52 protein-coding genes and 1 tRNA gene (1 of these 53 running past the window's edge) are annotated in these 57,671 nt (G+C 29.1%); 22 read left to right on the top strand and 31 right to left on the bottom strand.

Annotated elements, in window-relative coordinates:
- On the bottom strand, positions 1 to 377 hold the beginning of the coding sequence (modA, locus tag R3342_RS12595; protein ID WP_318940713.1) for a molybdate ABC transporter substrate-binding protein. The gene continues 403 nt to the left of window position 1, outside the view; only the first 377 of its 780 coding nucleotides appear in the window; it begins with the start codon at positions 375 to 377; the stop codon falls past the left edge of the window.
- Between the two features lie 122 nt (positions 378 to 499).
- Between modA and R3342_RS12590 the strand changes: the two genes are divergently transcribed.
- Positions 500 to 946 carry an HPP family protein gene (locus tag R3342_RS12590; protein WP_318940712.1) on the top strand — a complete coding sequence of 149 codons (447 nt, stop codon included), beginning with the start codon at positions 500 to 502 and terminating at the stop codon, positions 944 to 946.
- Here the strand turns inward: R3342_RS12590 and rpe are convergent.
- The 4 genes from rpe to rpsO all read right to left on the bottom strand — a co-directional run bounded on the left by rpe (position 943) and on the right by rpsO (position 5,391).
- Positions 943 to 1,599 carry a ribulose-phosphate 3-epimerase gene (rpe, locus tag R3342_RS12585; protein WP_318940711.1) on the bottom strand — a complete coding sequence of 219 codons (657 nt, stop codon included), beginning with the start codon at positions 1,597 to 1,599 and terminating at the stop codon, positions 943 to 945. The two genes, R3342_RS12590 and rpe, sit on opposite strands and share 4 nt — an antisense overlap.
- 104 nt (positions 1,600 to 1,703) lie before the next feature.
- Positions 1,704 to 2,567, bottom strand: coding sequence for an RNA polymerase sigma factor RpoD/SigA (locus R3342_RS12580; RefSeq protein WP_318940710.1), 864 nt, complete (start codon positions 2,565 to 2,567; stop codon positions 1,704 to 1,706).
- A 193-nt stretch (positions 2,568 to 2,760) separates the two neighbouring features.
- Entirely contained in the window at positions 2,761 to 4,983 is a 2,223-nt protein-coding gene (locus R3342_RS12575; RefSeq protein WP_318940709.1) for a polyribonucleotide nucleotidyltransferase, read from the bottom strand.
- Between the two features lie 138 nt (positions 4,984 to 5,121).
- On the bottom strand, positions 5,122 to 5,391 hold the full coding sequence (rpsO, locus tag R3342_RS12570; RefSeq protein WP_318940708.1) for a 30S ribosomal protein S15: 270 nt from the start codon (positions 5,389 to 5,391) through the stop codon (positions 5,122 to 5,124).
- A gap of 202 nt (positions 5,392 to 5,593) precedes the next feature.
- Here rpsO and R3342_RS12565 point away from each other — a divergent pair, with 202 nt between their 5' ends.
- Positions 5,594 to 6,445, top strand: coding sequence for a hypothetical protein (locus R3342_RS12565; RefSeq protein ID WP_318940707.1), 852 nt, complete (start codon positions 5,594 to 5,596; stop codon positions 6,443 to 6,445).
- A 49-nt stretch (positions 6,446 to 6,494) separates the two neighbouring features.
- Here the strand turns inward: R3342_RS12565 and accD are convergent, their stop codons facing one another.
- The 3 genes from accD to R3342_RS12550 form a co-directional block, all read right to left on the bottom strand.
- Positions 6,495 to 7,355, bottom strand: coding sequence for an acetyl-CoA carboxylase, carboxyltransferase subunit beta (gene accD / locus R3342_RS12560; RefSeq protein WP_318940706.1), 861 nt, complete (start codon positions 7,353 to 7,355; stop codon positions 6,495 to 6,497).
- Positions 7,356 to 7,459: 104 nt separating this feature from the next.
- A complete protein-coding gene (gene fbaA / locus R3342_RS12555; protein WP_318940705.1) occupies positions 7,460 to 8,527 on the bottom strand; it encodes a class II fructose-bisphosphate aldolase in 1,068 nt (355 codons plus the stop codon).
- Positions 8,528 to 8,646: 119 nt separating this feature from the next.
- Entirely contained in the window at positions 8,647 to 11,118 is a 2,472-nt protein-coding gene (locus R3342_RS12550) for a BamA/TamA family outer membrane protein (protein WP_318940704.1), read from the bottom strand.
- Positions 11,119 to 11,196: 78 nt separating this feature from the next.
- Between R3342_RS12550 and R3342_RS12545 the strand changes: the two genes are divergently transcribed.
- Positions 11,197 to 11,925 (top strand): RNA methyltransferase, encoded by a 729-nt coding sequence (locus R3342_RS12545; RefSeq protein ID WP_318940703.1) that lies wholly within the window; start codon positions 11,197 to 11,199, stop codon positions 11,923 to 11,925.
- On the opposite strand, the gene R3342_RS12540 is transcribed toward R3342_RS12545, so the two are convergent.
- From R3342_RS12540 to R3342_RS12520, 5 genes are all read right to left on the bottom strand, one after another.
- Positions 11,922 to 12,617: a porin family protein gene (locus R3342_RS12540; RefSeq protein ID WP_318940702.1), complete on the bottom strand. Its 696-nt coding sequence runs from the start codon at positions 12,615 to 12,617 to the stop codon at positions 11,922 to 11,924. The two genes, R3342_RS12545 and R3342_RS12540, sit on opposite strands and share 4 nt — an antisense overlap.
- A gap of 3 nt (positions 12,618 to 12,620) precedes the next feature.
- Positions 12,621 to 13,349 (bottom strand): bifunctional demethylmenaquinone methyltransferase/2-methoxy-6-polyprenyl-1,4-benzoquinol methylase UbiE, encoded by a 729-nt coding sequence (gene ubiE / locus R3342_RS12535; RefSeq protein ID WP_318940701.1) that lies wholly within the window; start codon positions 13,347 to 13,349, stop codon positions 12,621 to 12,623.
- A gap of 6 nt (positions 13,350 to 13,355) precedes the next feature.
- The gene (locus tag R3342_RS12530; RefSeq protein WP_318940700.1) at positions 13,356 to 14,249 is read right to left on the bottom strand and encodes a NifU family protein; all 894 of its coding nucleotides are present in this window, start codon (positions 14,247 to 14,249) and stop codon (positions 13,356 to 13,358) included.
- Positions 14,250 to 14,362: 113 nt separating this feature from the next.
- On the bottom strand, positions 14,363 to 15,700 hold the full coding sequence (locus tag R3342_RS12525; RefSeq protein ID WP_318940699.1) for an OmpP1/FadL family transporter: 1,338 nt from the start codon (positions 15,698 to 15,700) through the stop codon (positions 14,363 to 14,365).
- A 12-nt stretch (positions 15,701 to 15,712) separates the two neighbouring features.
- Positions 15,713 to 16,918, bottom strand: coding sequence for a hypothetical protein (locus R3342_RS12520; RefSeq protein WP_318940698.1), 1,206 nt, complete (start codon positions 16,916 to 16,918; stop codon positions 15,713 to 15,715).
- 104 nt (positions 16,919 to 17,022) lie between these two features.
- Between R3342_RS12520 and proS the strand changes: the two genes are divergently transcribed.
- From proS to rpsT, 3 genes are all read left to right on the top strand, one after another.
- Positions 17,023 to 18,498: a proline--tRNA ligase gene (gene proS / locus R3342_RS12515; RefSeq protein WP_318940697.1), complete on the top strand. Its 1,476-nt coding sequence runs from the start codon at positions 17,023 to 17,025 to the stop codon at positions 18,496 to 18,498.
- A gap of 85 nt (positions 18,499 to 18,583) precedes the next feature.
- Positions 18,584 to 18,655: transfer RNA gene (locus R3342_RS12510), tRNA-Glu, on the top strand.
- Positions 18,656 to 18,677: 22 nt separating this feature from the next.
- Positions 18,678 to 18,929, top strand: a complete 252-nt coding sequence (gene rpsT, locus R3342_RS12505) for a 30S ribosomal protein S20 (RefSeq protein ID WP_318940696.1) — start codon at positions 18,678 to 18,680, stop codon at positions 18,927 to 18,929.
- Positions 18,930 to 18,993: 64 nt separating this feature from the next.
- On the opposite strand, the gene rodA is transcribed toward rpsT, so the two are convergent.
- The 7 genes from rodA to R3342_RS12470 form a co-directional block, all read right to left on the bottom strand.
- Complete coding sequence (rodA, locus tag R3342_RS12500) at positions 18,994 to 20,271, bottom strand: rod shape-determining protein RodA (protein WP_318940695.1); 1,278 nt, start codon at positions 20,269 to 20,271, stop codon at positions 18,994 to 18,996.
- Positions 20,261 to 22,114, bottom strand: a complete 1,854-nt coding sequence (gene mrdA, locus R3342_RS12495) for a penicillin-binding protein 2 (protein ID WP_318940694.1) — start codon at positions 22,112 to 22,114, stop codon at positions 20,261 to 20,263. Before mrdA ends, rodA begins: the two co-directional genes overlap by 11 nt.
- Complete coding sequence (gene mreD / locus R3342_RS12490) at positions 22,111 to 22,620, bottom strand: rod shape-determining protein MreD (protein ID WP_318940693.1); 510 nt, start codon at positions 22,618 to 22,620, stop codon at positions 22,111 to 22,113. The genes mrdA and mreD overlap by 4 nt, the downstream gene beginning before the upstream one ends.
- The gene (mreC, locus tag R3342_RS12485) at positions 22,613 to 23,443 is read right to left on the bottom strand and encodes a rod shape-determining protein MreC (protein WP_318940692.1); all 831 of its coding nucleotides are present in this window, start codon (positions 23,441 to 23,443) and stop codon (positions 22,613 to 22,615) included. The genes mreD and mreC overlap by 8 nt, the downstream gene beginning before the upstream one ends.
- A 21-nt stretch (positions 23,444 to 23,464) precedes the next feature.
- A complete protein-coding gene (locus R3342_RS12480; RefSeq protein WP_318940691.1) occupies positions 23,465 to 24,493 on the bottom strand; it encodes a rod shape-determining protein in 1,029 nt (342 codons plus the stop codon).
- 52 nt (positions 24,494 to 24,545) lie between these two features.
- A complete protein-coding gene (gene purH / locus R3342_RS12475) occupies positions 24,546 to 26,072 on the bottom strand; it encodes a bifunctional phosphoribosylaminoimidazolecarboxamide formyltransferase/IMP cyclohydrolase (protein ID WP_318940690.1) in 1,527 nt (508 codons plus the stop codon).
- A gap of 310 nt (positions 26,073 to 26,382) precedes the next feature.
- Entirely contained in the window at positions 26,383 to 26,841 is a 459-nt protein-coding gene (locus R3342_RS12470) for a GAF domain-containing protein (protein WP_318940689.1), read from the bottom strand.
- A 39-nt stretch (positions 26,842 to 26,880) separates the two neighbouring features.
- Between R3342_RS12470 and xrtF the strand changes: the two genes are divergently transcribed.
- The 3 genes from xrtF to R3342_RS12455 all read left to right on the top strand — a co-directional run bounded on the left by xrtF (position 26,881) and on the right by R3342_RS12455 (position 28,483).
- The gene (gene xrtF, locus R3342_RS12465; RefSeq protein WP_318940688.1) at positions 26,881 to 27,417 is read left to right on the top strand and encodes an exosortase family protein XrtF; all 537 of its coding nucleotides are present in this window, start codon (positions 26,881 to 26,883) and stop codon (positions 27,415 to 27,417) included.
- Positions 27,414 to 27,860, top strand: coding sequence for an exosortase F system-associated membrane protein (locus R3342_RS12460; protein ID WP_318940687.1), 447 nt, complete (start codon positions 27,414 to 27,416; stop codon positions 27,858 to 27,860). Before xrtF ends, R3342_RS12460 begins: the two co-directional genes overlap by 4 nt.
- A gap of 62 nt (positions 27,861 to 27,922) precedes the next feature.
- The gene (locus R3342_RS12455; protein WP_318940686.1) at positions 27,923 to 28,483 is read left to right on the top strand and encodes a heavy metal-binding domain-containing protein; all 561 of its coding nucleotides are present in this window, start codon (positions 27,923 to 27,925) and stop codon (positions 28,481 to 28,483) included.
- Between the two features lie 53 nt (positions 28,484 to 28,536).
- Here the strand turns inward: R3342_RS12455 and R3342_RS12450 are convergent, their stop codons facing one another.
- The 8 genes from R3342_RS12450 to miaB form a co-directional block, all read right to left on the bottom strand.
- Positions 28,537 to 30,657, bottom strand: a complete 2,121-nt coding sequence (locus R3342_RS12450) for a carboxypeptidase regulatory-like domain-containing protein (RefSeq protein WP_318940685.1) — start codon at positions 30,655 to 30,657, stop codon at positions 28,537 to 28,539.
- Positions 30,658 to 30,903: 246 nt separating this feature from the next.
- A complete protein-coding gene (groL, locus tag R3342_RS12445) occupies positions 30,904 to 32,541 on the bottom strand; it encodes a chaperonin GroEL (protein ID WP_318940684.1) in 1,638 nt (545 codons plus the stop codon).
- 21 nt (positions 32,542 to 32,562) lie between these two features.
- Complete coding sequence (groES, locus tag R3342_RS12440) at positions 32,563 to 32,841, bottom strand: co-chaperone GroES (RefSeq protein WP_318940683.1); 279 nt, start codon at positions 32,839 to 32,841, stop codon at positions 32,563 to 32,565.
- 160 nt (positions 32,842 to 33,001) lie between these two features.
- On the bottom strand, positions 33,002 to 33,346 hold the full coding sequence (secG, locus tag R3342_RS12435) for a preprotein translocase subunit SecG (protein ID WP_318940682.1): 345 nt from the start codon (positions 33,344 to 33,346) through the stop codon (positions 33,002 to 33,004).
- Positions 33,343 to 34,095 (bottom strand): hypothetical protein, encoded by a 753-nt coding sequence (locus R3342_RS12430; protein WP_318940681.1) that lies wholly within the window; start codon positions 34,093 to 34,095, stop codon positions 33,343 to 33,345. The genes secG and R3342_RS12430 overlap by 4 nt, the downstream gene beginning before the upstream one ends.
- 6 nt (positions 34,096 to 34,101) lie before the next feature.
- Positions 34,102 to 34,608 (bottom strand): LptE family protein, encoded by a 507-nt coding sequence (locus tag R3342_RS12425; RefSeq protein WP_318940680.1) that lies wholly within the window; start codon positions 34,606 to 34,608, stop codon positions 34,102 to 34,104.
- Between the two features lie 52 nt (positions 34,609 to 34,660).
- A complete protein-coding gene (locus R3342_RS12420; RefSeq protein WP_318940679.1) occupies positions 34,661 to 35,896 on the bottom strand; it encodes a sigma-54 dependent transcriptional regulator in 1,236 nt (411 codons plus the stop codon).
- A 3-nt stretch (positions 35,897 to 35,899) separates the two neighbouring features.
- A complete protein-coding gene (gene miaB, locus R3342_RS12415) occupies positions 35,900 to 37,333 on the bottom strand; it encodes a tRNA (N6-isopentenyl adenosine(37)-C2)-methylthiotransferase MiaB (RefSeq protein WP_318940677.1) in 1,434 nt (477 codons plus the stop codon).
- Positions 37,334 to 37,538: 205 nt separating this feature from the next.
- Between miaB and topA the strand changes: the two genes are divergently transcribed.
- The 7 genes from topA to R3342_RS12380 all read left to right on the top strand — a co-directional run bounded on the left by topA (position 37,539) and on the right by R3342_RS12380 (position 47,002).
- On the top strand, positions 37,539 to 40,022 hold the full coding sequence (gene topA, locus R3342_RS12410) for a type I DNA topoisomerase (protein WP_318940676.1): 2,484 nt from the start codon (positions 37,539 to 37,541) through the stop codon (positions 40,020 to 40,022).
- Positions 40,023 to 40,073: 51 nt separating this feature from the next.
- The gene (locus R3342_RS12405) at positions 40,074 to 41,234 is read left to right on the top strand and encodes a formimidoylglutamase (RefSeq protein ID WP_318940674.1); all 1,161 of its coding nucleotides are present in this window, start codon (positions 40,074 to 40,076) and stop codon (positions 41,232 to 41,234) included.
- A 113-nt stretch (positions 41,235 to 41,347) separates the two neighbouring features.
- Positions 41,348 to 42,706 (top strand): gliding motility lipoprotein GldK, encoded by a 1,359-nt coding sequence (gene gldK, locus R3342_RS12400; protein ID WP_318940673.1) that lies wholly within the window; start codon positions 41,348 to 41,350, stop codon positions 42,704 to 42,706.
- A gap of 40 nt (positions 42,707 to 42,746) precedes the next feature.
- Positions 42,747 to 43,382, top strand: coding sequence for a gliding motility protein GldL (gene gldL, locus R3342_RS12395; RefSeq protein ID WP_318940671.1), 636 nt, complete (start codon positions 42,747 to 42,749; stop codon positions 43,380 to 43,382).
- Positions 43,383 to 43,430: 48 nt separating this feature from the next.
- Positions 43,431 to 44,960 (top strand): gliding motility protein GldM, encoded by a 1,530-nt coding sequence (gldM, locus tag R3342_RS12390; protein WP_318940669.1) that lies wholly within the window; start codon positions 43,431 to 43,433, stop codon positions 44,958 to 44,960.
- A 15-nt stretch (positions 44,961 to 44,975) separates the two neighbouring features.
- Positions 44,976 to 45,875, top strand: a complete 900-nt coding sequence (gene gldN / locus R3342_RS12385) for a gliding motility protein GldN (RefSeq protein ID WP_318940666.1) — start codon at positions 44,976 to 44,978, stop codon at positions 45,873 to 45,875.
- 62 nt (positions 45,876 to 45,937) lie between these two features.
- Positions 45,938 to 47,002: an NAD(P)/FAD-dependent oxidoreductase gene (locus R3342_RS12380; RefSeq protein ID WP_318940665.1), complete on the top strand. Its 1,065-nt coding sequence runs from the start codon at positions 45,938 to 45,940 to the stop codon at positions 47,000 to 47,002.
- Here R3342_RS12380 and R3342_RS12375 read toward each other — a convergent pair.
- The gene (locus tag R3342_RS12375; RefSeq protein ID WP_318940664.1) at positions 46,965 to 47,366 is read right to left on the bottom strand and encodes a DUF983 domain-containing protein; all 402 of its coding nucleotides are present in this window, start codon (positions 47,364 to 47,366) and stop codon (positions 46,965 to 46,967) included. The genes R3342_RS12380 and R3342_RS12375 overlap by 38 nt on opposite strands.
- 114 nt (positions 47,367 to 47,480) lie before the next feature.
- Here R3342_RS12375 and R3342_RS12370 point away from each other — a divergent pair, with 114 nt between their 5' ends.
- The 3 genes from R3342_RS12370 to R3342_RS12360 are packed head-to-tail and all read left to right on the top strand — an operon-like array spanning position 47,481 to position 51,139.
- Positions 47,481 to 49,397, top strand: coding sequence for an ABC-F family ATP-binding cassette domain-containing protein (locus tag R3342_RS12370; protein ID WP_318940662.1), 1,917 nt, complete (start codon positions 47,481 to 47,483; stop codon positions 49,395 to 49,397).
- 13 nt (positions 49,398 to 49,410) lie between these two features.
- On the top strand, positions 49,411 to 50,346 hold the full coding sequence (locus tag R3342_RS12365; RefSeq protein ID WP_413468716.1) for a 1-aminocyclopropane-1-carboxylate deaminase/D-cysteine desulfhydrase: 936 nt from the start codon (positions 49,411 to 49,413) through the stop codon (positions 50,344 to 50,346).
- 1 nt (position 50,347) lies between these two features.
- A complete protein-coding gene (locus R3342_RS12360; RefSeq protein WP_318940660.1) occupies positions 50,348 to 51,139 on the top strand; it encodes a glucosaminidase domain-containing protein in 792 nt (263 codons plus the stop codon).
- A gap of 81 nt (positions 51,140 to 51,220) precedes the next feature.
- On the opposite strand, the gene R3342_RS12355 is transcribed toward R3342_RS12360, so the two are convergent.
- Entirely contained in the window at positions 51,221 to 51,706 is a 486-nt protein-coding gene (locus tag R3342_RS12355) for a hypothetical protein (protein WP_318940658.1), read from the bottom strand.
- Positions 51,707 to 51,855: 149 nt separating this feature from the next.
- Here R3342_RS12355 and R3342_RS12350 point away from each other — a divergent pair, with 149 nt between their 5' ends.
- The 3 genes from R3342_RS12350 to R3342_RS12340 all read left to right on the top strand — a co-directional run bounded on the left by R3342_RS12350 (position 51,856) and on the right by R3342_RS12340 (position 57,115).
- Positions 51,856 to 53,793: a YgiQ family radical SAM protein gene (locus tag R3342_RS12350; RefSeq protein WP_318940656.1), complete on the top strand. Its 1,938-nt coding sequence runs from the start codon at positions 51,856 to 51,858 to the stop codon at positions 53,791 to 53,793.
- A gap of 70 nt (positions 53,794 to 53,863) precedes the next feature.
- Complete coding sequence (locus tag R3342_RS12345) at positions 53,864 to 55,459, top strand: mechanosensitive ion channel family protein (RefSeq protein WP_318940654.1); 1,596 nt, start codon at positions 53,864 to 53,866, stop codon at positions 55,457 to 55,459.
- A 6-nt stretch (positions 55,460 to 55,465) separates the two neighbouring features.
- A complete protein-coding gene (locus R3342_RS12340; protein ID WP_318940652.1) occupies positions 55,466 to 57,115 on the top strand; it encodes a dipeptidyl-peptidase 3 family protein in 1,650 nt (549 codons plus the stop codon).
- 66 nt (positions 57,116 to 57,181) lie between these two features.
- On the opposite strand, the gene R3342_RS12335 is transcribed toward R3342_RS12340, so the two are convergent.
- Positions 57,182 to 57,671: T9SS type A sorting domain-containing protein (locus tag R3342_RS12335; RefSeq protein ID WP_318940651.1), on the bottom strand; the 490-nt coding region annotated here is incomplete at its 5' end.

The following is a 57,671-nucleotide window of genomic DNA, read 5'->3' as shown; positions in this document are numbered from 1 at the left end:
GTTAAAGAAGGTTGTAATGTGTCTTTTATAGTCCAAAGTACTAATTTTCCAAAGGCATAAATTTTTGGAGGAGAAGTTGTAAATCCTGATTGAAATAAATTATTTGGGTATTTCATATTTGCGGAAACAAATATATCATAAGGTGCACCTTCTTTTATTTGCGCAGTTAATTTTCCTGAAGAGCTTATAATGGTTTGGCATTTAATACCAGTTTCTTCATAAAATTTGGCTACTAATTCATCCATTGCAAATTGCATATTTGCAGCAGTAGCAATAGTTACTATTTTTTGTTCTTTAGTTTTACATGAAGTAGCTAAAATAAATAGACTTAGTACTATTAATTTCAGTGAAAATTTTAAATTATTTGGTAAGGTCATTTTAAGTTTACTTAAATAGAAAGGCTAATATACTACCTCTTAAATTATTTAGAATGATTTAAATCATAAAAAAAATCAAATTATTTCTCGAAATTTAAAGTAATAATTTAAAACTCTAAATTATGAAACGATTAGAACCTGTATCAAAAATAATGACGACTGATTTAATTACGCTAAGCTTATACGATGATTTGTACAAGGCTGAAAAATTGTTTAAAAAGCATCATATTCGCCATATTCCTGTGGTAGATAATCATCATATAGTAGGCATGTTAAATCTTTCTGATTTAAAAAAAATTAGCTTTTTAGATGCTTTTGATAGTAATGAAATTAGAGTAGATAATGTTGTTTATAAAATGCTAAATGTTGAGCATATTATGGTTAAAAATCCTATTCCAGTTCAAGTAAATGCAACTATAAAATCGGTTGTAGAAATTTTAGCAGAGAATGATTTCCATGCTTTACCTGTAGTAGATAAAAATGAATTAGTAGGTATTGTTACCACAACAGATTTGCTGAAATATTTATTAAAACAATACGAAATAGAAGCTTCTGAATTAACTAATTAAGAAACGAGAGCTTTTAAAGTTTTAATAGTACTTGTAGGATTTTTACTTTTAAAAACAAAACTACCAGCTACAAAGGCTGTTGCTCCTTTATCAGCTAATTTTTGGATGTTTTGATCTGTTACACCGCCATCAACTTCTATAATAGCATCAGATTCTGAAAATTCAATTAAATTTTTAAGTTGCTCCACTTTTTTATAGGTATTTTCAATAAAACTTTGCCCTCCAAAACCTGGATTTACACTCATAATTAACACCAAATCTAAATCGGCAATAATATCTTCTAAAACTGCAATTGGTGTATGAGGATTTAAGGAAACTCCTGCTTTCATTCCTGCAGCTTTAATTGCTTGAACTGTTCGGTGAAGATGTGTACAAGCTTCATAATGCACGGTTAAAATATCTGCGCCAACTTTTTTAAAATCTTCAATATATCTATCAGGATTCACAATCATTAAATGAACATCCATGGTTTTTGTTGCATGTTTTTTTATAGCGCTAATTACAGGCATTCCAAATGAAATGTTTGGGACAAAAACACCGTCCATTACATCAATATGAAACCAGTCGGCATCACTTTTATTAACCATTTCTACTTCTTGTTGTAAATTTCCAAAGTCAGCCGATAAAATAGAAGGAGCAATATATGTTTTCATTCTTTAGTTTTGTTTTTGCAAAAATAAGTTTAAAAAAGAAAAACTCTCGAAAATTTCGAGAGTTTTTCTTTTTATTGGATAATAATTATTCAAAATCAGAAAAATTATCCTAAATATGTTTTTAAAATTTTGCTTCTAGATGTGTGTTTTAAACGTCTAATTGCTTTTTCTTTTATTTGTCTAACTCGTTCGCGAGTTAAGTCGAAAGTTTCTCCAATTTCCTCTAACGTCATTGGATGAGCATCACCTAAGCCAAAATATAACATTACAACATCTGCTTCGCGAGGTGTTAAAGTTTCTAACGCACGTTCAATTTCTACTTTTAAAGATTCATGTAATAAAGTTCTATCTGGATTTGGAGATTCACCTGTGTTTAAAACATCGTATAAATTAGAATCTTCACCTTCAATTAGAGGAGCATCCATAGATACGTGACGACCTGAATTTTTCATAGATTCTTTAACGTCGTTAACGGTCATATCTAATTTTTTTGCAATTTCTTCAGCAGATGGTGGACGTTCATTTTCTTGTTCTAAAAATGCATACATTTTATTGATTTTATTAATAGAACCAATTTTATTTAAGGGTAAACGTACAATTCTTGATTGTTCTGCTAAGGCTTGTAAAATAGATTGTCTAATCCACCAAACAGCATAGGAAATAAATTTAAAACCACGTGTTTCATCAAAACGTTTTGCGGCTTTAATTAATCCTAAATTACCTTCATTAATTAAATCAGGTAATGTTAATCCTTGATTTTGATATTGTTTTGCTACAGATACAACAAAACGTAAGTTTGCTTTTGTTAATCTTTCTAAGGCAACTTGGTCACCAGCTTTTATCCGTTGAGCTAATTCAACCTCCATTTCAGCGGTTATTAAATCCACTTTTCCAATTTCCTGTAAGTATTTATCTAATGATGCGGTTTCTCTATTGGTAACCTGTTTAGTAATTTTAAGTTGTCTCATGTAGTAGCTTAAATTTTTTAGTTATTTATAAAGTCTATTATATATACGTAGTATTTTATAAAAAGTTACAAAATATTTGTAAAAACTAGTCTAAAAACAAATTTTGGACTAAATTTCTTCCTCTTAAAATAAAAAAGCTTCTCATTTTTGAGAAGCTTTTTTATTTAATAAGTGATTATTTTGAGTTTTATTTTTAATCTCTTGGAGTTCTAGGTTTTCTATCTCTGTCACCACCACGGTTATCACGAGATTTATGATCTCTATTATTATCACGTGGAGGTCTTTCTTTAAAACCTTCAGGTTTTGGTAAAATAGCTTTACGAGAAACTTTTTCTTTACGAGTTTTAGGATCTCTTCCAAAGTATTTTACATCAAAAACATCTCCAACTTTTACTACATCAGTTACGTTGTTGGTACGTTCCCAAGCTAATTCAGAAATATGTAAAAGAACTTCATTTCCAGGAGCTTCAATATATTCTACAACTGCGCCAAAATCAAGTATTTTAATAACTTTAACTTCATAAATGCTTCCAACTACAGGTTTAAATGTAATAGAATCAATTTTAGCTAAAACAGCATCAATACCATTTTGATCGGTTCCTAATATTTCAACAATTCCTTCTTCAGTTACAGGGTCTTCATTAATTACAATAGTAGTACCTGTTTCTTTTTGTAATTCTTGAATTACTTTTCCTCCAGGCCCAATTAATGCTCCAATATAATCTCCTGGAATAGTTTTAGTAACCATTTTTGGAGCGTGAGCTTTAACAGTAGCATTAGGTTTAGCAATAGTATCGGTTAATAAACCAAGAATATGTAATCTACCTTCGTGAGCTTGTTTTAAGGCACTAATTAAAATTTCATAGGATAATCCTTTAATTTTAATATCCATTTGACAAGCAGTAATACCATCAGCAGTACCAGTTACTTTAAAGTCCATATCACCTAAATGATCTTCATCCCCTAAAATATCCGATAAAACTGCAAATTTATCTCCATCAGAAATTAAACCCATTGCAATACCTGAAACTGGTTTTTTCATTTGAACCCCAGCATCCATTAATGCCATTGTACCAGCACAAACTGTTGCCATAGAAGAAGAACCATTAGATTCTAATACTTCAGAAACAACTCTAACTGTATAAGGACAATCTTCAGGAACCATTATGCTTAAAGCACGTTGTGCTAAATTTCCATGCCCAATTTCTCTACGGGAAGTTCCTCTTAAAGGTCTAGCTTCTCCAGTACAAAAAGGAGGGAAGTTATAATGTAAATAAAAACGTTCTTCACCTTGGTAAGTTGGCATATCTACTTGGTTAGCTTCTCTTGAAGTTCCAAGAGTTACTGTTGCTAAAGCTTGAGTTTCTCCTCTGGTAAAAATTGCAGAACCATGTGTTGAAGGTAAATAATCTACTTCACACCAAATAGGTCTAATTTCATTAGTTTTTCTACCATCTAATCTTATGCCTTCGTCTAAAATTAAATTACGAACCGCTGCTTTTTGTGCTTTCGAAAAATATTTTGAGATTAAATCTCTTTTTTCATCTAATTCTTCTTCAGAAAAAGATGCTTTTATTTCTTCTTTTACAGCATCAAATTTTTCAGAGCGTTCATGTTTTAATGATCCTAATTTAGCAATATCATAACATTTTTGATATGCCATTTCATGAATTTTAGCTTCTAAATCAACATCATTTTCCTCTAAATCGTAAGTTCTAGTTTCTTTTTTACCTACTTTATTTACAAACTCTACTTGAGCTTTACATTGAGTTTTAATAGCTTCATGAGCAGCTTTAATAGCTGCAGTCATTTCTTCTTCAGAAACTTCATTCATTTCACCTTCAACCATTGCAACAGAATCTTCTGATGCTCCAACCATCATATCAATATCCGCTTTTTCAAGTTGAGTTCTACTTGGGTTAATGATAAATTCTCCATCAACTCTTGCAACTCGCACTTCTGAGATAGGATATTCAAATGGAATGTCACTTAATTGAATAGCGGCAGAAGCTGCTAAACCTGCAAGTGCATCAGGCATTACATCGTCATCATTAGACATTAACTGAATCATCACTTGTGTTTCAGCATGGTAATCTTTAGGAAATAGTGGGCGTAATACACGATCCACTAATCGCATAGTTAAAATTTCTTCGGTACTAGGTCTTGCTTCTCGCTTAAAAAAACCGCCTGGATATCTACCTGCTGCTGCAAATTTTTCTCTGTAATCTACGGTTAATGGTAAAAAATCAATACCAGGACTTGCTGTTTTTGCTGAAACAACGGTAGCTAATAACATAGCTTTTCCCATTTTTACAACAACGGAACCATCAGCTTGTTTAGCTAATTTTCCAGTTTCTAGGGTAATAGTTCTTCCATCACCCAATTCAATAATTTGTGTATGAACCTTTGGTATCATAAATAAGTTTAAAATTTTAATTAAACAATTGGTTTAGTTGTTGTGTTGTGTTTTACCAATGAAAAGTTTAATTGCTGCTTTCTTTTAATCTAATAAAATTAAATAAAAAAGAGGCAAAAAGCCTCTTTTGAAATGAATTTATTTTCTTAAACCTAATTCCTTAATTATAGCACGATACCTTACAATATCATTTTTAATTAAGTAATCTAGTAAATTTCTTCGTTTACCTACTAATTTAACTAACGCTCTTTCAGTGTTAAAATCTTTTCGATTGTTTTTTAAATGTCCTGTTAAATGGTTAATTCTGTGAGTAAATAATGCAATTTGACCTTCAGTTGAGCCAGTGTCTGTTGCAGATTTGCCATGTTTTGCAAAAATTTCTGCTTTTTTTTCTTTTGTTAAATACATGCTAACATTAATTTTTATTAATAATTTTTATGCGTTTATAACCGTAATTAGTTACAGTCGGCAAATATACTATTATTATTTTGATTTACAATCGACTATAAATAAATACTTTTTCACGATAAATTTAAACCTTTTTAGTTTTTAAGGGTCATAGTACAGTAAACAAATTTTATAATATTAAATTTAATTAAAACAAAATCTTATGAAAACTTTGAATTTTAAACTTTTTATGTTTTTGGCAATTAGTAGTTTATTTGTTACTAGTTGTCAAAAAAGTGATGGTGTAGTTACTACTAACCCTATTACCGAAGCAGAAACTATAGCGTTAGTAGAATCGGATGATGTTACAGATGATGTAAACAATATAATTGATGATTACTTAATTGAAAACGAAGGAATATCCGCACGTTCAACAGAAGATAGTAAGTATAATCCTATATTAACTTGTGCTACTAGAACAATTGTGGTAACAGATACAACTAAAGTAGTTACTTTAGATTTTGGAGAAGGTTGTGAATTACCAAATGGTAATATTATAAGCGGAAAAATTATTATGTCTTATACTGTGGATACAAGTGTAGCATCTTTTACAGTTACCTATACTTTTGAAAACTTTTATTTTAACGATTTAAGTGTTGAAGGAGAAAATACATTGGTTAGAGTTAGAGAAAATGAAAACGGAAATCCTCAATCTACTTTAACAATGGATATAAAAGTAACTTGGCCAGATGGTGAATTTGCTTCAAAACAAGGAACAAAAGTTAGAGAATGGATAGAAGGATTTGAAACAAGAGATTGGAGTGATAATGTATTTTTAATCACAGGAAATTGGGCTGTAACGTTTAAAGACGGAACAGTAGTTTCAGCAAACATTACTACTCCTTTACGTAGAGAAATGGCTTGTAGGTTTATTGTAAGTGGAGTTGTTGAACTTCAAAAAATTCAAACTTCAGGAACACTAGATTTTGGAGATGGAACTTGCGATGATGTTGCAACATTTACAGATGAAAATGGAGTGGTTACTGAAATTACTTTGAGAGGCAGAATGTTTTAAAAATTCGGGGTTTGGTATTATAAAAAAAAGCGAGCATAGCTCGCTTTTTTTATTTTCTAACTGGTAAATTTTGTACCAAATCAATATATAAATTAATTTGTTTTTTTAAGTTTTTTCGTTCAATAATTTTATCTAAAAATCCATGTTCTAAAACAAATTCAGAACGTTGAAATCCTTCTGGCAGATCTTTACCAGTAGTATCTTTTACAACCCTAGGACCTGCAAAAGCTACCAAAGCATTAGGTTCTGCAACATTAATATCTCCTAACATTGCATAAGATGCAGTAGTACCTCCAGTAGTTGGGTCAGTACATAAAGATATATAAGGTATTTTTGCTTCAGATAATTGAGCTAATTTAACAGAAGTTTTTACTAATTGCATTAAAGATAAAGATGCTTCCATCATTCTTGCTCCACCCGATTTTGAAATCATCAAAAAAGGCATTTTTTGTTTTATAGCATAATCAATTGCACGAGCAATTTTTTCACCAACAACACTACCCATTGATCCTCCAATAAAACTAAAATCCATAGCTGCAATAACTATGTTTTTGCCTAAAGATTTTCCTACAGCAGTACGAACAGCATCTTTTAATTTAGTTTTTTCATAAGCATCTTTTAAACGATCTGTATATTTTTTTGAATCCGTAAATTTTAAAGGATCTTTAGAAACAATATTTTTATTTAATTCTCTGTATTTATTATCGTCAAACAAAATTTCGAAATATTCTTCACTTCCAATTCTAACATGATAGCCATCTTCTGGGCTTACATAGTAATTTTGTTTTAACTCATCAGTATCTATTATTTTACCACTTGGGGTTTTATACCAAAGACCTTTTGGGACATCTTTTTTTTCTTCTGTAGGAGTATGAATTCCTTTATCCTTTCTTTTAAACCAAGCTGCCATAATTTTTTATGTTTTAGTTAAAATGGGGGTGCAAATTACTAAAAAAAACAAAGAGAACATATAAAATATGTTCTCTTTAAAATTTCAAATGTTAAAAATACTGATTATAAGGTGTTTACATTATTTAAATCTTCAAAAGCTCTTTTTAAGCGAGATTTAAATGTTAATTCACCTTCACGTAGCCATTTTCTAGGATCATAATATTTTTTGTTTGGTAAATCATCTCCATCAGGATTTCCAACTTGAGTTTTTAAATAATCAAGGTTGTTATTCATATAATCACGAATTCCTTCCATAAAAGCAAATTGTAAATCGGTATCAATATTCATTTTTACAACACCATAACCAATAGCTTCTCTAATTTCTTCTAATGTAGAACCAGAACCACCATGGAATACGAAATCTACTGGATTTTTCTCTGTTTGATAATTTTTTTCAATATATTTTTGAGAGTTGTCTAATATTTTAGGAGTAAGTTTTACATTGCCAGGTTTATATACTCCATGTACATTTCCAAAGGACGCTGCAATAGTAAAATGATTGCTAATTTTTTTAAGTTCTTCGTAAGCGTAAGCAACTTCTTCAGGTTGTGTATATAATTTTGATGCATCTACATCAGAATTGTCCACTCCGTCTTCTTCGCCACCAGTAATTCCTAATTCAATTTCAAGGGTCATTCCCATTTTATCCATTCTGGCAAGATACTTTTTACAAAGTTCAATATTTTCTTGGATTGGTTCTTCTGATAAATCAATCATATGAGAACTAAATAAAGGAACACCATTTTCTTTATAAAATTGTTCGCCAGCATCTAGTAAACCATCAATCCAAGGTAATAACTTTTTTGCGCAATGATCGGTATGTAAAATAACAGGTATTTCATATTCTTTTGCTAATAAATGGATATGTTTTGCTCCTGCAATAGCTCCTGCAATAGCTGATTTTTGATTTTCGTTAGATAATCCTTTTCCTGCATTAAATTGAGCTCCTCCGTTAGAAAATTGAATGATTACAGGAGAATTTAATTCTTTAGCTGTTTCTAATACCGCATTTATTGTATTAGATCCTGAAACGTTTACAGCTGGTATTGCAAAGCCTTTTGATTTAGCTAATTTAAAAATTTCTTGAACTGCATTTCCAGTTGCAACTCCTGATTTAATGTTATAACTCATAATATATTAGGTGTTATTATATTTTATATAATTTATGTTCTGACAAAGTTACTAATTTAAGTATTGTCTTTTATTTGTACAACTATAAAGTAGCGAAAACGAAATAGTGAAACTAATTTTTAGAAAGGATAACTTATACCAAAATTATATACGGTATGATTAAAATTATAGTTTGTAAACCATTGATTTCCTTTTTCTAAATATGGTTCGTAAGTTTTAAATCCTAAATCTAATCTTAATAAAATAAAACTTAAATCGTATCTAATTCCAAATCCTGAGCCTATGGCAATATCTTTTATTGAATTGATACCTTTAAATTTTGCGCTTTCTAAAGTAACAGGAGAATTAGTAATATCCCAGATATTACCTGTATCTACAAAAAGTGCTCCTTTTATGCTATTTATAATTTTAAATCGATATTCTAAACTACTAATAAATTTTAAACTTCCTACATTATATTCTAATCCAGTTCTAGATGATCCTGGTCCTAAATCATAAATTTTCCAAGCTCGTAAATCGTTTGGCCCACCTATAAAATAACTTCTACTAAATGGAATGCTGCTTGAATTTCCGAAAGGATAAGCAATACCTAAAAATGTTCTAAATGCTAAAACATTTTCTTGTTGTAAATTCCAGAATTTTTTATACTCAAAATCTGTTCTAATAAATTGTGCAATTGGAGTTTTTAAAATGGTTTTTACATTGTTTTCATCTCTAGTGTTTGAAAGTAATGTACTTAAATTTCCTGAGGAAACTACACGAGCTCTAAAAAATGAAAAGTCAGTGTCTTTATAATTTTGACTGTTATTGAAAGTAAATGTATAAGCAATTGATGGCACCAAAACATCTTCAGTAATAATATTATATCGCTTTTTAATGTTTTGAGCTAGTTTAAACTCATCTGGGTTAGATGTTTCAAAAGAAGCATCAATATAAGTGTTTATAAAATCTATTACATTATCTGTAGTAACAGTTTCATTAAAATACGTGTTTGCAATATTTTGTATTTGATTAAATTCTGATTTATAAATATTGAAATACGAATTTATATTTAAGTTTTTAATAAACTGAGCATTTAATAATTGTAAACTTTGATTTATGGTTTTGGATGAATTCCAAGTATAATCTATAATACCAGTAAATTTTTGTTTATCTAGTCCAATATTTTTTTGCAAACTTGTTCCTAAGGAAAAAGTGGTTTTAGGAGACATTTTTTTTGGAACTAATTTGTCGGTTTTAAAAGGAAGTAAAAATCGAGGTAGCGTTAAGGAAATATCACTACCAATTTCCCAAGCGTTTAATAATTTATTATTGGTAGCGGCATCTTTGGAATCTAAAAATGAGCCTTGTATAGAGAATTTTAATATTTCAGCTCCTTTAAAAATATTTCTATTTAAAAATGATAGTTTACCAGAAACACCTAATTGTCTTATGTTTGAATGATTTAATTCTGTATTAAATCCTAAGGAATATTTTTTTAAAGGGGTTAAATAGATGGAAGCGAGTAAATCATCACTATTAGGTAACTCTGTATATTTTATGTTAACCGATTTAAAATTATTTAAATTTCGTAAATGTTTACGAGTTAGCTCTCTACTTTCATCTTTGTAAATTGTATTTGGCTCAATAAAAACACTATTTAATAAAATTTTCGGATTATAATTTAGTTTGGTTTGTGCTAAAAAATGGTAACCATTAAAATTTAAACTATCTTTTATAGGTTTATCTTTATTGTTAAATGAATAATCAGTATAAATATTTACCGATTTAATTTTTTGAATTTTAAAAGGAACATCGGCAATGCTATCATTTATTATTAAATTAATGTTCGCTTTGTAGTTTGTAGAATCTACATCAACTAGAATAGCATTTTTATTAAACCTATAAATTCCAGAGTTTCTAAATAATGTACTTATTCTGTTTTGTTCTTCTATAAAAGTAGAAAATCTAAATTGTTCTCCTTTTTTTATTAGTGTTTCTTTTATGTGCGCTTTATAAATAGAATCTAAAACAGCAGATTCAATAGATGAATTAATAGTATCTAAAATATATGGCTTTCCAGTTTTTACAATATATTGTACGGTGGCTTTTTTGTTTTTTAAAAAGTTGTTTTTAGCTGTTACTTTAGCATTAAAAAAACCTTCGTGAAAATAATGTTGTTTAAGATTTTCAGTAGTTTGTTTTGTTTTAGTTGGGCTTAAAATAACAGGTTCTTCACCGTTTTTTAACCACCACTGATGCATGTTGTATTTAAAATTTCGAATTCCTCTTGCTTGTTTTTCAGAAAAAACTCCTTTGGTAAACTTATACCAGCCAGGGTTATTTTCTTTCCATTTTTCAAAATCAGTTTCAAAATTTTTATTACCAATATTGTAAAAATATAAAGGAAAAGGTATTCCTAAAACTAGCTGATTTGGTCGTTGAATAATATAATCACTTATTTCGTTGTCAATAGTTTTTTTATTGTTAACGATAATAGTATTTTTTGTTAATAAATGTTCATTTTCAGGAACATATTTAACAGCATTACACGATGAAAAACTAAAAGTTATACTAACTAAAATTATTAATATTGTAAAATTGTTTTTCAATAAATAAGAGTTTAAATTTGTTTCAAAAGTAAAACATTTAAAAGTATTAGCAAATTACTATTTTATATTAAATAACTTATGAGTTTAAGCAAAGTTCAATTAAAATTAATAACGAGTCTTCTACAAAAAAAGTACCGTAAAAAGCATAATTTATTTATGGTGGAAGGTATAAAAGGAGTTCAGGAATTTTTAAACTCAAAGTTTGAATTTTTTCAGTTATTAACTTCCGATGCATCTATTTTTTTAGAAGTAGAAAATAGAATAGTAATTTCAGAAAACGATCTTAAAAAAATTAGCAATTTAAAAACGCCAAATAAAGTAGTCGCTTTATTTAGAATTCCAGAGGAAGACATAATAGTAAATAATGGATTAATAGTTGCTTTAGATGAAGTAAATGACCCAGGAAATTTAGGAACAATTATTAGATTGTGCGATTGGTTTGGAATTGACCAATTAATTTGCTCAAAAAATACAGTTGATTGTTTTAATCCAAAAGTTGTACAAGCAAGTATGGGCTCTTTAACCAGAGTTTCTATAATTTATACAGATTTAGATAAATACTTGCAGCAAACTAAATTGCCGAAATTTGCTACTATTATGGATGGAGAAAATATTTATAAAACTAAATTACCAAAAGAAGGAATTATAATTATGGGCAATGAAGCTAACGGAATTAGAAGTGAAATTTTGAAATTAGTTACCAATAAAATAACTATTCCTAGATTTGGTGAATTTCAAAAAACAGAAAGTTTAAATGTAGCTACTGCAACAGCAATTGTTTTAAATGAGTTTAAGCGAAATAGTTAGTGAAATGCAAATTTTATAAAAATGCCTCGAGTACCAAAATAATCTATTGGTCCTGTCCATTTGCTGTTTGGGTCATTGTCTCTTACTAATTCATTATTTATAGCAAAAACACCTCTTATTGATGGTGAAAAAATAAAGTATGGTAAATAAAAATCGACACCTACACCTAATTCATAACTAAAGTTATTCTTTTTCATTCTAAACTCGCCATTTAAATTGTCGTCAGGATTATCTTGATTACTTGAAAAATTAAAATCATAAGACAAACCACCAATTAAATAAGGTCTAAAATTATTAAGTCTATTTGCATTCAACTTAAGTAATAAAGGAATACGTAAATAAGTTGCATTTATATCTCTAATGCTATCTTTAGGACCACCAGCAATATGAGTAAAAGCAAGTTGTTTTGTATTGCTTGAAAGTCCTGGCTCTAAACGTAAACTTAGGTTTTTATGCAAACGTAAATCTCCAATAAGTCCAACATTAAAACCAACTGAAGGTGTTACATTTATGTAAGAATTTGCTGTTTTATAAGTTATTTTATAATCTTTTTTATTGAAGCCTAAATAATAACCAAAAAATATTTTTTGCTTGTCCCAGTTTTGTTTATAAATTACTATATCTCTTTTTTGAGCATTTACAGATGGAATAAACGAGCATAATAATATAACTACGACTAAAAATTTTCTCATATGTTATTTTTTTGCAACATATATGGATGCTACTCCAAAAGTTTGTGGTTTATCTTCAATAGCTATAAACCCAGTTTTTTCTAAAATATTGTTGAAAGCTTTACCAAATGGAAATTTTGCAGCAGAATCGGATAAATATTTATAGGCAACTTTATCTTTGGAAAAGATTTTTCCAATTAAAGGTAAAATTTTTGTAGAATAAAATGTGTATCCTTGTTTAAATGGAAACTTTGTAGGTACTGATGTTTCAAGAACAACAAAAGTTCCTCCAGGCTTTAAAACTCGGTAAATTTCAGATAAACCTTTTTCTAAATTTTCAAAATTTCTAACTCCAAAAGCTACAGTTATTGCATCAAAAGAATTGTCATCAAATGGTATATTTTCAGAATCGCCAACCACCATTTTTATGGTGTTACTTAAATTTAGCTTTTCAATTTTTTTTCTTCCAACATTAAGCATTCCTTCTGAAATATCTAGCCCAATAATAGAAGTTGCACTTGTTTGTGTTAAGTTAATTGCCAAATCGCCAGTTCCAGTAGCAATATCTAAAATGGTAGTTGGATTTGTTTTTTTTACAATTTCAACTACTTTTTTTCGCCATTTTATATCAATTCCAAAAGAAATTACACGGTTTAAACCATCATATTCTTTTGAAATAGTATCAAACATTTTGGTTACTTGATCCTTTTTTCCTAAAGATGAATCTTTATAAGGTTTTACTTTTTCAGTCATAAATAATTAGAAGTTTATTGCAACTACTTCCTCTATTTTTCCAGGAATTAATTGTTTTAACATGGCTTCAATTCCATTTTTTAAAGTAATAGTTGAAGAAGGACAACCGCTACAAGCACCTTGTAAAATTACATTTACTGTTTTAGTTTCTTCAATGTAAGATTGAAATTTTATATTTCCTCCATCAGCAGCAACAGCAGGTTTAATATGCTCATTTAAAATAGAAACTATTTGTTGTGAAACATCGTCTAATTCTTCTACAGGAGTTTCGGTAATTGCTTGGTTTTCTCTATGAACAGGAACTTCATTAATAATAGATTTTCCTTGATCAATAAATTGTTTTATAAACGAACGTAATTCTACAGTAATATCATTCCACTCAATAGCATCAATTTTTGTGATAGCAACGTAATTTTCTGAAAGAAAAACTTCTTTAGTAAAAGGAAAATTAAATAATTCAGTTGCTAAAGGAGATGCTTTTGCTTCTTCATTAGTTTTGAATTCAAAGTTAGTAGTGACTAATTTTTTGTTAGTGACGAATTTTAAAACAGATGGATTTGGCGTTACTTCAGCATAAACTTCTAACGGAAATTGATTTTGTTTTTTTTCTTCTAAAATTATAGGATTTCCAGAGTTCAAATAATTTTCAAGTTGTTCTTTTATTTCATTTTGTACATCTTCCCATTCAACAATAGAAAAACGTTCTAAGGCAATAAAATTTGCAGAAATATACACTCGCTGAATAAATGGCAAGTAAAATAATTGCTGTGCTAAAGGTGAATTTTTAGCATCGTCAATATTGTTAAACTGATAACTTCCACTAGTTAAAATTTTATTCGTTGTAAATTTTAATATAGTAGGAGTGTTTGTTGGTTCTATATTTAGAGATATTTGACTCATTTTTAATTATTTTGTGCAAAAGTACTAAAACAAATTTATCCTTTAGGTTTAAAAATAAAAAAGGCTTATAAATCTATTAGTTTTATAAGCCTTATTCTTTTAGAAATATTTTTTTAGATGTTTAAAACCAATGTTGCGGTTAATTTAGAATTGTCAATATTTAAGTTTGTAGCTTCCACTTCATTATATTGAGGATAAAAATTGTAAGGAGCTGTGTAACTTGATTTTTGATAAGAAACATCAAAATTTCCACCTCTAAATTTAAATCCTGCTCCTAACGAAAACCCATCTATGTTATCAGAACTTAAAGCATTTTTATAAGGACTTTTTGCAGTATGATAACCACCTCTTATTGAAAAGTTATCAAAACGCCATTCCGTACCAATTCGTAATTCACCAACACTTTCTAAATCGGTTTTAAATGCTTGATTTTCTGCTGAAAAGTTAGCATTAGTAAGTGTAATATTACTATAATCTTTATAAGTATAATCAACACTTATTAAACCTTGTTTGTCAAATATATAAGCAAAACTTCCAGTTAATTTACTTGGAGTTCTTAATTTATAGTCAAAAGCATTAACGCCAGAATAATCTGAGCTAGTATTGCTGCCATTTTCGAAAATGTTTACATCATATTCAACAAAATCTTCGGATAAGTTATACCAAACTGGAGATTGGTAAGCTAAACCTAATCTAACATTATCATTTGGTTTAGAAATTAAACCAATATTAAAAGAAAATGCATCTCCATAAGTACTTAATTTTTGGATTTGAGATACATCAAAAGTATTACCATTGCCATCATTATTATATTCTTCAATAAGTGCATTTTGATAATAATTTACGTTATATGTGTTTATTGCTGCCCCTAAATATAAATTATCATCAAATTTTGATGCAAGTGTAAAGCTATATTTATCGGTTTTACCACTAGTATAATTTTCAAAATGTTGACCATCAGAATTTACGTAAACAACAGGATTATTATCATATAAATCTTTAATTGGAGCAAAATTACTATTACCATTAGCAAACCATTGGTTTTCAAAATCGTTAGTAATACTATAATTAAATCCAATAGCTACATTTCCCCATCCAGAATTTCCATTATAATTATTAAAAACAAAAACGCCACCAGCTTGTGATAAGTTGGTGTAATCATTTTCAGTTAATTCATTATTTCCGTAATAATTGGCATTAACTTGAGTATTTCTGTTATTTAATGAAATGGCAAATTCACTTTTTAAAAATACAGCTGCTCCAGCAGGATTAATATCCATTGCAGAAATATCTCCTCCTAATGCTCCAAAAGCACCACTCATAGCATTAAATCTAGCTGTACCATTAATGTTTTCATTCGAAAATAATACGCCAATATCATTATAACTTAAAGTTTGAGCCGTCGTTGTGTAAGCAATACCTAGCATTGCAATTAGTAATAATTTTTTCATGATGATGTTTTTTTAATTTCGTCTGGAACTTCTACTTCTTGAAGAAGAACTATTGCCTGAAGATCTTGATGATGAATAAGACCTAGAATAACTTCTTCCACTGTTATTGTTTGAATAACTTCTTGTTGGTTTACTATAAGAAGTATTATTTGAATTAGATCTTCTTTGTGTGTTAGAGTAGTTTGAATTCGTCCTTTTTTGAGTGTTTGAAGAATAATAATTTCTTCGTACTGTACTTTTTGGATTTACTTTAACGCTATTTTGTCTTGTTCTGGTATAACTTTTAGAATTAGGATTATAATAGTTATAAGCTGTATTCCTTCTAGTTCTGGTTGTAGATCTTCTTGTGTTACTATTGCTATTCGAATTTGAATTTTGCCTAGTGTTATAGTTACTTCTAGTAGGTTGACGATTTATTTGTCGATTACCATTTGAATTGTTATAATTTCTATAAGTATCAGTTCGTCTATTCCTATTTAAATTACTTGTAGGCGTTCTTCTTGTAGTAGTTGTAGTAGCTCTTTTAGTGGAATAACGATTTGTATAGGTGTTATTAATTGCTGCATTTCTAGAGGTACTTCTTCTATATGTGTTGTAAGTAGAACGTTTTCCATAGCTATCATAGGTTCTATAATATCTACTATAACCATAATAATTATAGTAAGGAGAATAGTAGTTGTAATATGGATAGTAATAATTCCCATAATATTCATAATAAAATGGGTTATAACTGTAATAATATGGATTATATCTAGGATAGTAATAGTAAGGATAATAATTGTAGTAGTATGGGTAGTAGTTGTAATAATTATAGTAGAAAGGATTATACCAATAATTATTGTAACCATAATAACCATTATCAATAGTTATAGTTACATCTTTTGCATATTCCCAAGGTGCATTATCATTATTTTGGATGGAATCATTTTCGTAATTATCAACATTATAATCTGAAACGTAATCATCAACATTTGTAAAAGAGTCGTTTTCATCAATGTTTTGCATATCCTCTAGTTGACGAGAAAAGTAATTTTGATCAAAATTAGAATTATTATTGTTTTGAATAACTACTTCTTGTTGATTGTCAGAAGCATAAATACCATCATCATCCATATTGTAGGCACTTTGGTAGGTGCCACAAGAAACTACACTCAACGTAAAAATAGCAAGTAAGCTTATTTGAGCGGCTTTTTTGTTAAAATATTTTAAAACTTCCATAATCTGTTTAGTTTTTTATTGTTGAACAATCAAAAAAGAATTAGTTTTGTCGAAATTAGTACTTTTTTATAAAAAGTTGCAATATTTATGCCAAACTTTTAATTATGAGTAAGAAATTAACAACTAGAGAAACTGATTATTCTAAATGGTATAATGAGCTTGTCGTAAAGGCAGGTTTAGCGGAAAATTCAGGGGTAAGAGGATGTATGGTAATTAAACCATACGGATATGCCATTTGGGAAAAAATGCAAGCCGAGTTAGATAAGAAATTTAAGGAAACAGGTCATGAAAATGCATATTTTCCATTATTTATACCAAAATCATACTTAAGTAGAGAAGCAGATCATGTGGAAGGTTTTGCAAAGGAATGTGCTGTAGTAACACATTATCGTTTAAAAAATGCTGAAGATGGAAGTGGAGTAATTGTAGATCCAGAAGCAAAATTGGAAGAAGAATTAATTGTTCGTCCAACTTCCGAAACTATAATTTGGGATACTTATAAAAAGTGGATAGAATCTTATAGGGATTTACCTTTATTAATTAATCAATGGGCAAATGTGGTTCGTTGGGAGATGAGAACAAGGTTGTTTTTGAGAACTGCTGAGTTTTTATGGCAAGAAGGGCATACGGCACATGCAACTAAAAATGAAGCAGTAAAAGAAGCGGAATTAATTTTAGATATATATGCAAATTTTGCTGAAAATTATATGGCAATGCCGGTAATTAAAGGATTAAAAACCGAAAGTGAACGTTTTGCTGGAGCTGTAGAAACATATTGCATTGAAGGTTTAATGCAAGATGGAAAAGCACTACAAGCAGGAACTTCACATTTTTTAGGGCAAAATTTCGCTAAAGCATTTGATGTTAAATTTACCTCAAAAGAAGGAAAACAAGAATATGTCTGGGCAACGTCTTGGGGTGTTTCTACTAGATTAATGGGAGCCTTGGTTATGACGCATTCGGATGATTTAGGTTTGGTATTACCACCAAATTTAGCGCCAATTCAAGTAGTAATTATTCCAATTCATAGAACAGAAGAACAGTTAGATGCTATTTCAGTAAGAATAAATGAAATGGTTGTGAAGTTGAGAAAACTGGGAGTTTCTGTAAAATTTGATGACAGAACATCTTTTAAACCAGGATGGAAATTTGCAGAGTACGAATTAAAAGGTGTTCCTTTACGTTTGGCAATGGGTCCACGTGATTTAGAAAATGGAACTATTGAAGTTGCCAGAAGAGATACTTTAGAAAAAAGCACTATTTCACAAAAAAATATTGAAAATTATATTGTGGATACTTTAGAAGAAATTCAACAAAATTTATTTGATAAAGCTTTAGAATATAGAAAAAATCATATTACGGAGGTTGAAACTTTTGAAGAATTAAAAGAAGTTTTAAATACTAAAGGAGGCTTTGTATCAGCACATTGGGATGGAACAGCTGAAACAGAGGAAAAGATAAAGGAATTAACTAAAGCAACTATTAGATGTATTCCTTTAGGAAATAAAATTGAAGAAGGAAAATGTGTATTAACAGGGGCAAAATCGTCTCAAAGAGTTTTATTTGCAAAAGCTTATTAATTTTATTTTAAAAAGTTTTGCAGAATAAAAAATAGTTGTATTTTTGCATCCGCTATAACGAAATAAAAAGTGATAGTTTAACAATGGTCCGTTCGTCTAGGGGTTAGGACGCCAGGTTTTCATCCTGGTAACAGGGGTTCGATTCCCCTACGGACTACAAAATTTATAAAAAATTTAAAATGGCAAATCACAAGTCAGCATTAAAGAGAATTAGAAGTAATAAAGTTAAGCAACTTAGAAATAAATATCAGCATAAAACTACACGTAATGCTGTTAGAAATTTACGTTCTTTAACTGAAAAGAAAGAAGCTGAGGAATTATATCCAAAAGTAGTTGCAATGCTTGATAAATTAGCTAAAAATAATATTATTCACAAAAATAAAGCGAGTAATGTTAAATCAAAATTAGCTAAATTTGTAGCAGCTTTATAAGAATTTTTTCTTTTAAAAAATTAATTAGCATCCTAAATTAGGGATGCTTTTTTTGTGTAATAAATTACCATTCATTGGTACGGTTAGCATCTAATCGTATAAAAATAAACAGTAACACAGTAAAACCCCAAAGTGCGGAACCTCCGTAGCTAAAAAAAGGCAATGGAATTCCTATAGTTGGTAGTAAACCAGTTACCATTCCTATATTTATAGTGAAATGGACAAAAAATATGGAGGCAATACTGTAGCCATAAATTCTGCTAAATTTTGCTTTTTGACGTTCAGCAACATGAATAATACGTAAGCAAAATGCGATAAATAAAAGTATTATTGCGGCACTTCCTACAAAGCCCCACTCTTCACCAACTGTGCTAAAAATATAATCAGTTTGTTGTTCAGGCACAAAATTTCCTTGAGTACGTTCACCTTGTAAAAATCCTTTTCCAAAAAAGCCGCCTGAAGCAATTGTAGTTACAGATTGATTAGTATTGTACCCAATACTTTTTATATCGGTTGTTTTTCCTAAAAGAATATTAAACCTATCTCTGTGGCGTTGTTCAAAAACATGATTAAAAACAAAATCGACACTAAAAATATAGAAAACAGCAATTAAATATATACCCACTAAACGAAGCCATCCTCTTTTAAAAGCTTTAATTCTATAAAAAATAAAGTATAATAGGATAATTGCAAAAAGTATAGCAGAGGTTAATAGAGTTAATTTGTAACCAAAATAAAGTGTAATTACAAAAAGTGCAGCTGCAACAACTCCTAATAAAACATAGTAAAAAGGTAGGCCTTCTCTATATAAAACAAAGATAAAAGCTGAATATACAAGAGCAGAGCCAGGATCAGGTTGAAGTGTTATAAGAATTGCAGGTAAAAATAAAATTAAAAAAGATTGAAACTGTGTATTCAGTTTTTTTAAATTGAATTGCTTGTCGCTTACCAGTTTTGCAATAGCTAGAGCAGTAGCAGCTTTCGCAAATTCAGAGGGTTGAATACTAATTCCCCCAATACTATACCATGAAATAGCTCCGTTTATATTTTTCCCTAATACAAATAGGCCAACAAGTGATAATAAACTTCCTAAGTAAATTAACGAGGCATATTTTGTGTAAAATTTTGCGTCAAAAATTAATATTAAAATAATTAAAGGAAAACTTAATCCTATCCAAATTAATTGCTTGCCATACTCCGTAGAAAAATTAATTATATTAGTTTGATTTTCAGAAATAGAAGCTGCGTAAATATTTAACCATCCTAAAAAAATGAGAGCTAAATAAATAAGGACTAACACCCAATCAATTCCATAAAAGATATTGTTAGTTCTACTTCTCATTTTCTTCTTCAATTAGTTGCTTATCATATTCGTCTTGCAAACTACCAGTTAACATTCTATTTTCTAAATATGGGCGGTTTGTTTCTCCTTTCAAGTATTTTTCTATCATTAAAGTAGCAATTGGTCCAGCCCAACGTGATCCCCAATAACCATTTTCTACAAAAACAGCAATTGCAATTTTAGGATTATCTTTAGGAGCGAAGGCTATAAAAATAGAATGATCTTGACCGTGAGTATTTTGAGAAGTTCCTGTTTTACCACAAATTTCAATTCCGTTTACTTTAGAGGAATGTGCGGTACCATGTTTTTTTTCAAATACATCAAATAATCCATTAATAACAGGCTCAAAATATTTTTTATCAATAGTTGTTTTATGAATTTCTTTAAATTTTTCAGGAATTGAAGAATCTTGTATTTTTTTTATAATATGTGGTGTGTAATAAAAACCTCTATTAGCGATTGCGGCAGTCATATTTGCAAGCTGAATTGGAGTAGTTAAAATTTCACCTTGACCAATTGCATTAGAGATATTGTAAGTTGCAGTCCAGTTTACATTTGGATACCATCTGTCATAATAGTCACCATCTGGAATAAGACCTTTTTTTCCTACAGCTAAATCGTTATTTAAAAATTTTCCTAAACCAAAACTTGTAACAGCTTTATTCCAAGCATCCATTCCTTCTTTTGCTGTTGGGTATTTTTCTATTATTTTCCTATAAGTTGTAGCAAAATAGGTGTTACACGATCTGTAAATGGCGTTATCTAATCTTACAGGAGCGCCATTTGTTTCACAGTGGCAGCTCATAAATGCGTTTTTTCTATTTCCATAACGGTAACCACCAAAACAATGAACAGTTGAGGAAGGAGTTATAACGCCTTCTTGTAAACCTGCTAATGCAGTCATAATTTTAAAAGGTGATCCTGGTGGATATTGCGCTTGTAAACCTCTGTCTATTAAAGGTTTATTTATGCTATCTAAATATAATTTGGTGAAATTTTTAGATCTATTTCTGCCAACCATTAAGTTAGGATCATAGGTTGGGGAAGAAACTAAAGCTAAAATTTCACCAGTTGAAGGTTCTATAGCTACAATTCCACCTCTTTTATTTTTCATTAAAGCTTCACCATATTGTTGAAGTTTAGTATCAATAGTAATATTAATATCTTTTCCTGGAACAGGTAAAGTATCATAAATACCATCTTTATATGGTCCAATTTCTTTATTAAATCTATTGCGTTGTATAAATTGAACTCCTTTGGTTCCTCTTAATACATTTTCATATGTTTTTTCAACACCTGCAGCGCCAATTAATTCACCAAGCTGATAATAAGGTTTTTGTTTAATAATATTTTCGTTTACTTCGCTAATATAGCCTAACACATTTGGAGCGGAATTTATTGGGTATTTTCTTAATGATCTTTTTTGAATATAAAAACCACGGAATTTGTACATTTTTTCCTGTAAATAAGCATAATCATTTTTAGATACTTCCGCTAAAAAAGTAGAAGGGATTCTAGTAGAATAATGTTTAGCACGATTCAATTTTTTTATAAAATCTTCTTTAGTGATTTTTAGTAAGTTGCAAAACTCAATGGTATCTAATGGTTTAACTTCTCTTGGTATTACCATTATGTCATACGATAATTGATTGGCTACTAACAATACGCCATTTCTATCATAAATATAACCGCGTTCAGGATAACTATATTTTACTTTTACTGCAGAATTATTTTTTATTGGATTGTGGTAGACATTATCTAAAACTTGTAAGTAGAATAGCCTAGTTAAAAATACAAATCCAACTAAAATAATGGAGAAATATAAAAGCCCTTTTCGTTTCATTTGTGTTTTTTAGTAAACAATAAAATTCCAAAAAAACTAATTAATATGGTAAAGATACTTGTTAAAATAGTGTTAGAAATAATGGAACCTATATCCGAAAAATTAAAATAATCTAATAAAAAAACTACAAAAGTATCTAGAAAAGTTAAAATAGAAATAAATAAGAATAACTTGTTTAATGCAAGATTTCGAATATTGAATAGCACATAATCAAAATCTTTTTTTCGCATTACCATTTCTAAAATAGGAAGTCTAAAATATGCAGTAGTTAAAATTGCAGCAGTATGAATACCTCCGGTATCTGAAAAAGTATCAATTAAAATTCCTAGAAAAAAGCTGGTAAGTAAAAGTAAACTTTTGCTTTTTCTTACAGGAAATAAAAATACCCAGCTTATATAAATGAATGGATTTATATACCCAAACAAGTTGATATGATTAAATACAAGTACTTGAAATAAAACAAGTAAAATAAATCGAACAATATTTCTAAAAATCAATTTACTCATAAAGATTGTTTTGTTCTAATGCTTTTTGCTCGTTTTTTTGATAATTGATAATTACTTGAACATAACTTAATGCGCTCATATCATTAAAAAGAGAAATATTAATTTCTTTGTATTGGTTTTTTTCAAATTTAAAATCTTTAATAACTCCAATATTTATACCTTCTGGGAATATTGCTGATTTTCCTCCAGTAATAATGGTATCACCTACTTTAATAATTGCTTGCCTTGGAATATCTGTAATTTGAGCAACATTGTAATCTTTTCCATTCCAGACTAAAGTTCCATAATGAAAACTCTTTTTAAGTCGTACATTAATTCTAGAATTACTATTTAAAATGGATAAGACTGTAGCATAATTTTTAGAAATGTTTTTAATTACACCAATAACTCCTTTGTTATTTATAACGCCTAAATCTATTTTTAAATTTTGTTTAGCTCCTTTGTTTAAGGTTAAAAAATTATTTCTTTTTGAATAGTTGTTGTTAATTATTTTAGCAGAAATATATTGGTATTTTTGATGGTACTTGCTAGTATCAATATGGGTGCTAATTTTATTTATATCTATTTGCTTGTTTTCTTCAATCCAGTTTTTTAAACGAATATTTTCTTCAGATAATCGTTTGTTTTCTGATTTCAGATTTAAGAAATCGGAAATAGAACTTACCTGATTATAAATTCCACCACTTATAAAGTTTGCAGAGTTTATAAATTTACTTTGCTGATAAGAATGATTTTTAATGGTAAGGGTTAATGCAATAATTTCTAAAACTAAAAATAGCAGAAAGTATCTAAATTTTTGAATAAAATAAAATAATTGCTGCATATTATACGATATGAAAATTTATTATTTCATTAAAACATTTTTGAATCTTGTAAGATCTTTCAATGCAATACCTGTTCCTCGAACAACAGCTCTTAACGGGTCTTCGGCTACATAAACAGGTAAGTCCGTTTTTCTAGATAAACGTTTGTCTAAACCTCTAAGCATAGATCCTCCACCTGCTAAATAAATTCCTGTATTATAAATATCTGCCGCTAATTCTGGAGGTGTTTTAGATAGCGTTTCCATAACAGCATCTTCAATTCGTAAAATTGATTTATCTAAAGCTTTTGAAATTTCTCTAAAAGAAACTTGAACTTGTTTAGGTTTACCACTTAACAAATCTCTACCTTGTACTAACATATCTTCTGGAGGACTGTCTAAATCTTCCGTTGCGGCACCAATTTGAATTTTAATTTTTTCAGAAGTTCTTTCTCCAACATATAAATTATGTTGCGTACGCATATAGTAAGCAATATCAGATGTAAATACATCTCCTGCAACCTTCACTGATTTATCACAAACAATTCCTCCCAAAGCAATTACAGCAATTTCAGTAGTTCCACCTCCTATATCAATAATCATATTTCCTTTAGGCTGCATAATATCTATACCAATACCAATAGCCGCTGCCATTGGTTCATGAATTAAATAAATTTCTTTGGCATTCATATGTTCAGCAGAATCAATTACAGCACGTTTTTCTACTTCAGTAATACCAGAAGGAATACAAATTACCATACGTAATGAAGGAGAAAAAAATCGTTTTTTAATAGTAGGAATATTTTTAATAAATTCCTTTATCATTTGCTCAGAAGCTTCAAAATCTGCAATTACACCATCTTTTAAAGGCCTAATGGTTTTTATATTTTCATGAGTTTTTCCTTGCATTAAACTTGCCTTTTTACCAGTAGCAATAATTTTCCCGGTATTTCTATCACGAGCCACAATAGATGGAGCATCAATAATTACTTTACCATCATGAATTATAAGCGTATTGGCAGTACCTAAATCAATCGCTATATCTTCAGTCATGAAGTCGAAAAAACCCATATAATATACTTTTTATTAAATTATTTTTTGAAATATTTCAAAGTTACTAAAATTAGTGTTTAAAATGACGCGTTCCTGTAAATATCATAGACATTTTATTTTTATCACAATAATCAATAGATAATTGGTCTTTAATTGAGCCTCCAGGTTGAATAACAGCATCTACACCAACTTTATGAGCAATTTCTACACAGTCAGGAAAAGGAAAAAATGCATCACTAGCCATTACTGCACCTTTTAAGTCAAATCCAAAATGATTTGCTTTTTCTATCGCTTGATTTAAAGCGTCAACACGACTTGTTTGTCCTGTTCCACTTGCAAAAAGTTGTTTGTTTTTAGCTAGCACTATGGTATTAGATTTGGTATGTTTACAAATTTTAGAGGCAAAAAATAAATCTTCTAATTCTTTTTCAGAAGGATCTTTAATTGTTGCTTTTGTAACAACGCTTTGGTTATCTGTTTTGTTGTCTTTATCTTGAAAAAGAAGTCCGTTTAAAGCTGTTCTGTATTGAACCGTTGGTAATTCAACATCTTTTTGAATTAAAATAATTCTATTTTTTTTGCCTTTTAATATTTCTAAGGCTTCTTTTTCAAATTTTGGCGCAATTACAACTTCGCAAAACAGCTTATGAATTTCGGTTGCAGTAGCTACATCAATTTCTTTATTGGAAATTAAAACACCTCCAAATGCTGAAGTTGGATCGCCAGCCAAAGCATCTATATAGGCTTGTTTTAAATTATTTCTTTGGGCTAAACCACAAGCGTTATTATGTTTTAAAATGGCAAATGTTGGAGCATCATTTTTAAATTCATTCATTAAATTAACTGCAGCATCAACATCTAATAAATTATTGTAGGATAGTTCTTTACCATGAAGTTTTTCAAATAAATCCTCTAAATTTCCATAAAATAATCCTTTTTGATGTGGATTTTCACCATATCGAAGTGTAGAAACAGCATCAAAAGAAGCTCTAAAAGCAGTTTCGTTTTTGTTTAAATAATGAAAAATTGCAGTATCATAATTGCTGGAAATTGCAAATGCTTTTGCTGCAAAATTTTTGCGTTGTTCTAAAGTAATTTCACCATTGTTTTCGGAGATAATTTTTAAGAAATCTTCATATTGATTAATAGAAGAAACGCAACAAACATCTTTAAAGTTTTTAGCTGCTGCACGTATTAAGGATATTCCGCCGATATCAATTTTTTCAATAATATCTTGTTCTGAAGCTCCACTTGCAACAGTTTTTTCAAATGGATATAAATCTACAATTACTATATCTATTTCAGGAATTTCATAGGTTGTAAGTTGTGATAAGTCTTCTGCATTTTCTCGTCTGGCTAAAATTCCTCCAAAAACTTTAGGATGTAATGTTTTAACTCTTCCTCCTAATATGGAAGGGTAAGAGGTTAAATTTTCTACAGGAATAACATTAATTCCTAAATTTTTAATAAAATTTTCAGTTCCTCCAGTTGAGTAAATTTCAACGTTTAAATCTTGAAGTTTTTTAACAATTGGTTCTAATCCATTTTTGTTAAATACTGATATTAAGGCAGTTTTGGCTTTTTTAGTTGTATTCATTAGTGTGTTGTTTGTTTGCGCAAAGCTAATAATAATCAGCAGCTTAAGCAATATCTAAAAGAAGTTAATTTTCTTTAATTTTTTTATTAAAATTATCCACCATTTCACTATAATTTTCCAATTTATTTTTGGATTTATTCTTTTTCAAGTTTGTATTAAGTGAAGCGATTTTTTTACGGACGTATTTTATTGGTTTTTTATTTAACATTGGGTAATTAAGGGTTAATGAAAATACGTGCAAAGATAAACTGCTTAATTAATTTAAAAATTGTTTTAGAGTTAAAATTTTTATATTTTTTGATGTTTTATTCTAATTATCAAAAAGCGTTGCAACTTTTTTGCAAACAAATTCTAAAAAGTCTTCATCTTTATCAGAAAAAGGATTTGTGCTATGCGAATCAATATCAATTTGTCCAATATTTTTTCCATTCACAAAAATAGGAACTACAATTTCACTTTTAACTTGAAAGCCACAAGAAATGTAATTATTTTGTTCAGTAACATCTTGAACTACAAAGTTTTGATTGCTAACTGCTACTTGTCCACAAATTCCTTTTCCAAAAGGAATAATAACATGTTCTGTTGGTTTTCCAGCAAATTCAGCAAGTTTTAATTCGTTTTTATCTCCGTTTTTAAAATAGAATCCAGCCCAATTATAATAATCAACTTCGGCTTTTAACAAATCACAAATAGATTGTAATTTATTGGAGGTTTTCGATTTACTTTCTGTTATAGTAGTAATTGATTTTTTTAATTCAGAAAAGTTCATAGGATTTTGTAGTTTTATGCAAAAATAAAATTCTTTTAAGTGCAAAGTAATAAATCGGTAATTTATTTTTTGATAAAATTTTTTGGTACTTACGCTTTACTTTTTGTTTTGTATGCATGGTATTTACAAAAAAATCAAATAAAAGAGCCTTTTTTTGCTTGTGCTCCAATAACTCAAAATGTAGCTAATGAAACTCAAAAATTGCTGAATCTTGTAGGTTATAATGTTTTAATGCAGCAACATACCAAAGAAGTTTCAATAAATGTTATAGTAAATAATAAACCAGTTGCCAGAATTATTGAAGGTTGTAATGCTATAAGTATTATTATTTTATACATTTCCTTTATAATTGCGTTTAAAGGAAGTTTTAAAAGCACTATTTTATTTATAATAGGCGGAAGTTTGTTAATTTACTATTTTAATATTGTTAGAATAGCTGTAATTTCAATTGCAATTTATGAATATCCTGTTTATGAGAGAACACTGCATGAAGTTGTTTTCCCACTTTTAATTTATGGACTTACATTTTTGCTATGGTTTATTTGGGTTAAAAAAATTGCTTCTTTAAAAAAATGAAAAACGGATTAAAATTTTTGAGTTTAGTTATTTTAGTGTGCTTATTAATAGCTATAAGAGAAATTATTGCTCCGTATTTATATGATCCTTTAGCAAGTTATTTTAAAACCGATTATTTACATGAACCAGTTCCTTCCATAAATTTAGGATTGCTATTAGCTAATATTTTAGTTAGATATGTTTTAAACGGTGCTGTTTCAATTGCTATAATTTATGTTTTGTTTAAAAATGTAAAATTGGTTTGGTTTTCGTTTAAAATATATACACTTGCTTTTATATTTTTCGGTTTGTGTTTAATAACAATTTTAAAATTTAATGGAGGAAATAATTACTTATTACTTTTTTATGTTAGAAGGTTTTTAATTCAACCAATATTAGTATTACTTTTAATTCCAGCTTTTTACCTTCAAAAGTTAAAAAATGATGAAAATTTTAAAAACTAATGGTATTATTAGTTTTTTTTGTATTTTCCCAAAAAATCAAAATAAATTATAAAATTAAAAAAATGAAAAAAATCACAATTGCTTTAGTAGCTATTTTTTCTGTAGCTGTAATTACAATTTCTTGCAATAAGGCTGCAAAAAAAGAAAGCGGAAAGGAAGAAGTTAAAATAGAAAAACAAGAAATGGACAACCATGACGAAATGGCAAATGTTGTATATCAATGTCCAATGGATTGTGAACATGGAAAAACTTACGATAAAGAAGGGAATTGTCCGGTTTGTAACATGAAACTTAGGAGTTTTAAATCGGATGATTTAGATAATAAAACCTCAGCGGATTCTACTGGAGTTAGTAGTGTTATGAATTGCAAAAATTGCAAAGGTAAAATGGCTTGCAAATCCGATGCTATGACTTGCAAAGGTAAAATGAACTGTAAATCTGATATGGCTTGTAAAGGTAAAATGAATTGTAAATCGGAGATGGCAGCGAATAAAAAAACTTGTGCAAAATGCAATACAGATAAAAGTACATGCAAGTGTCAAAATCAAGCAAATATAAGAGCTAAGGAATGTGCAAAATGTAATACGAAAAATTGTAAAGGTAGTTGTAAAGGAAAAGCCTAATTTTCAACATCATAAATATAAAAAAAGACGCTTAATTAAGCGTCTTTTTTATTCTAATTAGGTAAGATAATAAATTCAGTTCTTCTGTTTATTGCGTGTTCGGCATCAGTACATTTAACATTATTTTTACAACGGTTTAAAAGATGCGTTTCTCCAAAACCTGTAGCTTTTATTCTAGCTGGATTAATACCTTTAGATATTAAATAATTTTTTGAAGCATCTGCTCTTTTTTGGGTTAATTCCATATTGTAATTATCTGGTCCGCGACTATCCGTATAATAATTAATTTCCAGTTTAAAATTTGGGTTTTGATTTAAGTTAAATATAATTTTATTGAGTTCTATTTTTGCGTCATTGGTTAGCTCATATTCATCTAATTCAAAGTCTATAGGTTTAGTTTCTATATATTTAACTCCATTTTTTTCTTTAGTTTTTATTATTGGTTCTAAAATTAAGTTCACATTATGAGGTCGTCCAATTTTATTAAAAGTACTAATCGTTTCTTTTGCAGATGTGTAGTTAGATTTGGTAGCGCTTAAAGTATAATTTTTATCACAACTCATTTCAAAAAAAAAGGTTCCATTTGAATCTGAGAAAGTACTTTTTATTACTTTATCCCTATTTAATAGTGTTATTTTTGCTTCTGGTATAGCGTTGTTTGTAATGTTTTCGTTTACTATCCCTTTCAAATATTGAACACAATTTGATTTCTTTTTTAACAACTCTATTTGCACATTTTTAATTCCGTTTAAATTTTTATCAGTAGAAAAAGAAATACTATTTGAGCTGTATTCAGAATTGTTAGCTGTAATTTTATAATTAGTGTCACATATGGTATTGAATGTAAAGGCTCCTTTTTGATTAGTAACTACTGAATTTACAAAAAGGTTGTTTTCTAATAAAGTAACTTTTGTGTTTGGTATAGGTAATTGTGTGTTTTTATCTAAAATAAATCCATTTACAATCTGATCGCATTTTTCATTTTCCAAATAAATATTTAGCGTTTTATCATCTCCTTTTTTTTCAGAGGTAATATGATTTACAGTTGTGGTTTTCATGCCTGCTTTTGAAGCTGCCAAATTGTAAACAACATCGCATTTTACATTAAAAAAATAAGATCCATCAAAATTGGTTTGAAAGGTTTTAATTTTTTGATTTTGATAATATAAAGAAACTAAAGCATTTGGTATAATTTTTTTGGTTTGTTTATCTAGTACTTTTCCTAATACTACTTGAAAACATTGATTTGGTTCTAAAAATAAATCCTTTTTTAAATGAAAATAATCAGGTTGTTTATTTTCAATATAATCTGTTAAAAAATTGTAACTATCTTCTTTATGGTCTGGTTTGCTTGCTATTATTTTATAATTTGTGGTACATTGAAATTTTACTAGGTATTTACCATCATTTTTAACGTTTAGACTTCCAATCTCTATATTGTTTAGGTATAGTTTTAAAGTAGCACTTACAGGCTCAAGAGTTAATTTATTTTTTATTACTCCTGAAATTATTTGCATACATTCTGGTTCTAGGTTGAATGGATGTTTTATGATTTTATTTAATAAATTTGAAGTAGAAAATTTAAATGTATTGTCTATAAAATTTAATTTATTTACAACAATAGAATAATTAGAGTTGCATTTTACTTTGAAATTATAAACACCTACTTCATTTGATTTAGTAGTTTCGATTTTTTCTCCTTTTAAATAAAGTGTTACAGTTGCATTATTGATTATTTTTTTTGAAAATGAATTAGAAATAGTTCCTGTAATAGTTTGATAGCATGCTTTTTCTAATAAAAAATTTTTAAAAATAGGAGTAGCTTTATCTTTTTCTGCTATAAAATCAAATTCCAAATTAAAATAGGAAGCTGCTTTTACTCTGATTTTATATCTTTTATCGCAATTAATTTTAAATGAATATTCTCCATTTTCACTTACACTAACCATTTTAATTTTTTGCCCATTTAAAATTAATGTGATAGATGCATCGGTAATAGGAGTTTTTGTTTCTAAATCTAAAATTTTACCAGAAATGGTAGTTTTACAATTATTAAAGAGGAATGATGTATGTTTTAAATGATTTTTATAAATAGTGGTACTATTAATTTTAATTCCTAGAAAAACTAGCCCAACAATAAAGGGGAATAACGCCGATAGCTTAGTTAATCTCATATTTTTCTTTTAAGTAATTAACAATAATAAATTTTCATTTAAAAATGAAAATAGTAATTGGGGAAAACATGAGGGGAAAGATAAATTATTGATTGGTTAAAGATATAATCAAATTTTTAATGTGTCAAATTTTTAGAGTAAAAGATGCTGATTTATAGTTTATTAATGTTTTTTTTAACAAGAAAATCCGATGGTTAACCATCGGATTTTTAAATATTATGTGTGTGTTTTAGTGAAGTGTATTTTTTACATCATTCCTGGCATTCCACCACCCATTGGAGGCATTCCAGCACCAGCAGGAGTATCTTCTTTAATATCTACTAATGTGCAAGCAGTAGTTAAAATCATACCTGAAACTGAAGCTGCATTTTCTAACGCAATTCTAGTTACTTTGGTAGGATCAATAATTCCTGCTTTTAACATTTTTGTATACTCATCAGTTTTTGCATTGTACCCAAAATCTCCTTTGCCTTCCATTACTTTAGCAACTACTACAGATCCTTCTCCTCCAGCATTTTCAACAATTTGACGTAAAGGTTCTTCAATAGCTCTTGCTAAAATTTTAACACCTGTTAATTCGTCTAAATTATCTGTAGTTAATGTTTTTAATACATCAATTGTTCTAACTAATGCAACTCCACCACCAGAAACAATACCTTCTTCTACCGCTGCGCGCGTTGCGTGTAAAGCATCATCAACTCTGTCTTTTTTCTCTTTCATTTCAACTTCACTAGGTGCTCCAACATATAAAACAGCAACTCCACCAGCTAATTTAGCAAGACGTTCTTGTAATTTTTCTTTGTCGTAATCACTAGTAGTTGTTTCTATTTGAGCTTTAATTTGAGCTACTCTAGCTTTAATGTTTTCATGATTTCCTGCTCCGTTAACAATAGTAGTATTGTCTTTATCAATAGTAACTCTTTCTGCTGTGCCTAACATTTCAAGTGTTGCTTTTTCTAAGGATAAACCTCTTTCTTCAGAAATTACAGTACCACCAGTTAAAATAGCAACATCTTCTAACATTGCTTTTCTTCTATCTCCAAATCCAGGAGCTTTAACAGCTGCAATTTTAAGAGCTCCTCTTAATTTGTTCATCACTAAAGTAGCTAATGCTTCTCCTTCAACATCTTCAGCTATAATTAATAAAGGTTTACCACTTTGTGCAACTGGTTCTAATATTGGTAATAAATCTTTAAGATTTGTTATTTTCTTTTCGAATAATAAAATATAAGGATTTTCTAAATCGGTTAGCATTTTATCAGCATTGGTAACAAAGTAAGGAGATAAATAACCTCTATCAAATTGCATACCTTCAACTATATCTACATAAGTTGAAGTTCCTTTAGCTTCTTCAACGGTTATAACTCCTTCTTTTCCAACCTTTTGGAATGCTTGTGCTATTAAGTCTCCTACAGTTTCATCATTATTAGCGGAAATAGAAGCTACTTGTTTAATTTTATCAGATTTGTTTCCTACTTCTTGAGATTGTTCTTGTAAATTTTTAACGATAGCTTCAACAGCTTTGTCGATTCCTCGTTTTAAATCTAATGGATTTGCACCTGCAGCAACGTTTTTTAGTCCTTCTTTAACAATTGCTTGTGCTAAAACTGTTGCGGTTGTTGTTCCGTCACCAGCTAAATCGTTAGTTCTAGACGCTACTTCTTTTACCATTTGAGCTCCCATATTTTCAAGAGCATCTTCTAATTCAATTTCTTTAGCTACAGTTACTCCATCTTTTGTTATAGCTGGTCCACCAAATGCTTTTCCAATTACAACATTTCTACCTTTTGGGCCTAAAGTTACTTTAACTGCGTTTGCTAAAGCGTCAACCCCACGTTTTAAACCATCACGTGCTTCTATATCGAAAATTATATTTTTTGCCATTTTATTATTTTTTTAAATTAATTAAACTATTGCTAAAATATCAGCTTCTCTCATAATTAAATATTCAGTATCTTCTAAAACAAGTTCGGTTCCAGCATATTTACCAAACAAAACAGTATCGCCAACTTTAACAGTTATAGGCTCATCTTTAGTACCAGGACCTACTGCAATTACAGTTCCTTTTTGTTGTTTTTCTTTTGCTGAATCAGGAATTATAAGTCCTGATGCGGTTGTTGTTTCAGCTTCTAAAGGTTTAATTAAAACTCTATCTGCTAATGGTTTAATATTAATTTTACTCATTTGTAATTAGTTTAAAATTTATTAATTCTGTAAATTAACCTTTCCAAAAGTGTGCCAATACCTTAAACCTGACAAATGTACTTTTAATAGGAAGTGTGTAAAAATAAAAATGCCAACGTGTCATTTACGTTGGCATTTTTAAAGGTATAAGTTTATTTAATTATTTTACAGAATCTTGTAAACTTGTATTTGTTTTTGAATCTACCGGAGTTGCCGGAGTTTCTCTATTTTCAATGGTATTTTTAATTTCTGAACCTTGTTCTGCAGTTCTCTTTTTTGGTGCTGCAAAATTAGAAAGTAAAATTAAAGCAAGTAACACGATAGATAATGTCCAAGTGCTTTTATCTAAAAAGTTTGTAGTATTTTGAACACCACCTAAAGACTGTGTTCCACCACCACCAAATGAAGAAGATAATCCTCCTCCTTTAGGATTTTGTACCATAATAATTAGTATTAGCAATAATGCTACAATAATAATTAAGATTAAAAATAATGTGAAAGTCATGATTTATTTATTTGTAAAATTTTAATTGCTTTTATTCGGTTTGCAAAGAAACTACTTTTTTCTGGATATTTCAAACTTAATATATGATAAGCTTGTATAGCTTTTGTATATTTTTTTTGCTCTAAATAAACTTTTGCTAAAGTTTCAGTCATTAAATTCTCGTCTTCAGCGGTGCTTTCTGTTGAAATATCTATGTTTGACTGCTGTTTTGCAACGGGTTTAATTTTTGGGTTTGCTTTAATAAATTGATCAATAATATTTAATTTGTCTGAAATTTTATCCTCTCTTTGAATAGGTTTCTGGGTACCTAATTTCATCCATTCATTAAAAGTGTGCGGATCTGAGTTCTTAAATTTTATTGGTTTTCCTAATTCTAAAAAGTCGGTTGCTTCACTTTTAGTTTCTAATAATTTTTCATCACTTTTACTTTCAGTATCTAAATCGGTTATGACTTCAGTGTTTTCTGAAAAATTGTTTTGTTCTTCTATTTCTTTTAAAATAGGTTCATTTAAAAATGGTGTTGATGTAATAAATTCAAAAAGTACGTTTCTATCTATGGTATAAGCCGCTGTTTTTTTAAGGGCAGTATTGTATTTGTAGCTTTTTGAATTGTATAATCCTTTTAATTGAATAGCTCTTGCAGATTGAAAAAAAGGAAATTCTTCTGAAATATTTTCTAATTTTTCAAGATCCTGAGAAGTTAAATTGTTAGGATGTTTTATTAAATATGTTAGTTCGGCAGTATTCATTTTAAATTACCATTTAGCAACCGAAGCGTTAAAAATATCTTGTGTAATTCGCTCTAAAATTTCGTTAAAAGCATCGTCTAAAACTCCGCCAGTTAATTGGGCATCAGCTGGGTAATCGTAATAATGAGAAAAAGTTCGTTCAAAATTATCTTCTTCATTTTTATTGTTAAAGAAGCGAACATTTACAGTAATGGTTAATCTATTTTGAGCAGCTGTTTGTTGTGCGGTAGCTGTCATCGGATTTATTTTATACCCCGTAATTTCACCTTCAAATTGTAAATCTCCGCCAGATTTAACTAAGTCTAAATTGGTTTGTTGTAAAAATAAATCTTGTAATCTTGTTGTAAATTCTTGACTTAAACTTGGTTCAACAAGAACTGCATTGTTTGGGAAATAGTCAATTTGTACCGTTTTAACATCCGGATTAATATTAGTTCCTGTAAATGAATATATGCCACAACTTTGTGTAGTAAATGCGCTTAAAATAATAAAGAAAATAGTATATTTTTTCATGTAATGGATTTGTGCAGACACAAATTAATTAAATTCAAAGGTATTAAATTAACTATAAATTATATTGTTTTATTTTTCGATACAAAGTTCTTTCAGAAATACCTAATTCTTTGGCGGCTAACTTTCGTTTTCCGTTATTACGTTCTAACGATTTTTTTATCAACTCAATTTCTTTATCTTCTAATAATAAGCTTTCATCTTCGTCAATAGTTTCTGCGTATTCAAAATTGTGAGAATCTTCATCATTGTCCGATATTCTTACTACTTCAACTTTGTTTTCTTCCTCATGTTTTTTAGAATCTCTGCTATATATTTTTTGAATTAGATGTTTGTTTTCTTCTTTTACTTTTGAAGTGTCATTTGATTGCATTAACTCTAATGTTAACTTTTTTAAATCGTTAATATCGTTTCGCATATCAAACAAAACTTTATACATAATTTCTCGTTCGCTAGCAAAATCGCTAGAACTTTTTTCATGAGAAATTACAGAAGGTAAATTAGTTCCTTTACTTGGTAAATATTGAGCTAATCTTTCGGAATTTACAACTCTATTTTCTTCAACAATAGAGACTTGTTCCGCTATGTTTTTTAATTGACGGATATTGCCTGGAAAGCCATAATTTTCAAGTGTTTTTATGGCGTCATCCGATAATCTGATGGTAGGCATTTTATATTTCTGAGCAAAATCGGAAGCGAATTTTCTAAATAATAAATGAATGTCCCCAATTCGTTCTCGTAAAGGAGGTAAATGAATTTCAATTGTACTTAAGCGATAGTATAAATCTTCTCTAAATTTTCCTTTAGAAATAGCTTCATGTAAGTTTATATTTGTTGCAGCTACCATACGAACGTTAGTTTTTTGAACGTTCGATGAACCAACCTTTATGAATTCGCCATTTTCTAAAACGCGTAATAATCTAACTTGTGTGGTTAATGGTAATTCTCCAACTTCATCTAAAAAAATAGTTCCGCCATCCGCAACTTCAAAATAACCTTTACGGGTTGTAGTTGCGCCTGTAAAAGCACCTTTTTCATGTCCAAAAAGTTCACTATCAATAGTTCCTTCAGGTATAGCGCCACAGTTTACTGCAATATATTTTGCATGTTTTCTATGAGATAAATGATGAATAATTTTAGGAATACTTTCTTTACCAACGCCACTTTCTCCAGTAACTAATACAGAAATATCTGTAGGAGCAACTCTAATCGCTTTTTCTAAGGCTCTATTTAAGTGCATATCGTTTCCGATAATCTCAAAGCGTTGTTTAATATTTTGTAAGTTTTCCATAGTTTATATTTTTTTACCAATTAACGTTGCTGAAGTACAATCTTCAACATATATATTGACAAAATCTCCAACTTTTTCATTCCCTTTTGGAAAAACTACCACTACATTTTGTGAATTTCTTCCTTTCCAATGAGAATCTGATTTTTTAGAAGTTCCTTCAATTAACACTTCCACGGTTTTTCCAACAAACTGTTTTGTTCTATATAAACTGTGTTTTTGTTGTAATTGAATGATGTCATTTAGTCTTCTTTTTTTAACTTCATTTGGGACATCGTCTTCCATATTTTTGCCTGCTGGAGTTCCTGGACGTTCGGAATAAGCAAACATAAACCCAAAATCATATTTAACAAATTCCATTAAGCTAAGAGTTTCTTGGTGTTCTTCTTCTGTTTCACCACAAAAACCAGTAATCATATCTTGCGAAATAGCACAATCTGGTATTATATTTCTTATGTTTTTAATTAAGGTTATGTATTCTTCTCTAGTGTGTTTTCTATTCATTCTTTCTAAAACACTTGTGCTACCAGATTGTACAGGAAGATGAATATATTTACAAATATTATCGTGTTTTGCCATAATATGAATTACATCTAAACTCATATCCTGCGGATTTGATGTAGAGAAACGAAAACGAGTTTTTGGAAATTTTGTAGCAGCTAAATCTAATAATTGAGCAAAATTTATTGCAGTTGCTTTAGCAATTTCAGATGCATTTTTGAAATCTTTTTTTAAGCCACCACCATACCATAAATAGCTGTCAACATTTTGACCCAATAAAGTAACTTCTTTATAATTTGTATCTACTAATTGTTGAATTTCATCTAAAATACTTTTTGGATCACGGCTACGTTCTCTTCCTCGTGTAAATGGAACTACGCAAAACGTACACATATTATCACAACCACGAGTAATAGAAACAAATGCAGAAACTCCATTAGAATTTAAACGAACAGGAGAAACATCTCCATAAGTTTCTTCTTTTGATAATATTACGTTTACCGCATCGCGACCTTCATTAACTTCTTGTAATAAATTAGGTAAATCTCTGTATGCATCAGGTCCAACTACTAAATCTACAATTTTTTCTTCTTCTAAAAACTTAGCTTTTAAACGTTCGGCCATACATCCAAGAACGCCAACTTTCATAGCTGGATTTATTTTTTTTACAGCATTATATTTTTCTAATCGTTTACGAACGGTTTGTTCTGCTTTTTCACGAATAGAGCACGTATTTACCAATACTAAATCAGCTTCTTCTAATAAATGTGTGGTGTTGTATCCTTGTTTTGAAAGAATAGAAGCTACAATTTCGCTATCATTCAAATTCATTTGACAGCCATAACTTTCTATAAATAATTTTTTATTATTTTCGGGTTTATCCACAGTTAAAAGGGCTTGTCCTTGTTTTTTCTCGTCTATTACTTTTTCGCTACCCATATATTTTTATTTGTGTGCAAAGATATAACCAAAAAATCAAAAATATGACATATTGGCAGAATTTTAACAAAGATTTTAAATGTCTATTTTTAATGGATTTTGATCTGAAATTGTACTATTAAAAAAAATCTATATACTTTTGCATTCCAAAAACTCAGAAAGATTAAGCTTAGGATTGTACAGAAATGAGTTGAAAAATAAAATTATGGCAAAAAATTTAGTAATAGTAGAGTCACCTGCAAAGGCAAAAACAATTGAAAAATTTTTAGGTAAAGATTTTCAAGTAGAATCTAGCTTTGGGCATATTGCAGATTTACCTTCTAAAGAAATAGGTATTGATGTGGAAGGTGATTTTAAACCAAAATATTCAGTATCATCTGATAAAAAAGCAGTAGTAAAAAAATTAAAAGATTTAGCAAAAAAAGCAGATACTGTTTGGTTAGCTTCGGATGAGGATAGAGAAGGAGAAGCTATTGCCTGGCATTTATTTGAGCAATTAAAATTAAAAAACGATACTACAAAGCGTATAGTTTTTCATGAAATTACTAAAAATGCCATATTAAAAGCTGTTGAAAATCCACGAGAAATAGATTATAACTTGGTAAATGCACAACAAGCTCGTAGAGTTTTAGATCGTTTGGTTGGTTACGAATTATCTCCAGTTTTATGGCGTAAAATTAAAGGAGGATTATCTGCAGGTAGAGTTCAATCTGTTGCAGTTCGTTTAATTGTAGAAAGAGAACGCGAAATCCAAAATTTTAGACCAACTGCATCTTATAAAGTAGTTGCTGAGTTTTCTACATCTAAAAATAAAAAATTTAAAGCAACCCTTCCAAAAAACTTTGAATCAAAAGAAGATGCTACACAGTTTTTAGAATCCTGTGCAGGCGCTTATTTTAAAGTTGAAGATTTACAAAAAAAACCAGCTAAAAAATCACCGGCAGCACCATTTACAACATCGACTTTGCAACAGGAAGCTTCTAGGAAATTATATTTTCCAGTAGCTAAAACAATGCTAATAGCACAGCGATTATATGAAGCAGGTTTAATTACTTATATGAGAACGGATAGCGTAAATTTATCGGATGACGCTAAAAATGCAGCTAGAGAAGAAATTATCACATCGTATGGAGAAGCTTACAGTAAACCTAGAAATTTCAAAAATAAATCTAAAGGAGCTCAAGAAGCGCATGAGGCAATTAGACCAACAAATATGAGCCAACATACTGTTTCGGTTGATTTTGATCAAAACAGATTGTACGAACTTATTTGGAAAAGAACTATTGCATCACAAATGGCTGAGGCTAAATTAGAGCGAACTATTGCAAAAATATCTAATTCAAATAACTCAAAATTATTTGTTGCAAACGGCGAAATGATAAAATTTGAGGGATTTTTAAAAGTATATTTAGAAGGAACTGATTTAGAAGATGATGAACAAGATGGATTATTGCCAAAATTAACTGTTAACGATTCGGTAAATAATAATTATATAACGGCTACAGAAAGATATACAAAAGCACCTTATAGATATTCAGAAGCTGCATTAGTAAAACGCTTAGAAGAATTAGGAATAGGTCGACCATCAACTTACGCTCCAACTATTTCAACTATTCAAAGAAGAGATTATATTGTTAAAGGAATGATTGAAGGAACGGATAGAAATTATACTCAAATTGTTTTAAAAGATGATGTAATTAAAATCAAAAATTTAACTGAAAAAGTTGGTTCAGATAAAGGAAAATTAATTCCTACAGATATAGGAAATATTGTAAACGACTTTTTAGTAGAAAATTTTTCAGATATACTTAATTATGGGTTTACTGCAAAAGTAGAATCTGAATTTGATGATATTGCAGAAGGAAAAGAGGATTGGAGTAAAATGATTAAGGATTTTTACAAAGCATTTCACCCAATGGTTGAAGATGTAATTGAAAATGCAGAAAGAGCTAAAGGGGAGCGTTTATTAGGAGTAGATAAGGCAAGTGGTAAAAATGTTTATGCAAGGTTAGGTAGATTTGGAGCTATGGTTCAAATAGGTGAAGCTACAGATGATGAAAAACCTAGATTTGCAAGTCTGCAAAATGGACAAACATTACAAAATATAACCTATGAAGAAGCAATGGATTTGTTTAAACTCCCTAAAACTATTGGCGACTTTGAAGGAAATGAAGTAATAGTTGCTAATGGTAGGTTTGGTCCATATATTAAATTTGACAGTATGTTTGTGTCTATACCAAGAGATGAAAACCCTATGGATGTAGATATTAATAGAGCTATTGAATTAATAAAAGAAAAACAAAAAGCAGATGCTCCAATTGCAACATATGAAGATTTACCTGTTCAAAAAGGAGTTGGTAGATTTGGTCCTTTTATAAAGTGGAATAGTACATTTATTAATGTAAATAAAAAATACGATTTTGATAATTTAACCTATGATAATATAGTTGAATTAATAGAAACCAAAAAGCAAAAAGATATTGAAAAAATTCTTCATAACTGGGAAGAAGAAGGTATTAGAGTCGAAAAAGCGCGATGGGGAAGATATAACATTATAAAAGGTAAAGTTAAAATTGAATTGCCAAAAACAGTAGATGCAACTAAACTTACTTTATCTGAAGTTAAAGATATCATAGAAAAAAACACTAAGAAAAAGAAGACAGCAAAGAAAAAAACCACCAAAAAATAATTTTTTTTAAGTATATTGCCCCTTGTAAAAAGACAATTCTAACCCCTAGCAATGAATTTCGAATATCTTAAACCTGTTGACGAAGCTTTATTGGCGCATGCCAAATTGCAAACAAACCAAACTTTTGGGCAAAGCATAGCTGTTTATACGCAACAAAATAATTTTCCTGATTTATCAAATAAGAAAATTGCCATTATAGGTGTTGAAGAAGATAGAGCATCTATAAGTAATTATGGTACAGGATCAAATTTAGACGAAATTCGAAGAGAACTATATAAATTATATCCAGGTAATTGGCCACTACAAGTTGTAGATTTAGGCAATATAATTAAAGGGAATTCTATAAATGATACTTATTTTGCTTTAGGACAAGTGTTAACTGCTTTAATTAAAAAAAATATAATTCCTATAATTATTGGAGGAAGTCAAGATATAACTTACGCAAATTATCGTGCTTATGATGCTTTAGAGCAAACAGTTAATTTGGTAGCAGTAGATAACAAATTTGATTTTGGTCATATTGAAGATGAATTAACATCACAATCTTATTTAAGTAAAATAGTTATGACCGAGCCCAATAATTTGTTTAACTACGCAAATATTGGATATCAAACTTATTTTAATGCTCAAAATGAAATAGATTTAATAGATAGCTTATATTTTGAAGCGTATAGGTTAGGTGAAGTAGCTAATGATATTCAAATTGTTGAACCAATTTTAAGAGATGCAGATGTAGTTAGTATTGACTTATCAGCAGTTAAAAATGCTGATGCACCTGCAAATCAAAACGCCGAACCTAATGGGTTTTCAGGAGCTGAGATTTGTGCAATAGCAAGATATGCAGGTATAAGTGATAAAGTTTCTTCTTTTGGAATTTATGAATACAATGCCAAATATGATATTAAAAATATTACTGCGAAATTAGTTTCACAAATGATTTGGTATTTTATTGAAGGCGTTAATTATAGAGCAAATGACTACCCTTTTGGGCTAATGGACAACTATCAAAAATTTATAGTACCAATAGAAGATCAATTGCTTAATTTTTATAAAAGTAATAAGAGTGGAAGATGGTGGATGGAAATTAATATCACAAAAAATAATAAATTTAAAAGACATGCGTTAATACCTTGTACATATCAAGACTATATTAGTGCTACACAACAGGAAATACCTGATAGATGGCTCAAAACATTGAAAAAAATTGTGTAAATAAAATTAAATAGTTAAAGATTTGACATTTTTTTAAAGTATCAGAATAAATAAAGTATTGTTTTTTTAATTAATTAGTAATAGGTTTGTCAAAAAGGAATAAGAAAATTATTATGAAGAAAATATCCTTGTATATTTTATTAGCATTAATCATAAATAGCTGCGGTTCTAATGACCAAGGTGAATTAATAGGCGTACACTCTAAAAGTAAATGGCATTCTAAAAAACCTGTTGGAATGGCTTATATTCCTGGAGGATCATTTACAATGGGTAAACAAGATGAAGATGTTGCAGGGGCATTAAACTCACCAACAAGAACAGTAACCGTCCGTCCTTTTTATATGGATGAAACAGAAATTACAAATGCTGAGTATAAAGAGTTTGTATTTTGGGTTAGAGATTCTATTGTTCGAACAAAACTTGCTTTACTATCAGAGTTAATGTCTGATGAAAACAATAAAGTATTAGAAGATTATCAATTTAAAAATATTGATACTGCTGATATGACTCCTTATCAAAAGTATATGATGAATAATTATGGTAGTTTAGGAGATGTTAATTCACCATTACAAGGTAGAGCTTTAAATTGGGATACCGATTTAATTTGGAAAACTAGTGAATTTCCTGATGAATATTATGCAGAGGTTATGGACTCCATGTACGTGCCAATTGAGGATAGTTTTGACGGAAGAAGAATGTTAGATACTAAAAAATTAAAATATAAATATGCTTGGTTAGACAGGGATGCAGCTGCTAAAAATAAAGGTGATCGAAAAGACTTTATAAAACAAGAAGTTGTAAATGTATATCCTGATACAACAGTTTGGGTTAAAGACTTTAACTATTCATATAATGACCCTATGCACCAAGATTATTTTTATCATGAAGCATATAATGATTACCCTGTAGTAGGTATTACTTGGAGCCAAGCAAAAGCATTTTGTAGCTGGAGAACCAAAAAGAAAAATGATTTTTTACGTTCAAAAAAACACCCTAGTATTGTTCCAGCTTTTAGATTACCTACAGAAGCAGAATGGGAATATGCAGCGCGTGGAGGCCTTGAATTTTCAACATATCCTTGGGGAGGTCCATATACTACTAGTGATAGAGGATGCTTTTTAGCAAATTTTAAACCAGCTAGAGGAGATTACGCGGTAGATGGAGCTTTATATACGATGGAAGCAAAATCATACAATCCAAATGGTTACGGATTGTATAATATGGCAGGGAATGTATCTGAATGGACTAATACAGCTTATAACGATGATTCATACTACATAGGTTCTACAATGAATCCAAATGTAGAAAACCCTAAAAATCGTAGAAAAGTTATTAGAGGAGGTTCATGGAAAGATGTTGCATACTTTTTAGAGGTAAGTACACGTGATTATGAGTATGCAGATTCAGCAAGAAGTTATATTGGTTTTAGGACAGTCCAAGACTACTTAGGAGCAAATAATGACAAAGAATAAAAAAATTAACAACCCTAAATAAACACAAAAAATCAACATTATGGCACAAACTAGAAATACAAAAAAGTTATTTAACTATGCATACGGTATAGGTGCAGCTATAGTTATTGTAGGAGCATTATTCAAAATTCAACACTGGTCTGGTGGAGGCTTTATGTTAACAATTGGTATGGGAGTGGAAGCAGCCGTGTTTTTTATCTCGGCTTTTGATTCTGTAGAAGAAGATTTAGATTGGTCTTTAGTATATCCTGAATTAACCGCGGGAAAAAGTAGAGATAAAGATAGAAAAGATGCTAGAGAATCTCAAAGCTTACTATCTCAAAAGTTAGATGAAATGCTTAAAGATGCTAAACTAGATGCCACTTTAATGCAAAGTTTAGGACAAAGTATTCAGAACTTTAAAGGGGCAGCTGAAAATATTGCTCCAGCTATTGATTCTATTGCTGCAACAAATAAATATAGCGAACAATTATCCTTAGCTGCAGCTCAAATGGAATCTTTAAATAATTTATATAAAGTACAATTAGATAGCACTGGCAGACAAGCTGAAATTAATCAACAAGTTGTTGAGAACGCTGAAAAATTAAAAGAACAAATGGAATCTATGGCTTCCAATTTATCTTCTTTAAATGGTGTTTATGGAGGAATGTTATCTGCAATGACCAATAAAAGCTAATTAGTTAGTTAAAATTAAAATAAATTATTAACCAAAAAACTAGTTAGAATGGCTTCAGGTAAACTTTCACCAAGGCAGAAAATGATTAACCTTATGTACTTAATATTTATTGCAATGTTGGCAATGAATATGTCCAAAGAGGTTCTTTCTGCATTTGGTTATATGAATGAAAAACTAACGGATAATAATGTTACCACATCCGTAAAAAACACTGCTACATTAGAAAATTTAGCTACTAAAGCACAAGAACAACCAGAAAAATATGCTTCTTTATATGAAACCGCTAAAAAAGTGGATGAATTGTCTAAAAGCTTTAACGATTATTTAGAAACTAAAAAAGAATATTTTTTAACCCAAGTAGATGATCCAAAAGATTATGAAGCTATGGATAATGCAAATATTGGAACAGAATACTTTTTTAAAGGAGATGGGCTTACTAAAGAAGGACAAGGATTTTTAGATCATATTAACAATTATAAAAATGAAATTATTAAATTAATAGGTGAAAATAATCCGCTTGCTTCAAATATTAAAAAACGATTTGATACTTCTCCACAAAAAACAGAAGACGGTATGCAACCTTGGTTAATGAATAGATACGAAGGTTTTCCTTTAATATCTTATGTTACCAATTTTACTGCTTTACAATCAGACATTAAAACTACACAATCTGAAATTTATGGAAACCTTTTAGGGGGACAATTAGAAAGTGATGTGTCTATGTCAAATTATCAAACAATTTTAATTCCTGAAAAATCTGCATTTTTTCAAGGAGAAAACTTCAAAGGTAAAATTGTGTTAGGAAGATATGATTCCTCTTTAAAACCAGAAGAGGTAATTGTTAATGGTAAAAAAGTGACTAAAATAGAAGGTGGTGGAGCAGTTTTAGATTTTCCAGCTGGTAATGTTGGAGAACGTGAAGTAAAAGGGAAATTTGTTTTTATGGAAAATGGGAAACCTGTTGAAATCCCAATTAATGGATCTTATGCAGTTATTCCAAAACCAAATAGTGCAGTAATATCAGCAGATAAAATGAATGTTGTATATAGGGGAGTGCCTAATCCTATGACAATTTCTATTCCTGGTATTCCAGATAACTTAGTTACCGCAACAGGTGTTGGATTAAAACGTACAACAGGTATTGGTAAATACATTATGACACCAGGAACAGGTAAAGAAGTTAAGATTAGTGTTTCAGGTAAATTACCAAACGGACAAACAGTTAGTACCTCTCAAAATTTTAGAATTAAAGGAATTCCTTCTCCAGTTGGAACTATTAGAAAACAAGATGGTTATGTAAAAATGCCAAAAACTAGTTTGACAAAATCAACAGTAGGAGCTGCTTTATTAGATTTTGATTTTGATTTAACTTTAAGAACAACTGCTTTTACTATAAAAGTACCAGGGCAATCTGCTGTTGTAGTTAGAGGAAATAAAATGGATGCTCAAGCTAAAAAAGCAATTGCAAAAGCAAAAAGAGGAGATGTTGTTACAATATTTGATATTAAATCTTCGTTAGTAGGTAACTCAACCTATAAAATTAAAAATGCTTCAGCAGTAAGTGTTGAAATTCAATAAATAAATAATTAAGTGATGAAAAAAAGAAATATTGGAATTTTTATTTTAGCATTTGTATGGGGTCAAATAACCTTTGCACAATCTAATTTGTTAAATGCTAAAAAGCCTTCTGATATTGGTAAAAAAACTGCAGAACAATTAGCTGTTGATAATGATAAACCATTAGAATATGGTTATATTGATGATAGAGATGTACTATGGTCTAAAGTAGTTTGGGAATATATCGATTTAAATGAACGTATAAATTTACCATACTATTATCCAGTAGATACAACAAGTGTTTCTACGGATAGAAGATCATTATTTGACACCTTGCTAAGAGGTATTAAAAGTGGTAAAATTACAGAAGTTTATGACGACTCCTATTTTACAGCTAAAATGAGTAAAGCTGAAATTACCAGTAAATTGTATAGAATTGATACAACTGATGCTGGTTTTGATGAGCTGAATGCAGGAAACACCAATATTAATGAATATATTGATAAAGTCAATTTAACATCTCAGGATATTGAAGGTTTTAAAATTAAAGGTCTTTGGTATTTCGATAAACGACAAGGAGAACTTAAGTATAGGTTGCTAGCTTTAGCACCAGTTGCGCCAGATGTGCAAACTATGGGAAGAGAGGATGTGGATGTTTCAGAACAATTACCATTATTTTGGGTTTGGTTTCCAGATGCTCGTAAAGTTTTACATCACATGAAAGTGTTTAATCAAAAAAATTCTGCTTATCCTATTACTTACGATCATTTGTTAAATGCTAGAAGGTTTAATTCAATCATTTATAGAGAAGAAAATATATACGGAGATAGAGATGTGGCAGACTATGTAAAAGGTAATGCTTTATTTCAAGTTTTAGAATCGAATAAAATAAAAGATGAAATTCGAGCTAAAGAATCAGATATGTGGAATTATTAATTCTTGTATAAAAACTAGTATAAAACTCTTGCAATTTGCAGGAGTTTTTGTTTTTTATAAATATGAATAAAAAGGAAGTAGATTATATTATTGTTGGTTTAGGTTTGGCAGGATTGGCATTTTCAAGAATTCTTGAAAACCAAAATAAAACCTTTAAAATTTTTGAAGATAATTCTCAAAATGCTTCATTAGTTGCTAGCGGCATGTATAATCCTGTTGTTTTAAAAAGATTTACACCAGTTTGGAAAGCAAAAAAACAATTGGAAGAAGCTATTCCTTTTTATAAAGATTTAGAAAAGGTATTGCAAAATAAGTACCATTATGTTGTAGATATTTACAGGGTTTTTAAATCGATTGAAGAACAAAATAATTGGGCAATTGCTAGTGATAAATTATTACTTTCCAATTACATGATTCCTCAGATAATTAATAAAAAACATGAAGGAATTTTATCTGATTTTGGTTTTGGGAAATTGATAAATACTGGTAGAATTGACACAAAATTACTTTTAGAGGATTATAAGTCTAATTTAAAAAAGAAAAATAGTATTCAAAATGAAAATTTTGAACACTCATTATTAAAAATCCGCGAAAAAAATGTTGAATACAAGAATATAAAAGCCAGTAAAATTATTTTTTGTGAAGGGTTTGGATTGCTTAAAAATCCATTTTTCAATTACTTGCCAATGCAAGAGGCAAAAGGAGAATTACTAACCATTTATGCTCCAAATCTAAAAGTAGATTTTTTAATAAAAGCAGCAATTTTTGTTCTTCCTTTAAAAAATGATTTTTATAAAGTTGGAGCAACTTTTAATTGGAAAGATAAAACACTAAATCCAACTAAAGAAGGAAAACAGGAATTGATAAATAAACTATCTAAAGTTATAAATGTGCCATATAAAATTGTGGAACAAAGTGCAGGAATTAGGCCAACGGTAAAAGATAGAAGACCTTTAGTAGGGAAGCATCCTAAGTATAAAAACTTAGCAATATTAAACGGGTTAGGTACACGTGGAGTTATGATTGCTCCTTGGGCAGCAAATCAATTATTTTATCACTTAGAACAAGAAAAAGAATTAGATAAAGAAATTACGATTGCTCGCTATCAGAATTTATTTTCAGATTAGCATCGTAATGAAAAAAGATATTTGCCCAAATAATTCTAGACCATCTTGCTGAAAAAGGAGCACTTACAATAATTGCAACTATAATAGGAAGAAAAGATTGTTTTAAAGTTAAATTAAAGCCTAAATAACTGATAATAAATGCAATAACGGCAACTCCAACACTTAAACCGTAACTAACATACATTGCTCCATAATAAAAAGAAGGTTCTCTCATGTATTTTAATCCGCAGTTAGAACAATGTTCTTTTACTTTGAATGCTCTATTAATTTTTAGTATATTTTTTTCTTCTAAAAAATCTCCTTCGTGACATCGAGGGCATTTGTTAAATATAATGCTATAAAGCTTTGATCCTTTTTTTAACATTTTTGATAAATCTTAATAAGTATTTAATTAAAATAAATTGAGCTCCAAATTTTTTTATAGTAAGTTTGCATACTTTTATAAAAAAACAAATTTACATTTAATTATAAAATTACAATGCTTAACGTACATAATTTAACAGTGTCTTTTGCCGGTTCCGATTTATTTTCAGGGATTACATTTAAATTAAATAAAGGGGACAGAATAGGATTAATAGGAAAAAATGGAGCAGGAAAATCAACACTACTAAAAGTTATTGCAAAAGATATAGAAAGTACAAGCGGAACAATGGCTTTTGATAAAGATGTACGAATTGGATTTTTACGTCAGGATATTGATTTTGTGGAAGGCAGAACTATTTTAGAAGAAGCTTATCAGGCTTTTGAAGAAATTAAAAGGCTAGAAGCTAAATTAGATAAAATTAACCAAGAGCTTGTAGAAAGAACTGATTATGATAGCGAGTATTATCATGATTTAATGGTAGATTTAAATGAAGTAACTCACCGATATGAATTATTGGGTGGTTATAATTATAAAGGAAATACAGAAAAAATATTAACTGGATTAGGTTTTCAACGAGAAGATTTTGATAAGCTCACCAATACTTTTTCAGGAGGATGGAGAATGCGTATTGAATTAGCGAAATTATTATTGCAAAATAATGATATTTTATTGTTAGATGAGCCAACAAACCATTTAGATATTGAATCTATAATTTGGTTAGAAAATTTCTTGAAAAATTACCCAGGAGCAATTATGTTGGTTTCTCATGATAAAATGTTTTTAGATAATATTACCAACAGAACAATTGAAATTTCGTTGGGTAAAATTTACGATTACAAAAAACCATATTCTCAATTTTTATTGTTGCGTGGAGAAATAAAAGAAAAACAATTACAAGCACAAAAAAATCAAGAAAAAGAAATTAAAGCCACACAATTATTAATTGATAAATTTAGGGCTAAAGCTAATAAAGCTTCTATGGCGCAATCCTTAATAAAAAAATTAGATAAAGTGGAACGTATAGAAGTAGATACAGATGATAATGCGGTAATGAATGTTCAATTTCAAGTTTCCAAAGATCCAGGAAAAATTGTTATTGAAGCAGAAAATTTATCTAAAAGTTATGGAGAAAAACATGTATTAGAAAATGTAAATTTATTAATAGAAAGAAATAGTAAAATTGCTTTTGTTGGGCAAAATGGACAAGGAAAATCTACTTTAGCAAAAATTATTGTTGGCGAAATAGCTCATGGAGGTCATTTTAAATTAGGACATAATGTAGAGATTGGATATTTTGCTCAAAATCAATCGGAGTATCTTGAACCTGAAAAAACGGTTTTACAAATTATGGAAGATGCATCTACAGATGCAAACCGAGTTAAAGTAAGAGATATGCTAGGAGCTTTTTTGTTTAGTGGTGAAGCTGTGGATAAAAAGGCTAAAATGTTATCAGGAGGTGAAAGAAACAGATTGGCTTTATGTAAGTTATTATTATCTCCTTTTAATGTGTTAATAATGGATGAGCCAACAAATCATTTAGATATTGCATCTAAAAATGTACTTAAAAGCGCTCTAAAAAAATTTAAAGGAACTTTAATTTTAGTATCGCATGATCGTGAATTTTTACAAGGTTTAGCTACTACAGTTTACGGATTTAAAGACAAAGAGATTAAAGAATATTTAGGAGATATAGATTATTTCTTAGAACAACATCAGATTGAAAATTTAAGAGAAGCAGAAAAAAGAACAGTTGTTGTAAAAAAGAAGGAAAATGTAAAAAAAGAAGTTGTCCAATCTGCAAAAATTGGAGATAAAGAACTTAAAAAATTAAAAAATAAATTAGCAAAAATTGAAACTCAAATTGATGAGTTAGAAAATGAAATTTCAGAAATGGATGCAGAATTAGCGGAAGATTATGAAATTACTTCTGCAAAACCTAACTTTTTTGAAAACTATAAAACTAAAAAAAGCACTATAGAAAAATTGATGGAAGAATGGACTTTGCTTGAAGAGAAGTTAGAAGCTAACTAAATTTTTATAAAATTTGTTTTTAGAAACTAAAAATAGCAGAATTCAAAAAGTTAATTTCTCAGAAATTGAAAATACTCAAGTTTCTGTATTTATAAAAAGAGAAGATGAATTGCATCCTTTTATTTCGGGGAATAAATATCGAAAATTAAAATATAATTTAGAGGAAGCCGTACGATTAAAAAAAGGAACTTTGCTTACTTTTGGAGGAGCGTATTCTAATCATATTGCAGCAACAGCAGCAGCTGGTTTTGAACATAATTTTAAAACCATTGGAGTTATTAGAGGAGATGAATTAGCTACTAACTTAGATTTTATACTTAATAAAAATCCGACGTTAAAGTTTGCATCGGAGCATAATATGCAGTTTCATTTTGTTTCCAGAAAGGCTTACAGAAATAAAACTACACCAGAATTTATAGCGGATTTAAAAGAAAAATTTGGAGATTTTTATTTAGTTCCTGAAGGAGGAACTAATAAATTTGCTATTCAAGGCTGTGAAGAAATTTTGACAGAAGCAGATGATCAATACCATGTTATTTGTTCTTCCGTTGGAACAGGAGGAACTATTTCTGGAATAATAAATGCTACTAAAAAACATCAAAAAGTAATTGGTTTTCCAGCTTTAAAAGGAGATTTTCTTCAAAATGAAATCAAAAAATGGGTAACAAAAAACAAAAATTGGAGTTTAAATACTAACTATCATTTTGGAGGTTATGCAAAAGTTTCTGAAGAATTAATTACTTTTATCAATAAATTTAAACAGGAAACAAAAATACCATTAGATCCAGTTTATACTGGAAAAATGATTTTTGGATTGGTTACTTTAATTAAAAAAGGTTATTTTGAGAAAGGAACTAAAATTTTAGCTATTCATACTGGTGGTTTGCAAGGAATTGATGGAATGAATTTAGTTCTTAAAAAGAAAAAGTTACCACTAATAAAATATTAAAATGAAGTATAATTATATAATTATTGGATTGTTGAGTGTTGGTTTGCTAATCGGTTGTAAATCGAAGAAAAAAATAGCGGATTCTTCTACTAAAAAAAATAACAAAGTTGTAATTGTTACTAAAAAAAGTGAAAGTGTAACTACAAAACCTAAAACAAAAACTTCTTTTAAATATTCAACAGAAGCGTATATTAAGAAATATAAAGATATTGCAATGGAAGAAATGCGAACGTATAAAATTCCAGCGAGCATTACTTTAGCACAAGGTATTTTAGAATCGAGAAGTGGCAATAGTGAGCTTACACAAAAATCTAATAATCATTTCGGAATCAAATGTCATAAAGGATGGAATGGAGCAAAAGTGTTTCATGATGATGATAAAAATGACGAATGTTTTAGAGTGTATAAAAATCCGGACAACTCGTTTAAAGACCATTCTAAATTTTTAGTTAGCAGAAGTAGGTATCATAAATTGTTTAAACTTAAAAAAGGCGATTATGTAAAATGGGCAAAAGGATTAAGCGAAGCTGGTTACGCAACGGATAGAAGATATCCAGCTAAATTAATTGCTTTAATTGAAAAATATAACCTACATAAATACGATGAAATAGTTTTGGGTAAAAAAAGAAAAATCTCAAAAAATGATAAAGTAGAAAATTATGAGGTTGTAAAAGGAGATACTTTATATTCTATATCTAAAAGATTTGGTTTAACCGTTGAAAAACTAAAGGAGTTAAATAATTTAGAAACAAATGAAATTAGTATTGGTCAAATTTTAAGTTTGAAAGATTAATTATTCTCTTTAAAAATAAAAAACAAAACGCTTCCAATATTGGAAGCGTTTTGCCATTAATTCAAATTTAACTTACATATATTAATTATTTAAACGTTGTCTACCTTGTTTATTTCCTTTAAATCCTTGTTTGTTTATACATCCATTTGCATTTCCACGATTAAGTTTTGATTTATTCATGGTTTCCCATTTAGAAAATTGACTTGGAGTAAGAATTTTTTGCATAGCTAATTTGTGTTGTTGCATTCTATCCAAACGAGCACTTTTTAATTGAAATCTTTCATCGGTTGTTAAAGCTTTTCCATTTAATCTTCGTTCTTGCATACTTTTTTGCATTGCTTGTCTAGTTAAAGCTTGATTTTTTTGTAGTTTATAAATAGCATCTTGTTGCGATTTATTTAAATCTAACTGCAAGTTCATTCTTTTAACTTGTAAAGTAGCTATTTGATCTGGAGTATAATTAGATTGGTTTCCTTTCATTTGGTTACCTCTCATTCCTCCTCCTTGTGCGTTTATTGAACTAGTTATTACAAACATAATTACTAATAATCCTACTAATTTTTTCATGATATATTTTGTTTTAATTATTTTTATAATACTATGACATTTTAAAATAGATAAGGTTTAAAGCGTTAACAATTATTAACATTCATTAACACAACGACTAATATTTTAGCTAAATTTAAATTGATTTATTTACTGTATTTTTGCAGAATATGATGAACAAACTTTCAGATTGGCTACCAACAACAAACAAAGAAGTAAAACTAAGAGGATGGGATAATTTAGATGTTATTCTTTTTAGTGGAGATGCCTATGTAGATCATCCAGCTTTTGGTCCGGCAGTTATTGGTAGGATTTTAGAAAGTTACGGTTTAAAAGTTGCTATTGTTCCACAACCAAGTGTTCATGATAATTTGCAGGATTTTGAAAAATTAGGAAAGCCTAACTTGTTTTTTGCTGTAACCGGCGGATGTATGGATCCAATGGTTAGTAATTACACAGCAAGTAAAAAAAGACGAGATAAAGATGCATATACACCAAATGGCGATAAAGGTTTTAGACCAGATTATGCAACTACCATTTATAGCAATATTTTAAAAGATAAGTTTCCAGATGTGCCAGTTTTAATTGGGGGAATTGAAGCTTCGCTTAGAAGAGTTACTCATTATGATTATTGGAGTGATACTTTAAAACCAACTATTTTAACCGATTCAAAAGCAGATATGTTGGTATATGGAATGGGAGAGCAACCATTACGAGAAATAGTTTATTTATTACAAAAAGGAGTTCCGTTTTCAAGTTTAAAAACTATAAAACAAACTGCTTTTTTGATTCAGGAATTTGAAAAAATACCTAAAAATAAAAATTGGAGCGATGTTACTATAAATTCACATGAAGCTTGTTTAAATGATAAAAAAACATTTGCATCTAATTTTAAGATCATTGAGCAAGAATCTAATAAATTATACGCAAATAGAATTCTTCAAGAAGTTGGAAATACTACTTTAGTTATTAATCCACCATTTCCAACAATGACAGAAGCCGAAATTGACGCTTCGTTTGATTTGCCTTTTACACGATTACCACATCCAAAATATAATAAGCGAGGTCCAATTCCTGCTTTCGAAATGATTAAATTTTCTATTAATATTCATCGTGGTTGTTTTGGAGGTTGTAGTTTTTGCACTATTTCTGCACATCAAGGAAAATTTATTGCAAGTAGAAGTAAAGAATCTATTTTAAAAGAAGTAGATAAAGTTGCTAATATGCCTGATTTTAAAGGCTATTTGTCCGATATTGGAGGACCATCCGCAAATATGTACAAAATGAAAGGGAAAGTGCAGGAGATTTGTGATAAATGCGTTTCTCCTTCATGTATATCTCCTGTAATTTGTCATAATTTAGATACTTCACATAAACCGCTAACGGAAATTTATCAAGCGGTTGATAAACATCCAAAAGTTAAAAAATCGTTTATTGGAAGTGGAATTCGTTACGATATGTTAGTTCCTGAATTTAATAAAAAAGCAGACCCAAAAGAATTAGATGCTTATACAGAAGAAGTAATTACCAATCATGTTTCGGGAAGATTAAAAGTTGCGCCAGAACATACTTCAGATAATGTTTTAAAATTAATGCGAAAACCATCATTTACTTATTTTCATAAATTTAAAGAGCGTTTTGATAAAATTAATTTTAAGAAGAAATTAAACTTACAATTAATTCCTTATTTTATTTCAAGTCATCCTGCTTGTGAGTTAGAGGATATGGCAAATTTAGCTGCCGAAACAAAAGATATGGGGTTTCAATTAGAACAAGTTCAAGGATTTACACCTACTCCAATGACAGTTGCAACGGTTATTTATTATAGTGGATATCATCCTTATACTTTAAAACCGATGAAAACTCCAAAAACAAAAGCTGAAAAAGAAGAACAACATCGATTTTTCTTTTGGTATAAAAATGAAAATAAAAAGTGGATTAAAGATACGCTTACCAAAGTTGGTAAAACAGATTTAATTAAAAAATTATTAGGTTCTAATAATTGGCAAAAAAATACCAAAACAAAAGTAAAAGATACATTTAACGATACAGTCGTTTATACTTCAAGAAAGAAAAAAAGGTTTAATAAAAAGAAACCAAAAAAATAATTAATAAACTTCAATTAAGACAAACAATTAAAATGTTAAATTTGATTTTAGTTTAAAACTATATATTATTATGAAAAGAATAGTACTGTTTTTTTTAATGATTTCTTCTACATTAATGGCTCAAAATAATGTAAAAGTTGATTTAAGTAGCCCAAATTCAGCCATTTATACGCATCTTTATTTTTTGCAACCAGATTCATATGAACCTGAAAAAGCAGCAGCAACTATTTATGGTTATCAAGGTAAAGAAGCAGTAGATATAGCTATTAAAATAAAAAAAATATTAGATGGTAAAGGATTAAAAGTCGATTTTACTAAAGTCCCAACTAATAAAAATTATTCTGATACTTTAGGATATAAAATAGGACATAAATATGTATTGTTTCCTTATCGAATGCCTGATATATATGTAGAAAAAACAGGAGATAATTGGTATTATTCATCAGAAACAATAAGTAAAGTTAATGAGCTTTATAATGATGTTTACCCATGGCATACTGAAAAACTACAACATATTATCCCAGTATTTGGACATTATAAATTTTTTAAAATTGAATTATGGCAATATTTAGGATTGCTAATTTTAATTTTGATTAATGTATTTCTATTTTATGTGCTTCGTAAGATAGTATTTTATATTTTGCAGAAAATCCAGTTTTGGATTATTCATAAATCTAATGAGAATATTAAATCAGCATTAAAAAAATTAACACGACCAATTGTATTATTAATTTTAAGCGGGTTCATTAAAACCATTTTACCTTCACTTCAATTAAATTTAGATGTCAATAACATTTTGTTTTTAATGATAAACATTATGATTACGGTTTTTTGGATTTATGTTTTTCTAAAATTAGTAAAGGTTGTAATGAGTATTTATGCAGATTTTGCTGAATCAACTCATAATAAATTAGACGATCAATTAGTACCAATTCTTCAAAATTTTTTAACAGGAGTTGTGCTGTTTTTAGGAGTTTTAAAACTACTCACTTTATTTGGCATTGAGCCAGTAACTGTTATAGCAGGTGCTTCTATTGGAGGTATAGCTGTGGCGTTAGCGTCACAGGATACAGTAAAAAACCTTATTGGAACTGTAATGATTTTTGTAGATAAACCGTTTCATATTGGGGATTGGATAGAAGCTGGTCAGGTAGTTGGAACTGTGGAAACCGTTGGTTTTCGTTCAACAACCGTTAGAGCTGCCGATACATCAATATATCAAATTCCTAATAGTACTTTATCTGAAATGGTGGTAAATAACAAAGGTTTAAGAGCATATCGTCGTTATTCAACTAATTTAGGATTGCGTTATGATACACCTCCAGAATTAATTGATGCTTTTGTAAATGGGGTTAGAAAAATTATTAAGATTCATCCAGATACACGAGATGATGCTTTTAACGTGGAGTTTTCTGGTTTTGGAGATTCATCTTTGTTAATATTGGTTAACGTTTATTTTACTGCTTTAGATTGGAATAAAGAACAAGCTTCTAAACATAATTTGCATTTAAAAATTTTAAATTTAGCAAAAGACTTAGGTGTTGAATTTGCATTCCCATCCACAACCGTTTTAATTGAAGATTTCCCTGAAAAACAATCTAAAGGTTTAAAATATGATGTGGATAAAAATAGAATTAAACAAATTATTGATAATATAAATAACTAATTTAAAATGAAAAAAATAATAGCGCTATTGGTTTTAATTGCCATAATTTCTTGTGAAAATAATAAGGAAGCAAGAGCTCCAAAAAAACAAGTTACAGTTGAACAAACAACATCATCTATGGATAAAAATTTGAATAAATACGTTTCTTTTAAATTAACTTCAGATTTGAGTAAATTAACAGATAATCAGCGTAAGATGTTGCCGATTTTAATAAAAGCAGCAGACAAAATGAACGAATTGTTTTGGTATGAAGCTTATGGAAATAAATCAGAATTATTTTCAAAAATTAAAGATGAAAACACTAAGAAGTTTGCAGAAATAAATTATGGGCCTTGGGATAGACTAAATGGCAACAAATCTTTTGTTGAAGGAATTGGTGAAAAACCAAAAGGCGCTAATTATTATCCAGCGGATATAACTAAAGATGAATTTGAAAAAAGTACGGATAAAAATAAAACCAGTTTATATACTTTTATCAGAAGAAATGAAGAAGGAAAATTAACATCAATTCCGTATCATATTCAATTTGAATCTCAAGTAAAAGAAGTAGCTCAATTATTAAAGGAAGCTGCTAATTTAGCAGATGATGCAGGTTTAAAAAAATATTTAAACTTAAGAGCCGAAGCCTTTTTAACGGATAATTACCAACCAAGTGATTTTGCTTGGATGGATATGAAAAATAACACTTTAGATATTGTAATTGGGCCTATTGAAACTTATGAAGATCAGTTGTTTGGTTATAAAGCATCTCATGAAGCTTATGTTCTTATAAAAGATCAAGAGTGGGGTAAAAAATTAGCACATTTTATTAATTTTTTACCAGAATTACAAAAAGGGTTACCAGTTGATGATGCTTACAAGCAAGAAACTCCAGGAACAGATTCTGATTTAAATGCTTATGATGTGGTTTATTATGCTGGAGATTGTAATGCAGGAAGTAAAACTATAGCTATTAATTTGCCAAATGACGAGCAAGTACAACTTAAAAAAGGAACTCGAAGACTTCAATTAAAAAATGCAATGCAAGCCAAATTTGATAAAATTTTAGTGCCAATTGCAAATGAATTAATAGATAAAAATCAACGAAAATATATAAAGTTTGATGCTTTTTTCGCAAACACTATGTTTCATGAAGTTGCTCATGGTTTAGGAATAAAAAACACCATTAATAACAAAGGAACAGTTAGAAATGCTTTAAAAGAAAAAGCTTCAGCTTTAGAAGAAGGAAAAGCGGATATTTTAGGACTGTATATGGTTCAGCAGCTACATAAAAAGGGCGAAATTAAAGGAGATATGAAAGATTATATGACCACTTTTATGGCAAGTATTTTTAGATCAGTTCGATTTGGAGCATCTAGTGCGCACGGAGTTGCTAATATGATACGTTTCAACTTTTTTAAAGAAAAAGGAGCTTTTACCAAAAATGAAGATGGCACTTATAAAGTGAATTATGAAAAAATGGAAGGAGCAATGAAAGATTTATCTAATCTAATATTAACCTTACAAGGAAATGGAGATTATGAAGGAGTAACAAAATTGGTTGAAGAAAAAGGTAAAATTTCGGCAGATTTACAAAAAGATTTGGATAAATTAAGTAATGCTAATATACCTGTTGACGTAATTTTTGAACAAGGAGTAAAAACTTTAGGATTGTAAACAAACACATTGACATAATGTATACAGAAAGGGCTCAATATTTTGAGCCCTTTCTGTATCTAATTTTTATTCAATAAAAATTTTCTTAGAAACTAAACCATTTGTTGTGTTTATTCTTAAAATATAAACACCAGTAGTTGCATTTATAGGGATAGTTATAGTTCTATCTTCTAAATTATTAGTTTGTACTAATATTACTTGTCCTAAAGTATTATAAACATAAATACCTAGAATTTGAGTGTCGATCGTTTTATTAAGTACAATTTGATTACTAGTGCTTGATGCAACATTAAAACCTTCTTTTAATGTTATTTCATCAGGAGTTTTTAATCTCGGTTGAAATACTATTGAAAATCGGTTATTATAATCTCCAGCAGCTAAATTCATCTCAAAAGGGTTATCTTTTAAACTATAGGTTTCTCCTGTTAAACTGTCCTTAACATATAATTTTAGGTTATTATCAATATTTGCTAAAGAATCTATTTTAATATTGATTAAACCGTCTTGAGCTGTTTTTAAACCTAATGGTAAGTTTTGATTTTTATCAAAATTACGG

The organism is Lutibacter sp., assembly GCF_033723435.1.
Classification (GTDB): Bacteria; Bacteroidota; Bacteroidia; order Flavobacteriales; family Flavobacteriaceae; genus Lutibacter.
Note: the sequence above shows the minus strand (reverse complement) of the source record. Positions and strands in the feature narration are given on the sequence as shown.

Bases quoted from the DNA above. Each gene is read 5' to 3' on its own strand.
- R3342_RS12470 (WP_318940689.1), bottom strand. From the start codon at position 26,841: ATGAACTTTTCTGAATTAAAAAAATCAATTACTACTATAACAGAAAGT.
- R3342_RS12360 (WP_318940660.1), top strand. From the start codon at position 50,348: ATGAAGTATAATTATATAATTATTGGATTGTTGAGTGTTGGTTTGCTA.
- R3342_RS12380 (WP_318940665.1), top strand. From the start codon at position 45,938: ATGAATAAAAAGGAAGTAGATTATATTATTGTTGGTTTAGGTTTGGCA.
- gldK (WP_318940673.1), top strand. From the start codon at position 41,348: ATGAAGAAAATATCCTTGTATATTTTATTAGCATTAATCATAAATAGC.
- R3342_RS12375 (WP_318940664.1), bottom strand. From the start codon at position 47,366: ATGTTAAAAAAAGGATCAAAGCTTTATAGCATTATATTTAACAAATGC.
- R3342_RS12580 (WP_318940710.1), bottom strand. From the start codon at position 2,567: ATGAGACAACTTAAAATTACTAAACAGGTTACCAATAGAGAAACCGCA.
- fbaA (WP_318940705.1), bottom strand. From the start codon at position 8,527: ATGAGTTATAACATTAAATCAGGAGTTGCAACTGGAAATGCAGTTCAA.
- rpe (WP_318940711.1), bottom strand. From the start codon at position 1,599: ATGAAAACATATATTGCTCCTTCTATTTTATCGGCTGACTTTGGAAAT.
- R3342_RS12370 (WP_318940662.1), top strand. From the start codon at position 47,481: ATGCTTAACGTACATAATTTAACAGTGTCTTTTGCCGGTTCCGATTTA.
- groES (WP_318940683.1), bottom strand. From the start codon at position 32,841: ATGAGTAAAATTAATATTAAACCATTAGCAGATAGAGTTTTAATTAAA.
- R3342_RS12455 (WP_318940686.1), top strand. From the start codon at position 27,923: ATGAAAAAAATCACAATTGCTTTAGTAGCTATTTTTTCTGTAGCTGTA.
- R3342_RS12545 (WP_318940703.1), top strand. From the start codon at position 11,197: ATGAGTTTAAGCAAAGTTCAATTAAAATTAATAACGAGTCTTCTACAA.
- rpsO (WP_318940708.1), bottom strand. From the start codon at position 5,391: ATGTATTTAACAAAAGAAAAAAAAGCAGAAATTTTTGCAAAACATGGC.
- R3342_RS12520 (WP_318940698.1), bottom strand. From the start codon at position 16,918: ATGGAAGTTTTAAAATATTTTAACAAAAAAGCCGCTCAAATAAGCTTA.
- ubiE (WP_318940701.1), bottom strand. From the start codon at position 13,349: ATGACTGAAAAAGTAAAACCTTATAAAGATTCATCTTTAGGAAAAAAG.
- R3342_RS12425 (WP_318940680.1), bottom strand. From the start codon at position 34,608: ATGAAAAAATATACTATTTTCTTTATTATTTTAAGCGCATTTACTACA.
- mreC (WP_318940692.1), bottom strand. From the start codon at position 23,443: ATGCAGCAATTATTTTATTTTATTCAAAAATTTAGATACTTTCTGCTA.
- mrdA (WP_318940694.1), bottom strand. From the start codon at position 22,114: ATGAAACGAAAAGGGCTTTTATATTTCTCCATTATTTTAGTTGGATTT.
- gldM (WP_318940669.1), top strand. From the start codon at position 43,431: ATGGCTTCAGGTAAACTTTCACCAAGGCAGAAAATGATTAACCTTATG.
- R3342_RS12530 (WP_318940700.1), bottom strand. From the start codon at position 14,249: ATGAGTCAAATATCTCTAAATATAGAACCAACAAACACTCCTACTATA.
- R3342_RS12405 (WP_318940674.1), top strand. From the start codon at position 40,074: ATGAATTTCGAATATCTTAAACCTGTTGACGAAGCTTTATTGGCGCAT.
- miaB (WP_318940677.1), bottom strand. From the start codon at position 37,333: ATGGGTAGCGAAAAAGTAATAGACGAGAAAAAACAAGGACAAGCCCTT.
- R3342_RS12460 (WP_318940687.1), top strand. From the start codon at position 27,414: ATGAAAAACGGATTAAAATTTTTGAGTTTAGTTATTTTAGTGTGCTTA.
- purH (WP_318940690.1), bottom strand. From the start codon at position 26,072: ATGAATACAACTAAAAAAGCCAAAACTGCCTTAATATCAGTATTTAAC.
- accD (WP_318940706.1), bottom strand. From the start codon at position 7,355: ATGGCAGCTTGGTTTAAAAGAAAGGATAAAGGAATTCATACTCCTACA.
- R3342_RS12590 (WP_318940712.1), top strand. From the start codon at position 500: ATGAAACGATTAGAACCTGTATCAAAAATAATGACGACTGATTTAATT.
- groL (WP_318940684.1), bottom strand. From the start codon at position 32,541: ATGGCAAAAAATATAATTTTCGATATAGAAGCACGTGATGGTTTAAAA.
- R3342_RS12345 (WP_318940654.1), top strand. From the start codon at position 53,864: ATGAAAAGAATAGTACTGTTTTTTTTAATGATTTCTTCTACATTAATG.
- R3342_RS12430 (WP_318940681.1), bottom strand. From the start codon at position 34,095: ATGAATACTGCCGAACTAACATATTTAATAAAACATCCTAACAATTTA.
- gldN (WP_318940666.1), top strand. From the start codon at position 44,976: ATGAAAAAAAGAAATATTGGAATTTTTATTTTAGCATTTGTATGGGGT.
- mreD (WP_318940693.1), bottom strand. From the start codon at position 22,620: ATGAGTAAATTGATTTTTAGAAATATTGTTCGATTTATTTTACTTGTT.
- R3342_RS12350 (WP_318940656.1), top strand. From the start codon at position 51,856: ATGATGAACAAACTTTCAGATTGGCTACCAACAACAAACAAAGAAGTA.
- proS (WP_318940697.1), top strand. From the start codon at position 17,023: ATGAGTAAGAAATTAACAACTAGAGAAACTGATTATTCTAAATGGTAT.
- R3342_RS12540 (WP_318940702.1), bottom strand. From the start codon at position 12,617: ATGAGAAAATTTTTAGTCGTAGTTATATTATTATGCTCGTTTATTCCA.
- R3342_RS12450 (WP_318940685.1), bottom strand. From the start codon at position 30,657: ATGAGATTAACTAAGCTATCGGCGTTATTCCCCTTTATTGTTGGGCTA.
- rpsT (WP_318940696.1), top strand. From the start codon at position 18,678: ATGGCAAATCACAAGTCAGCATTAAAGAGAATTAGAAGTAATAAAGTT.
- secG (WP_318940682.1), bottom strand. From the start codon at position 33,346: ATGACTTTCACATTATTTTTAATCTTAATTATTATTGTAGCATTATTG.
- topA (WP_318940676.1), top strand. From the start codon at position 37,539: ATGGCAAAAAATTTAGTAATAGTAGAGTCACCTGCAAAGGCAAAAACA.
- rodA (WP_318940695.1), bottom strand. From the start codon at position 20,271: ATGAGAAGTAGAACTAACAATATCTTTTATGGAATTGATTGGGTGTTA.
- gldL (WP_318940671.1), top strand. From the start codon at position 42,747: ATGGCACAAACTAGAAATACAAAAAAGTTATTTAACTATGCATACGGT.
- R3342_RS12420 (WP_318940679.1), bottom strand. From the start codon at position 35,896: ATGGAAAACTTACAAAATATTAAACAACGCTTTGAGATTATCGGAAAC.
- R3342_RS12525 (WP_318940699.1), bottom strand. From the start codon at position 15,700: ATGAAAAAATTATTACTAATTGCAATGCTAGGTATTGCTTACACAACG.
- R3342_RS12565 (WP_318940707.1), top strand. From the start codon at position 5,594: ATGAAAACTTTGAATTTTAAACTTTTTATGTTTTTGGCAATTAGTAGT.
- R3342_RS12340 (WP_318940652.1), top strand. From the start codon at position 55,466: ATGAAAAAAATAATAGCGCTATTGGTTTTAATTGCCATAATTTCTTGT.
- R3342_RS12480 (WP_318940691.1), bottom strand. From the start codon at position 24,493: ATGGGTTTTTTCGACTTCATGACTGAAGATATAGCGATTGATTTAGGT.
- R3342_RS12355 (WP_318940658.1), bottom strand. From the start codon at position 51,706: ATGAAAAAATTAGTAGGATTATTAGTAATTATGTTTGTAATAACTAGT.
- R3342_RS12575 (WP_318940709.1), bottom strand. From the start codon at position 4,983: ATGATACCAAAGGTTCATACACAAATTATTGAATTGGGTGATGGAAGA.